Annotated in this window: 53 protein-coding genes and 1 pseudogene (2 of these 54 cut by a window edge); 23 read left to right on the top strand and 31 right to left on the bottom strand. The window is 66.3% G+C overall.

Annotated elements, in window-relative coordinates; genetic code table 11:
- The 4 genes from EPK82_RS19090 to EPK82_RS19075 all read right to left on the bottom strand — a co-directional run.
- Window positions 1–388: the 5' end (the start) of an ABC transporter substrate-binding protein gene (locus tag EPK82_RS19090; RefSeq protein WP_134677671.1), read on the bottom strand. 599 nt of this gene lie to the left of the window's left edge; 388 of the gene's 987 nt are visible here — the first part of the coding sequence; its start codon is at window positions 386–388; the stop codon falls past the left edge of the window.
- 220 nt (window positions 389–608) lie between these two features.
- A complete protein-coding gene (locus tag EPK82_RS19085) occupies window positions 609–1982 on the bottom strand; it encodes an aspartate aminotransferase family protein (RefSeq protein WP_134677670.1) in 1374 nt (457 codons plus the stop codon).
- A 31-nt stretch (window positions 1983–2013) separates the two neighbouring features.
- Window positions 2014–3504 carry an aldehyde dehydrogenase gene (locus EPK82_RS19080; RefSeq protein ID WP_134677669.1) on the bottom strand — a complete coding sequence of 497 codons (1491 nt, stop codon included), beginning with the start codon at window positions 3502–3504 and terminating at the stop codon, window positions 2014–2016.
- A gap of 223 nt (window positions 3505–3727) precedes the next feature.
- Complete coding sequence (locus tag EPK82_RS19075; RefSeq protein ID WP_134677668.1) at window positions 3728–3919, bottom strand: hypothetical protein; 192 nt, start codon at window positions 3917–3919, stop codon at window positions 3728–3730.
- A gap of 60 nt (window positions 3920–3979) precedes the next feature.
- Between EPK82_RS19075 and EPK82_RS19070 the strand changes: the two genes are divergently transcribed.
- Entirely contained in the window at window positions 3980–4894 is a 915-nt protein-coding gene (locus tag EPK82_RS19070) for a LysR family transcriptional regulator (RefSeq protein WP_037051305.1), read from the top strand.
- Window positions 4895–4967: 73 nt separating this feature from the next.
- Here EPK82_RS19070 and EPK82_RS19065 read toward each other — a convergent pair whose 3' ends face one another.
- The 7 genes from EPK82_RS19065 to EPK82_RS19035 all read right to left on the bottom strand — a co-directional run bounded on the left by EPK82_RS19065 (window position 4968) and on the right by EPK82_RS19035 (window position 11057).
- Window positions 4968–5273, bottom strand: a complete 306-nt coding sequence (locus EPK82_RS19065; RefSeq protein ID WP_037051302.1) for an NIPSNAP family protein — start codon at window positions 5271–5273, stop codon at window positions 4968–4970.
- Between the two features lie 75 nt (window positions 5274–5348).
- Window positions 5349–5885 carry a L,D-transpeptidase family protein gene (locus EPK82_RS19060; RefSeq protein ID WP_244230036.1) on the bottom strand — a complete coding sequence of 179 codons (537 nt, stop codon included), beginning with the start codon at window positions 5883–5885 and terminating at the stop codon, window positions 5349–5351.
- Between the two features lie 103 nt (window positions 5886–5988).
- Complete coding sequence (locus tag EPK82_RS19055; protein WP_134677667.1) at window positions 5989–7068, bottom strand: DmpA family aminopeptidase; 1080 nt, start codon at window positions 7066–7068, stop codon at window positions 5989–5991.
- The gene (locus EPK82_RS19050; protein ID WP_037051294.1) at window positions 7061–7921 is read right to left on the bottom strand and encodes an ABC transporter permease; all 861 of its coding nucleotides are present in this window, start codon (window positions 7919–7921) and stop codon (window positions 7061–7063) included. The genes EPK82_RS19055 and EPK82_RS19050 overlap by 8 nt, the downstream gene beginning before the upstream one ends.
- Window positions 7918–8805, bottom strand: a complete 888-nt coding sequence (locus tag EPK82_RS19045; RefSeq protein WP_037051291.1) for an ABC transporter permease — start codon at window positions 8803–8805, stop codon at window positions 7918–7920. Before EPK82_RS19045 ends, EPK82_RS19050 begins: the two co-directional genes overlap by 4 nt.
- Window positions 8805–9920 (bottom strand): ABC transporter ATP-binding protein, encoded by a 1116-nt coding sequence (locus EPK82_RS19040; RefSeq protein WP_037051290.1) that lies wholly within the window; start codon window positions 9918–9920, stop codon window positions 8805–8807. The genes EPK82_RS19045 and EPK82_RS19040 overlap by 1 nt, the downstream gene beginning before the upstream one ends.
- 105 nt (window positions 9921–10025) lie before the next feature.
- Window positions 10026–11057, bottom strand: a complete 1032-nt coding sequence (locus tag EPK82_RS19035) for a polyamine ABC transporter substrate-binding protein (RefSeq protein WP_037051288.1) — start codon at window positions 11055–11057, stop codon at window positions 10026–10028.
- A 215-nt stretch (window positions 11058–11272) separates the two neighbouring features.
- On the opposite strand from EPK82_RS19035, the gene EPK82_RS19030 reads away from it, so the two are divergent.
- Complete coding sequence (locus tag EPK82_RS19030) at window positions 11273–12124, top strand: MurR/RpiR family transcriptional regulator (RefSeq protein ID WP_230622793.1); 852 nt, start codon at window positions 11273–11275, stop codon at window positions 12122–12124.
- Window positions 12125–12229: 105 nt separating this feature from the next.
- Here the strand turns inward: EPK82_RS19030 and argE are convergent.
- The 4 genes and pseudogenes from argE to EPK82_RS19010 all read right to left on the bottom strand — a co-directional run.
- Window positions 12230–13378 (bottom strand): annotated as a pseudogene (argE, locus tag EPK82_RS19025) (acetylornithine deacetylase); the annotation flags it as partial.
- A 287-nt stretch (window positions 13379–13665) separates the two neighbouring features.
- Window positions 13666–14340, bottom strand: a complete 675-nt coding sequence (locus tag EPK82_RS19020; protein WP_134677665.1) for a DUF1028 domain-containing protein — start codon at window positions 14338–14340, stop codon at window positions 13666–13668.
- A gap of 11 nt (window positions 14341–14351) precedes the next feature.
- Window positions 14352–14783 (bottom strand): RidA family protein, encoded by a 432-nt coding sequence (locus EPK82_RS19015; protein WP_037051284.1) that lies wholly within the window; start codon window positions 14781–14783, stop codon window positions 14352–14354.
- Window positions 14783–16141, bottom strand: a complete 1359-nt coding sequence (locus EPK82_RS19010; RefSeq protein WP_134677664.1) for a flavin-containing monooxygenase — start codon at window positions 16139–16141, stop codon at window positions 14783–14785. Before EPK82_RS19010 ends, EPK82_RS19015 begins: the two co-directional genes overlap by 1 nt.
- A gap of 283 nt (window positions 16142–16424) precedes the next feature.
- Between EPK82_RS19010 and modA the strand changes: the two genes are divergently transcribed.
- The 4 genes from modA to EPK82_RS18990 all read left to right on the top strand — a co-directional run bounded on the left by modA (window position 16425) and on the right by EPK82_RS18990 (window position 20098).
- Complete coding sequence (gene modA / locus EPK82_RS19005) at window positions 16425–17177, top strand: molybdate ABC transporter substrate-binding protein (protein ID WP_134677663.1); 753 nt, start codon at window positions 16425–16427, stop codon at window positions 17175–17177.
- Window positions 17178–17225: 48 nt separating this feature from the next.
- Complete coding sequence (modB, locus tag EPK82_RS19000) at window positions 17226–17906, top strand: molybdate ABC transporter permease subunit (RefSeq protein ID WP_394346206.1); 681 nt, start codon at window positions 17226–17228, stop codon at window positions 17904–17906.
- Entirely contained in the window at window positions 17906–19039 is a 1134-nt protein-coding gene (gene modC, locus EPK82_RS18995; protein ID WP_134677661.1) for a molybdenum ABC transporter ATP-binding protein, read from the top strand. Before modB ends, modC begins: the two co-directional genes overlap by 1 nt.
- Before the next feature lie 195 nt (window positions 19040–19234).
- Entirely contained in the window at window positions 19235–20098 is an 864-nt protein-coding gene (locus EPK82_RS18990) for a hypothetical protein (protein WP_134677660.1), read from the top strand.
- Window positions 20099–20664: 566 nt separating this feature from the next.
- Here the strand turns inward: EPK82_RS18990 and EPK82_RS18985 are convergent.
- Both EPK82_RS18985 and EPK82_RS18980 read right to left on the bottom strand, forming a co-directional pair.
- Window positions 20665–21489: a sigma 54-interacting transcriptional regulator gene (locus EPK82_RS18985; protein ID WP_134677659.1), complete on the bottom strand. Its 825-nt coding sequence runs from the start codon at window positions 21487–21489 to the stop codon at window positions 20665–20667.
- An 82-nt stretch (window positions 21490–21571) separates the two neighbouring features.
- Window positions 21572–22153, bottom strand: a complete 582-nt coding sequence (locus tag EPK82_RS18980) for an RBBP9/YdeN family alpha/beta hydrolase (protein WP_134677658.1) — start codon at window positions 22151–22153, stop codon at window positions 21572–21574.
- A 244-nt stretch (window positions 22154–22397) separates the two neighbouring features.
- On the opposite strand from EPK82_RS18980, the gene oscA reads away from it, so the two are divergent.
- The 5 genes from oscA to EPK82_RS18955 all read left to right on the top strand — a co-directional run bounded on the left by oscA (window position 22398) and on the right by EPK82_RS18955 (window position 26463).
- Window positions 22398–22577, top strand: coding sequence for a sulfur starvation response protein OscA (gene oscA / locus EPK82_RS18975; protein WP_037051271.1), 180 nt, complete (start codon window positions 22398–22400; stop codon window positions 22575–22577).
- Between the two features lie 74 nt (window positions 22578–22651).
- A complete protein-coding gene (locus EPK82_RS18970) occupies window positions 22652–23653 on the top strand; it encodes a sulfate ABC transporter substrate-binding protein (RefSeq protein WP_134677657.1) in 1002 nt (333 codons plus the stop codon).
- Window positions 23654–23725: 72 nt separating this feature from the next.
- A complete protein-coding gene (cysT, locus tag EPK82_RS18965) occupies window positions 23726–24538 on the top strand; it encodes a sulfate ABC transporter permease subunit CysT (protein ID WP_037051267.1) in 813 nt (270 codons plus the stop codon).
- Between the two features lie 9 nt (window positions 24539–24547).
- Window positions 24548–25414: a sulfate ABC transporter permease subunit CysW gene (gene cysW, locus EPK82_RS18960; RefSeq protein WP_037051265.1), complete on the top strand. Its 867-nt coding sequence runs from the start codon at window positions 24548–24550 to the stop codon at window positions 25412–25414.
- A 56-nt stretch (window positions 25415–25470) separates the two neighbouring features.
- Window positions 25471–26463 carry a sulfate/molybdate ABC transporter ATP-binding protein gene (locus tag EPK82_RS18955; RefSeq protein WP_047587121.1) on the top strand — a complete coding sequence of 331 codons (993 nt, stop codon included), beginning with the start codon at window positions 25471–25473 and terminating at the stop codon, window positions 26461–26463.
- A 22-nt stretch (window positions 26464–26485) separates the two neighbouring features.
- On the opposite strand, the gene EPK82_RS18950 is transcribed toward EPK82_RS18955, so the two are convergent.
- Entirely contained in the window at window positions 26486–27178 is a 693-nt protein-coding gene (locus tag EPK82_RS18950; RefSeq protein ID WP_134677656.1) for an ArsR/SmtB family transcription factor, read from the bottom strand.
- 85 nt (window positions 27179–27263) lie between these two features.
- Here EPK82_RS18950 and EPK82_RS18945 point away from each other — a divergent pair, with 85 nt between their 5' ends.
- Both EPK82_RS18945 and EPK82_RS18940 read left to right on the top strand, forming a co-directional pair.
- Window positions 27264–27623: an antibiotic biosynthesis monooxygenase family protein gene (locus tag EPK82_RS18945; RefSeq protein ID WP_134677655.1), complete on the top strand. Its 360-nt coding sequence runs from the start codon at window positions 27264–27266 to the stop codon at window positions 27621–27623.
- The gene (locus tag EPK82_RS18940) at window positions 27620–28357 is read left to right on the top strand and encodes a sulfite exporter TauE/SafE family protein (RefSeq protein ID WP_134677654.1); all 738 of its coding nucleotides are present in this window, start codon (window positions 27620–27622) and stop codon (window positions 28355–28357) included. Before EPK82_RS18945 ends, EPK82_RS18940 begins: the two co-directional genes overlap by 4 nt.
- A 9-nt stretch (window positions 28358–28366) precedes the next feature.
- Here EPK82_RS18940 and EPK82_RS18935 read toward each other — a convergent pair whose 3' ends face one another.
- Complete coding sequence (locus EPK82_RS18935; RefSeq protein WP_037051248.1) at window positions 28367–28768, bottom strand: hypothetical protein; 402 nt, start codon at window positions 28766–28768, stop codon at window positions 28367–28369.
- Between the two features lie 123 nt (window positions 28769–28891).
- Here EPK82_RS18935 and EPK82_RS18930 point away from each other — a divergent pair, with 123 nt between their 5' ends.
- Both EPK82_RS18930 and EPK82_RS18925 read left to right on the top strand, forming a co-directional pair.
- Window positions 28892–29686 carry an MmyB family transcriptional regulator gene (locus tag EPK82_RS18930; RefSeq protein WP_134677653.1) on the top strand — a complete coding sequence of 265 codons (795 nt, stop codon included), beginning with the start codon at window positions 28892–28894 and terminating at the stop codon, window positions 29684–29686.
- A 113-nt stretch (window positions 29687–29799) separates the two neighbouring features.
- Window positions 29800–30546: a hypothetical protein gene (locus EPK82_RS18925; protein ID WP_134677652.1), complete on the top strand. Its 747-nt coding sequence runs from the start codon at window positions 29800–29802 to the stop codon at window positions 30544–30546.
- 64 nt (window positions 30547–30610) lie between these two features.
- Here EPK82_RS18925 and EPK82_RS18920 read toward each other — a convergent pair whose 3' ends face one another.
- Window positions 30611–31135: an Mpo1 family 2-hydroxy fatty acid dioxygenase gene (locus EPK82_RS18920; protein ID WP_134677651.1), complete on the bottom strand. Its 525-nt coding sequence runs from the start codon at window positions 31133–31135 to the stop codon at window positions 30611–30613.
- Between the two features lie 115 nt (window positions 31136–31250).
- On the opposite strand from EPK82_RS18920, the gene EPK82_RS18915 reads away from it, so the two are divergent.
- A complete protein-coding gene (locus EPK82_RS18915; protein WP_134677650.1) occupies window positions 31251–31934 on the top strand; it encodes a Crp/Fnr family transcriptional regulator in 684 nt (227 codons plus the stop codon).
- Window positions 31935–31989: 55 nt separating this feature from the next.
- Window positions 31990–33987: a metallophosphoesterase family protein gene (locus EPK82_RS24815; RefSeq protein WP_167494378.1), complete on the top strand. Its 1998-nt coding sequence runs from the start codon at window positions 31990–31992 to the stop codon at window positions 33985–33987.
- On the opposite strand, the gene EPK82_RS18905 is transcribed toward EPK82_RS24815, so the two are convergent.
- Together EPK82_RS18905 and EPK82_RS18900 are read right to left on the bottom strand one after the other, a co-directional pair.
- A complete protein-coding gene (locus EPK82_RS18905; protein WP_037051242.1) occupies window positions 33932–35257 on the bottom strand; it encodes an APC family permease in 1326 nt (441 codons plus the stop codon). The genes EPK82_RS24815 and EPK82_RS18905 overlap by 56 nt on opposite strands.
- A 109-nt stretch (window positions 35258–35366) precedes the next feature.
- Window positions 35367–36182, bottom strand: a complete 816-nt coding sequence (locus EPK82_RS18900; protein WP_037051240.1) for a carbon-nitrogen hydrolase family protein — start codon at window positions 36180–36182, stop codon at window positions 35367–35369.
- A 140-nt stretch (window positions 36183–36322) separates the two neighbouring features.
- Between EPK82_RS18900 and EPK82_RS18895 the strand changes: the two genes are divergently transcribed.
- Window positions 36323–37105 (top strand): helix-turn-helix transcriptional regulator, encoded by a 783-nt coding sequence (locus EPK82_RS18895; protein ID WP_134677649.1) that lies wholly within the window; start codon window positions 36323–36325, stop codon window positions 37103–37105.
- 34 nt (window positions 37106–37139) lie between these two features.
- Here EPK82_RS18895 and EPK82_RS18890 read toward each other — a convergent pair whose 3' ends face one another.
- From EPK82_RS18890 to EPK82_RS18880, 3 genes are read right to left on the bottom strand one after another with little or no spacing between them, the layout of a single operon-like run.
- Entirely contained in the window at window positions 37140–40292 is a 3153-nt protein-coding gene (locus EPK82_RS18890; protein WP_134677648.1) for a CusA/CzcA family heavy metal efflux RND transporter, read from the bottom strand.
- A 22-nt stretch (window positions 40293–40314) separates the two neighbouring features.
- Window positions 40315–41589 carry an efflux RND transporter periplasmic adaptor subunit gene (locus tag EPK82_RS18885; RefSeq protein ID WP_134677647.1) on the bottom strand — a complete coding sequence of 425 codons (1275 nt, stop codon included), beginning with the start codon at window positions 41587–41589 and terminating at the stop codon, window positions 40315–40317.
- Window positions 41590–41645: 56 nt separating this feature from the next.
- Window positions 41646–42842, bottom strand: a complete 1197-nt coding sequence (locus EPK82_RS18880; RefSeq protein ID WP_244230033.1) for a TolC family protein — start codon at window positions 42840–42842, stop codon at window positions 41646–41648.
- 457 nt (window positions 42843–43299) lie between these two features.
- Here EPK82_RS18880 and EPK82_RS18875 point away from each other — a divergent pair, with 457 nt between their 5' ends.
- Entirely contained in the window at window positions 43300–43974 is a 675-nt protein-coding gene (locus tag EPK82_RS18875) for a heavy metal response regulator transcription factor (RefSeq protein WP_037051233.1), read from the top strand.
- Window positions 43971–45362, top strand: a complete 1392-nt coding sequence (locus EPK82_RS18870; protein ID WP_037051231.1) for a heavy metal sensor histidine kinase — start codon at window positions 43971–43973, stop codon at window positions 45360–45362. The genes EPK82_RS18875 and EPK82_RS18870 overlap by 4 nt, the downstream gene beginning before the upstream one ends.
- 216 nt (window positions 45363–45578) lie before the next feature.
- Here EPK82_RS18870 and EPK82_RS18865 read toward each other — a convergent pair whose 3' ends face one another.
- The 3 genes from EPK82_RS18865 to EPK82_RS18855 form a co-directional block, all read right to left on the bottom strand.
- A complete protein-coding gene (locus EPK82_RS18865) occupies window positions 45579–45782 on the bottom strand; it encodes a hypothetical protein (RefSeq protein WP_208651156.1) in 204 nt (67 codons plus the stop codon).
- Between the two features lie 141 nt (window positions 45783–45923).
- Complete coding sequence (locus tag EPK82_RS18860; protein WP_231499307.1) at window positions 45924–47204, bottom strand: OprD family porin; 1281 nt, start codon at window positions 47202–47204, stop codon at window positions 45924–45926.
- Window positions 47205–47456: 252 nt separating this feature from the next.
- On the bottom strand, window positions 47457–48359 hold the full coding sequence (locus tag EPK82_RS18855; RefSeq protein WP_134677644.1) for a LysR family transcriptional regulator: 903 nt from the start codon (window positions 48357–48359) through the stop codon (window positions 47457–47459).
- A 375-nt stretch (window positions 48360–48734) separates the two neighbouring features.
- Here EPK82_RS18855 and EPK82_RS18850 point away from each other — a divergent pair, with 375 nt between their 5' ends.
- The gene (locus EPK82_RS18850; RefSeq protein ID WP_134677643.1) at window positions 48735–50048 is read left to right on the top strand and encodes an OprO/OprP family phosphate-selective porin; all 1314 of its coding nucleotides are present in this window, start codon (window positions 48735–48737) and stop codon (window positions 50046–50048) included.
- A 126-nt stretch (window positions 50049–50174) separates the two neighbouring features.
- A complete protein-coding gene (locus tag EPK82_RS18845) occupies window positions 50175–50504 on the top strand; it encodes a DUF2790 domain-containing protein (RefSeq protein WP_134677642.1) in 330 nt (109 codons plus the stop codon).
- 98 nt (window positions 50505–50602) lie between these two features.
- On the opposite strand, the gene EPK82_RS18840 is transcribed toward EPK82_RS18845, so the two are convergent.
- Window positions 50603–52621 (bottom strand): protein-disulfide reductase DsbD family protein, encoded by a 2019-nt coding sequence (locus tag EPK82_RS18840; protein ID WP_244230031.1) that lies wholly within the window; start codon window positions 52619–52621, stop codon window positions 50603–50605.
- A 73-nt stretch (window positions 52622–52694) separates the two neighbouring features.
- Window positions 52695–53738: a TlpA family protein disulfide reductase gene (locus EPK82_RS18835; protein ID WP_134677640.1), complete on the bottom strand. Its 1044-nt coding sequence runs from the start codon at window positions 53736–53738 to the stop codon at window positions 52695–52697.
- Between the two features lie 274 nt (window positions 53739–54012).
- Between EPK82_RS18835 and pdxR the strand changes: the two genes are divergently transcribed.
- Window positions 54013–55425: a MocR-like pyridoxine biosynthesis transcription factor PdxR gene (pdxR, locus tag EPK82_RS18830; protein WP_134677639.1), complete on the top strand. Its 1413-nt coding sequence runs from the start codon at window positions 54013–54015 to the stop codon at window positions 55423–55425.
- A 25-nt stretch (window positions 55426–55450) separates the two neighbouring features.
- Here pdxR and EPK82_RS18825 read toward each other — a convergent pair whose 3' ends face one another.
- Window positions 55451–55855 carry the 3' portion of an NAD(P)/FAD-dependent oxidoreductase gene (locus tag EPK82_RS18825; protein ID WP_134677638.1) on the bottom strand. The gene runs 909 nt beyond the window's last position, so 405 of the gene's 1314 nt are visible here — the last part of the coding sequence; the start codon falls outside the window, past its right edge; it ends in the stop codon at window positions 55451–55453.

Here is a 55855-nt window from a genome sequence, read left to right as displayed (position 1 = left end):
TGCCCTTGAGGCCCTGCATGTCGGCGATGCCCTCCTGCACCACGATGCCGTCGCCGCCGTGGGATTCGTCCAGCGCGGCCACGGCCTTGAAGCAGAAGTCCTTGGAGCGGTACTTGAGGATCTCGTCGATGGTCGAGGCCGAGCCGGACAGCTTGCCCGAGGCCTGAGCGGCCATGTACATCGAGGCTTCCTCGATGGTGGTCAGCTGCAGGTCGAGGCCGGCGTCCTTGAAGTAGCCCAGGTCACGGGCCAGGTACAGGGTGCCGTAGCCGACCCAGGTGGTGTGGCCGATGGACAGGGTGCCGGCCTGAGCGCTGGCGGCCATGCCGGCAGCCAGTGCGGTGCAGGCGAAGGTACGGACGAAACGGTGGCGCAAGGATGATTTCATGAAGCACTCCCACAGCCTGTTGGCTCGTTATTGGTTTACGTGGGGCAGGATTGGCCAGGGGCCGAATTGCATGTGCATGGGGCCAGCCTCGTCGGGCCGATCCTGGTTCTTGCCGCCCTCTGCGGGGCGGTTCCGGGTGATGCCTGTCGCTTTGTTCGCTTTCGCAGGAGCGGCTGAAGCGGAATGCCGCCCAGCCGCTCCTACGGGTACATCTCGCCTGTTACAGCAGGTTCAGCTCGCGCCCGGTGCGATCCACCGCGCGCCGGGTCTTCTCCACCAGCTCGTCCAGCTCGGCGTGGGTGGCCACCAGGGCCGGCGCCATGATCATGCGACCGAGGGTGGAGCGGATGATCAGGCCCTCGTCGAAGCCGACAGTGCGGCAGTGCCAGGCGATGTCGTTCTCGTTGGCGAAACGCTTGCGCGTGGCCCTGTCTTCGGCGAACTGCAGCGCGGCGACCAGGCCGGTGCCCTGGACGTCGCCGATCAGCGGGTGATCCGCGAAGGTCTCGCGCAGCAGCTTCTGCAGGTAGGGGCCGGTGTCGGCCTTCACCCTCTCGACGATGCGTTCGTCACGCAGCGCGGTGAGGTTGGCGATCGCCACGGCCGCCGCCACCGGATGGCCGGCATAGGTCAGGCCATGGGCGAACACGCCGCCTTCCTGCACCAGGGCATCGGCGATGCGCTTGCCCAGCACCAGGCCTCCCATGGGGATGTAGCCGGAGGTCAGGCCCTTGGCGATGGTCAGGGTGTCCGGCTCGAAGCCGAAGTGCTGGTGGGCGAACCATTCGCCGGTGCGGCCGAAGCCACCGATCACCTCGTCGGCGCACAGCAGCACGTCGTACTGGCGGCAGATGCGCTGCACCTCGGCCCAGTAGCTGGGCGGCGGGAAGATCATGCCGCCGGCGCCCTGGAACGGCTCGGCGACGAAGGCCGCGACGTTCTCGGCACCCAGCTCGAGAATCTTCGCTTCCAGCTCGCGCGCCGCCTTGAGCCCGAAGGCCTCCTCACTCAGCTCGCCGCCCTCGGCGAAGTAGTAGGGCTCGCCGATATGGGCGAAGCCCGGCAGCATGCCGCCCATTTCATGCATGAAGCCCATGCCGCCGAGCGCGGTGCTACCCAGGGTGGAGCCGTGATAGCCGTTCCAGCGGCCGATCATGATTGTCTTGCTCGGCTTGCCGACCACCTGCCAGTAGCGGCGCACGGTGCGGATCAGCACCTCGTTGGCCTCGGAGCCGGAGTTGGTGTAGATGGCGTGGCTGTAGTGCGCCGGCAACAGGCTGAAGAGCAGCTCGGACAGCTCCACCACGCGCGGATGCGTGGTGTGGAAGAACAGGTTGTAGTACGGCAGCTCCTCCAGCTGACGGCTGGCTGCGGCATTCAAGTCGGCACGGCCATAGCCCAGTGCGGTGCACCACAGGCCGGACATGCCGTCCAGATAGCGCTTGCCGTCGCTGTCCCAGAGGTTGAGGCCCTGGCCCTTGGCGATGACCAGCGCACCCTCCTCGTTGAGCGCTTTCTGATCGAGAAAGGCATGGATATGGTGCGCCGCATCCAGCGCCTGATATTCCTGAGTCGTGTGCTTCGGGGCAGTCATCGCAAGGCTCCTGGGTTATCCGGTCATCAGCTCAGCGGAGCTGGAACCATGTCGTTTTAAGTTGCGTGTACTTGTCGAACGAATGCAGCGACAGGTCGCGGCCGAAGCCGGACTGCCGGCCACCGCCAAAGGGCGTGGTGACGTCCAGCGCATCGACGGTGTTGACCGAGACGGTGCCGGCCTTGAGGCGGCGGGCAACACGGTGGGCGCGGTTGAGGTCGTCGCTCCACAGCGAGGCGGCCAGGCCGTAGACGCTGTCGTTGGCCAGGGCCACGGCCTCGTCCTCACTGTCGAACGGCAGCACCGCCAGCACCGGACCGAAGACTTCCTCGCGGGCCAGGCGGCTGCTCGGCGCCACGCCGGTGAAGATGGTCGGCTCGACGAAGTTGGCCGAGCCGCCGATCGTCAGTTGCCGGCCGCCGGCGACGAGACGCGCACCCTCGGCCCGGGCGCCGGCGATGAAGTCCATGATCCGCGCCGTCTGCCGCGTCTCGACGATGGCGCCGGCGCGGCTGGCCGGATCCAGCGGATCGCCGGGCAGCCAGTCGCGCGCCCGAGCCTGCAGGCGTTCGACGAACTGGTCGTGGATCGAGCGCTGCACCAGCAGGCGCGAGTTGGCCGAGCACACTTCGCCCTGGTTGAAGAAGATGCCGAAGGCGGCCTTCTCGGCGGCCAGGTCGAGGTCCTGGCAATCGGCGAACAGCAGATTGGCGCTCTTGCCGCCGCACTCCAGCCACACCTGCTTGAGGTTGGACTGCGCCGAGTAAGCCATGAAGTATTTGCCCACCTCGGTGGAGCCGGTGAAGGCCAGGCAGTCGACGTCCATGTGCAGGCCAAGGGCCTTGCCGGCAGCCTCGCCGAGCCCCGGCACCACGTTCAGCACGCCTTCCGGCAGGCCGGCCTCAAGCGCCAGTTCAGCCAGGCGCAAGGCGGAGAATGGCGACTGCTCGGCAGGCTTGAGCACCACCGAGTTGCCGGCCGCCAGCGCCGGGGCGAGTTTCCAGGCGGCCATGTCCAGCGGGAAGTTCCACGGCACCACGGCGGCGACCACGCCCAGCGCCTCGCGCGTGATGGTGGCCAGCACGTTGGCCGCGCTGGGAGCGACTTCGTCGTAGCGCTTGTCGAGGCTTTCCGCGTACCAGCGGAACACGCCGGCGGCGCCGGGCACGTCGATGTTCCAGGCGTCCATCACCGGCTTGCCCATGTTCAGCGAGTCGAGCAGCGCCAGCTCATCGCGATTGGCCAGGATCAGCTCGGCCAGGCGCAGCAGCACCTGCTTGCGCTCGGCCGGCGTGCGTTGCGACCAGACACCCGCTTCGAACGCCTGGCGGGCACTGCGCACGGCCAGATCGACCTCGGCTTCAGCACAGGCGGCGACCTGGGCCAGCACCTGGCCGCTGGCCGGGTTGACCGCCGCGAAGGTGGCGCCGGACTGCGCCGCCACACGGCGCCCACCGATGATGGCCTGTTCGATGAAGCCTTGCTGCCGAGCGCGTTGCTGCCAGTCGCTGAGTTCGTACACCGCAGTCCCCTTAACCGTCTGGTGGTTGCGGAACTGATGGTGGCGCAAGCCCGAAGATAGGAAAAATATTAAAAATGTCGCCGGGACATACGAAAAAGCTCGTCACGCCAGCACCAAAGCAGTGCAGCTCGCCAGCTCCTTGTGCACGCGTCGCCAACGCCCCCGTGACGCCGCGACATGCCTGCCGGCGCTGCGCCATGACGGGATTGGCGGGCGCACTCTTTCAGCGCATGCTCATCGGCACGGCGGCCCGTTCGCGGCGGTGGAATTCGCCCCGCTGCGCGCCCAGACCTGCCCGGCGAGCCGATCGAGGCAGCGCCCTGGCGATCACCCCGGGCGTGTACGGCTTTTGCAGGCAGGCGTGCAGACGCCGCTGGCCAGCAAAAATATGGCCACTGGCAAAGAAGATGCTCACCTGCACGGCACCCGAGTGCGGGTATGGTGAACGTCGCAACGAACATCATCAGAGGTTTGCGTGGCTGCCTACACCCTGCGTCAACTCAAGTACTTCGTCACCACCGTCGAGTGCGGCAGCGTCGCCGAGGCGTCACGCAAGCTGTACATCGCGCAGCCGTCGATCTCCACGGCGATCAAGGGCCTGGAAGAAAGCTTCGGTGTGCAGCTGTTCATCCGTCACCACGCCCAGGGGGTCTCGCTCACCCCGGGCGGGGCGCGCTTCTACCGCAAGGCGCAGGAACTGCTGCGCATGGCGCGTGAGTTCGAGCAGAACGCCCTGGCCGACAACGACGTGGTGGCCGGGCAGATCGACATCGGCTGTTTCGAGACGGTCGCGCCGCTGTACCTGCCACGCCTGATCGCCGGCTTTCGCCAGCGCTACCCGGGCGTGGAGATTCGCCTGCATGACGGCGAGCAGCATGAACTGGTGCAGGGCCTGACAGCCGGCCGCTTCGACCTGGCGATCTTCTACGAGCATGACCTCGACGGCACCATCGAGACCGAACCGCTGATGCCGCCGCAGCGCCCCTACGCGCTGCTGCCCGAGGGCCACCGGTTCGCCGCCCAGGCCCAGGTATCGCTGCGCGACCTGGCGCTCGACCCGATGATCCTGCTCGACGTGCTGCCGAGCCGTAACTACTTCGTCAGCATCTTCGAGGAGCTGGGCCTGTCGCCCAACATCCTGTTCAGCTCGCCGTCGATCGAGATGGTGCGCGGCATGGTCGGCCAGGGCTTCGGTTTCTCCGTGCTGGTCACCCGCCCGCACTGCAACACCACCTACGACGGCAAGCAGGTGGTCTGCGTGAACATCGCCGAAGACGTCACCGGCTCCGGCCTGGTGGCCGCCTGGCTCAAGCGCGCCCAGCTGACCAAGCCGGCCCGGCTGTTCGTCGATTACTGCAAGGAAGAGCTGGGCGAGGCGGCACCGCTCTGAACGAGTTCCCGGATTGCATCCGGGCTACAGGCAGCGCTGCTCATATCGCCTGGATGCAATCCGGGGCCGTCGCCTAGTCGAACACAGGACGGAAGAAGCTGCGCTCGTAACTCAGGATGCAGCGCGTGTCCTCGGCGTAGCGGAAGGCGGCCTGGCAGTCGGCGTCGGCCAGCGAATCCTGGCGATAGCGCTCGTATTCGGCCAGGCTGGGGAAGCTGAACAGCGCCAGGGCCACGTTGTTGGCGCCTTCCGATGGCAGGAAGTAGCCGTGGTGCGTACCGCCGAACTTCTCCACCAGGGGAATCCACAGCTTGGCGTAATGCTCGAATTCCTCGAGCTTGTAGGCATCGACGATGTAACGCAGGTAGCAGGTGACCATGGGTCGTCCTTGTCGCAGCTTGAAACGGGACCGGCGATGGAAGCACAAGGGCCGCCGCTCACGCCATCCTTCGGCTCAGTGAATCTCGATGGGCGTGCCGTTCGCCACGCGCAGCCAGATCTCGCGCATCTCGTCGTTGCTCACGGCGATGCAGCCATCGGTCCAGTCCCAGAGATGGTGCAGCGGACCCAGCCAGCCCCAGCCATTGGGCAGGCCATGGATCATGATATTGCCGCCCGGCGCCTCGTCGCGCGCCGCAGCCGCGGCCTCGTCCCGGGCATTGGGGTAGGAGATGTGCAGGCTCAGGTAGGCCATCGACCTGGGGTTGCGCCAGTCGATCAGGTAGCGCCCCTCGGGGGTACGCTCATCCCCTTCACGCTGCTTGTGCCCGGCATCGCCGGCCGCACCGAGGGCGATGCGGTACTCGCCCAGCACCTGGCCGTCGCGCCACAGCTGCATGCGCCGCTGCGCCTTGTCCACGGTGATCAGGTCCGCCTGTTCGGCCGCCACCGGCGCAGGTTCCGGGCCGCCCGCCAGGCGCCCCATGATCTTGGTGTAACCTAGTGGCAGCGCCACCAGCAGTGCCATTCCCAGTAGCCATCCACGCTTCACCAGCGGCCTCCTGCCATTCCCTCGGTGTCTTCGCGCGCCACCTTAGCAGAAGGCAGGCGCAGCACCGTGCGCGGCCTCGCAAATGCAGTGCAGCGTGACGGGGCTAGCCCGTCACCAGCGCACGTAGGCGCTCGCCGTCGATGGCCCGGCAGATGCCCTCGGGCTTCTGCATCGGGGCGTCCTCTGCAGCCAGCATGGCGTTGAGCACCGCCTCGTCGGTGGCCTGCACGGCGGCCAGGTAGAGGGCGTCGCAGCATTCGTCGCTGAGGTAGTCGAGGCTCTGGCGGATGACCGAGACCTGCGGCAAGGGCCGTGGATTGGCCACGCTGAAGGCCAGGAAGATATCGCCCGAGTTGTTGCCACCTGGCGTGCCGCCCTGGGCGATGCCGAGACCGGCGCGTTGCGCCAGGCGCTTGAGCTGGTGCGGCAGCAGTGGCGCGTCGGTGGCGAGGATGACGATGATCGAACCGCGCTCACGCTCCAGCCCTTGCGGCAGCTCATCCTCCAGGCGCTCGCCGACTGCCACGCCGCACACCTTGAGCCAGGCGCGCTGGCCGTGATTGGCCTGCACCAGGGCGCCCAGGGTGTAGCCTCGACCGTCGATCTCGATCCGCCGCGAGGCGCTGCCGGTACCGCCCTTGTAGCCGTAGCAGATCATGCCGTTGCCACCGCCGACGTTGCCCTCGGCGATCGGCCCGCCAGCGGCGGCGTCCAGCGCGGCCAGGGCGTCGGCCTCGCTGACGTGCTGACCGTTGATGTCGTTGATCACCCCGTCGTAGGTTTCCGCCACCACCGGCATGGCCCACAGGTGCTCGCGCTGCCAGGCCGCCGCGTAGTGGTCGATGGTCCAGCGCGTGGCGGCGTGGTGGACGATGCCGACGCTGTGCGAGTTGGTGATGCACAGCGGGCCGACGAAATAGCCGCCATGCTCGATCCAGTGCGTGCCGGTCATCTCGCCGTTGCCATTGAGCGCATGGAAGCCCGCCCACACCGGCTGCGGCTCGGCTTCGCGACCACGCGGCAGGATGGCGGTGACGCCGGTCTGGATACGCCGGCCGTTGGCCGCCACACCGTTGAGCGTACGGTAACCCACCAGTACGCCTGGCACGTCGGTGATGGCGTTGTGCGGCCCGCTGATACCGGGCAGTGGCAGGCCGAGTTCACGGGCACGAGGTTTAGCCATGGGAGTCATCCTGAGAAGTGGCGGGCTTGCGGTTGCGCAGGTACAGGCCGACCGCCGCGATCAGCAGCGAGGCGAGCAGCAACAGGGTGGCGATGGCGTTGATCTCCGGCTTGATGCCGCGACGGATCATGCCGTAGATGAACACCGGCAAGGTGGTCGAGTCGACGCCGGCGATGAAGTAGGTGATCACCAGATCGTCCATCGAGATGATGAACGCCAGCAACGCACCGCCGATCACCCCGGGCAGGATCTGCGGCAGGGTCACGCGGCGGAACGTGGTCCAGGGCGAGGCCCCCAGGTCGGCAGAAGCCTCCTCCAGGCGCGTGTCCATGCCCGCCAGCCGCGCGCTGACGATGAGGAACACGTAGCTGATCAGGAAGGTGCAGTGGCCGATGATGATCGAGCCCTTGCCCAGCGGCATGCCGACTCCGACGAAGAAGATCAGCAGGGCGATGCCGAGCACGATGTCGGGCATCAGCATCGGCATGAACAGCAGCACCCGGTAGAACGTCCGCAGGCGGAAGCGATAGCGCGCCAGCGCCAATGCGGTGAGCGTACCGACCAGCGTGGAGATCGCCGTGGTGCTCAGCGCGACCACCAGGCTGGTGCGTAGCGCGGCCAGCAGCTGGTCGGTGGACTCGATATACAGCGCGTTCTCGCTGAGGCTGGTGGACAGCCCCAGCAGCGAGCGATACCAGTCCAGGCTGAAGCCGTCCCAGATCATCATGTTGATCGGGTTGCCGTTGAACGAGTAGGCGACGATCAGGCCGATCGGCAGGTACAGGAAGACGAAGAACGCCAGGCTGTAGCCGCCCAGCAGGCGGCGCCCGAGGCGGGCGATCAGTGCGTTCATCGGCTGGCCTCCTGCGCGGCGTTGCGCCCCTGGGCCAGCACGTAGAGCAGCAGACAGACCAGCACCGCCGCCATCAGCAGCATCGCCAGGGCAGCGCCGAACGGCCAGTTGCGCGCGGCGAGGAACTGTTGCTCGACCAGGCTGCCGATCATCAGCACGCGCGCGCCACCGAGCAGCGACGGCACGATGAAGTTACCCAGGCTGGGGATGAAGACGATGATCGAACCGGCGGCGATGCCCGGCAGGGTCAGCGGGAAGATCACCTTCCAGAAGCTCTGCCAGCGGCTCGCACCGAGGTCCGCAGACGCCTCCAGCAGGCGCTTGTCGAGTTTCTCCACGCTGGCATACACCGGCATGAACATGAACGGGATGAAGATGTAGGTCATGCCGATCAGCACCGCCGTCTCGGTGTAGATCAGCTCCAGCGGGTTGTGGATGCCCAGCGCCAGCAGCGTGGTGTTGATGAAGCCGCTGGGACGCAGGATCAGCAGCCAGGCGTAGAGGCGCACGATCAGGCTGGTGAAGAACGGCAGGGTGATCAGGAACAGGCAGAAGTTGCGCATCCGCTCTGGCTGCCGCGCCACCCAGAAGGCCGCCGGGTAGCACAGCGCCAGGGTCGCCAGCACGGTGAACGCGGCCAGCTTGAACGAGCGCAGGATGATCTCCAGGTAGACCGGATCGAACTCCTCGTTGCTGCCGTCGGCCCAGCCCAGCACGCGACCGAAGTTGTCGGGATAGAAGCTCCACTCCACGCCGCCGTACAGCCCCGGCTCGAGCAGGCTGTAGAGCGCCATGATGGCCAGCGGGGTCAGGAAGAACACCCCGATGATCGCCGTCACCGGGCTCAGCAGCCCCAGCAGGCGCAAGCGCTCGCGCAACGGCATCAGGCACCTCCCGCGATCAGGTGTGCGGCTTCCAGGCCGTACCACAGTTGCACGCTGTCACCCGTGCGCAGGCGTTGCAGTTGCGGCTGTGCGACATCGCGCAACACGGCCTTGATCTGCCGCCCATGGGCGGTGCGCAGCAGCAGTTCGAAATCCTTGCCGATGAACAGCAGTTGCTCCAGGCGGCCCTCCACGGCGGCGAAGCCCTCGCCAGGACAGTGCAGGGAAAACTGCTCGGGGCGCAGCATGAGCTGGACGTACTGGCCAACGCACAGCGCCGGGTGACGCGCATGCAGCAAATCGCCCTGGCTATCGAGCAGGTAGGCGACGCCAGCATCGATGGCGCTGACGTGCGCGTCGAACAGGTTGCTCTCGCCAATGAAGCCGGCAACGAAGGCGTTGGCCGGACGGTGGTAGATCTCCGCCGGCGCACCGATCTGCTGGATATGCCCGCCATTGAGCACGACGATGCGGTCGCTCATGGTCAGCGCTTCCTCCTGGTCGTGGGTGACGAAGACGAAGGCGATGCCCAGCTCGTGCTGCAGGTTCTTCAGCTCGCGCTGCATGGCCTGGCGCAGCTGGCGGTCGAGGGCGGACAGCGGCTCGTCGAGCAGCAACAGCGCCGGCCGGTCGACGATGGCGCGGGCCAGCGCCACGCGCTGCTGCTGACCACCGGAAAGCTGGCCCGGCTTGCGCCGCTCCATGCCGGCGAGGCCTACCAGCTCCAGCGCCTCGCCGACACGCTGGCGTTTCTCGGCCTTGCCTACGCCGCGCACGTCCAGCGCGTAGCCGACGTTGTCGCCGATGCTCATGTGCGGAAACAGTGCGTAGCTCTGGAACACCGTGTGCACCGGGCGTCTGTGGGGCGGCACGCTGTTCATCGGCTGCCCCTGGATCAGCAGCTCACCACCATCCAGCTGCTCGAAGCCGCTGATGGTTCGCAGCAGGGTGGTCTTGCCGCAGCCCGATGGCCCCAGCAGGGTGACGAACTCGTTGCTGCCCACGGCCAGATCGAGACCGTCGAGGGCACGCACCAGATGCCCTTCCGGTGCACGGTAGTGTTTCACCGCGCCACGAATCTCGACCACCGGCGCAGTTTGGGTGAAAGCGGTCATGGAGGACTCCACTGATATCGGAGTGATCGCGGCTGAAGCCCCTCCCACAGGGAACCTGCAATCCGTGGGAGGGGCTGCAGCCGCGAGCTGGCGGCACGGGCCGGCTCAGTTGGCGGTACGCACGCGTGTCCAGACGCGGTCGTACTGTTTCAGGCCCTTGCCCAGGTCGCCGAAGATCTGCAGCTTGGCCATCACCTCGGCCGGCGGGTTGACCTGCGGGTTGTCACGCAGCTCAGCCGGCAGCAGCTTGAGCGCTTCCCGGTTCGGCGTGCCGTTCATCTGCTGCGCGGTGTTCAGCGCGGCGATTTCCGGTTGCAGCAGGAAGCTCATGAAGCGCTTGGCAGCCGCTTTGTTCGGCGCACTCTTGAGCACGCAGACGTCTTCCTGGTACATGGTCGCGCCTTCCTTGGGGATGACGTAGGCGAGGTTCTGCGGGTCCTGCTTCACGTACATCATGGCGCCGACGAAGTAGTGCGCGGCAGCGGCGTCGCCGGACTGCACCATCGGCACGCTGTCGTAGGTGAAGGCGGAAACCAGCGGCTTGCGTTCGATCAGCCAGTCCGCGGCCTGCTTGAGTTCGGCGGCGTTGGTGGTGTTGACCGACTTGCCGTCCTTGATCAGGCCGACGCCGAGGGTCTCGCGCATGTCGTCGAGCAGGATCACCTTCTTGCCGGCCTGGGCCTCGGCAAAGAAGTCGTCCCAGCTCTCGATCGGCTTGGACACCTTGTTCTTGTTGTAGAAGATGCCCACCGTGCCCCAGGCGTAAGGCATGCAGTACTCACCCTTGGGATCGGACTTGGCACGCAGAAAGGCAGGGTCGATATTGGCGAAGGCCGGGTCCTGATTGATGTCGGTCTTTTCCAGCAGATCGAGCACGGCCATGGTGTCGTGCATGTGTACCGAGGGAAAGACGATGTCATAGCCCTTGGCACCGGCCTGCAACTTGGCCAGCATCTCTTCGTTGCTGCCATAGGTATCGAGTGACACCTTGATGCCGGTTGCGGCGGAAAACCGAGTCAGTACCTCGGGGTTGATGTAGTCGCCCCAGTTGTAGAGGTGCAGTTCCTCGGCAGCCAGGGCGGTAGCGCTCGTGCCACCGAGGGCGACACACAGGGTGAGATGACGCAGCTTGAGCATGTTCCTGTTCTCCACTGTTCTGGTCGCGTCAGGGCGCGACATTTGCTTGTTGCGGCAGGAATTCGCGAGCGTCGACAACGAGGCGGAAAGACTTCTGCTGGCTTCCTCACCCGAACGGCGGTCAATCGACAGCTCTTTTGCGTTACGGATGCAGGGTAGAATATATTTCTTCCAAATATCAACACTCTGACATTTAAATGTCAGAAGAATTTGGCATGGCAAAGGAAACGGACATGCTCGATGGCAAGATGCAACACCTGGAAGGCAAGCTGACGCCGGCCGAGCGCACCCTCTGGGCCTATATCCAGGCCAACCTGGAGACGCTGGCGTTCGAGAATGGCGCCAGCCTCGCGAGCAAGAGCGGCGTCAGCCCCAACACCGTCAGCCGCTTCCTGCGCCGGCTCGGCTACAAGGGCCTGAAGAGCCTGAAGGACGAACTCCGCGACGAAGTCCGCGTGCAGTCATTGCTCAACCCGACGCTGATCGAACGGGTCGAGCAGCCGGAAGATCTGGTCACCCACCTGAACGAGGAGATCGAAGCGCTGCGAGCCTTCGCCGAGCAACTCGGCAGCCAGCACTGGCGCGATATCGTGGCGCGTGTCAGCGAGGCCGAGCGCGTATTCGTCTGCGGCTTCCAGACCATTCGCGGGCTGGCCGAGGACTTCGCCAATCGCCTGGCCCTGGTGCGTTCCGGGGTGGAGTTTCTCGACCTCTACAGCGGCGTGCTGGGGCAATGGCTGGACAGCCACAACCAGCGTTGCTGCGTGATCCTGGTGGACATCGCGCCCTATGCCGACGCGGGTATCGCCTTCGCCAACAACTGCCTGCGCCAGGGCACCGACCTAGTGGTGTTCACCGACGAATATGGTATCGCCCGCCACATCGAAACGCCCTACATCGTCACCATGAAAACCAAGACCGGGTTGATTCTCGAATCCACCGGCGGCCTGACCAGCGCGCTGAACGTGCTGCTGCACTGCGTCGCCACCCAGCACAAGGATCAGCTCAAGGAGCGTCTCGGCGCCTACCGGGAGCGGGTCGAGAGCCTCAAGCTGTATCGCAGCTAGGCAAGGTTGCGCCAGCCAGGGCCTGGCTGGCCAGCTCGCTCAGGCGGACGGCGCAGCCGCCGAGAATCCTGTCGAAGGAGCAGGTTTTCCCGCTGGCGAAGCCGACTGCTGCATCCAGCTCGCCAGCCGCGCCAGCATCGCGTCGCAACGGGCCAGCTGCTCGAGGCTGACGAATTCGTCCGGCTTGTGCCCCTGCTCCATGCTGCCGGGGCCGCAGACCACGGTGGCCACGCCGGCCTCGTCGAACAGGCCGCCCTCGGTGCCGAAGGCGACGGTGCTGAAGTCCTCGCGTTCGGCGATCAGCGCCAGCAGACGCGCGGCGTCGCTGGCCGCATCGGTCAGCAGGCCGGGATAACTCGACAGCTCGCTGAAGCGGATGTCGCTGTCCGCGCTCACCGCACGCATGCGCGGCAGCAGCTCACGCTCGGCGTAGGCACGCAGCTCACTGGCGACCTGCTGTGGATCATCGGCTGGCAAGGCGCGCATCTCGAAGTCGAAACGGCACTCGGCGGGCACGATGTTCAGGGCCCGGCCGCCCTGGATCACACCGGTCTGCAGCGTGGAGTAAGGCGGGTCAAAACGTGCATCGTGACGCTCGGGCGCCGCCAGGCGCGTACCGATCTCGCCCAGCTGGCCGATCAGCCTGGCCGCGTACTCGATGGCGTTCACCCCTCGCGGCGCGTAGGCCGAGTGGCAGGCGGCGCCGTGCACCTCGCAGCGCATCGCCAGCTTGCCCTTGTGCCCGAGCACCGGGCGCATCTCGGTGGGCTCGCCGATCAGGCAGATGGCCGGGCGCTCGTGGCTGCCGCGCAGACGCTCGACCAGGCTGCGCACGCCGAGGCAACCGACCTCCTCGTCATAGGAAATGGCGATATGCAGCGGCAGCCGCAGCGGCTGGCGCAGAAAGCCCGGCACGGCCGCCAGCACGCAGGCGATGAAGCCTTTCATGTCCGCCGTACCTCGCCCGTACAGGCGCCCGTCGCGCTCGCTCATGGCGAAGGCCGGCACCGTCCAGTGCTGCCCGTCTATCGGCACCACGTCACTGTGGCCGGACAGCATCACGCCCCCCGCGCCACTCGGACCGATGCGCGCATAGAGGTTGGCTTTGCTGCGTTCGGCGTTGAACAGCAACTCGCTGGAGACTCCGTAGCCCGCCAGGTAATCACGCACGTAGTCGATCAGCGCGAGGTTGGATTCGCGGCTGGTGGTGTCGAAGGCGATCAGGTCGGCGAGCAGGTCGCGGCTGGCAGGCATGGGGCAGTTACCGGTACGTGGGTGGATGGACAAGGCGGCGCATGCGCAGGGTGGATGGCGCTGTATCCCGCCACCCGCACGGAGCCACGCGGTGCACGAGCAATACGTCGTCCGCCGTCGTCGCTCGCGTGTGAACTGAGGACGTAGAGTGTGGTTGTGGGAGGCGCTTCAGCGGCGACGCACGGCACGCCCGGTCGCGGCCAAAGCCCTGCCCGGGATCGGTGACGCAGGTGTGCAGCCGTATCCAGCCCCCTGGTGCGCGGTGAACGAGCAACGCGGCATCCACCCTACTCGTCGCCCGGCACGCCGTAGCTGGGCGCGGCGGTCGGGTCGAGCGCGCGGGTGATGTAGTCGTGCAGTTGCGGCTCGTAGGCACGCCAGAGCTTGTCCAGCTCGCCGATGGGATCTACCTCGGCCCAGTCCACGCGCAGGTCGACCACCGGCCAAACTAAATCACCCACCACCGACAGCGCCGCCGAGTGCACCGGCCCGGCCTCGCCACCAGCCGCCATGGCCGCGTGCATCGCCGCCAGCAGGCGATCCGGCAGCCCGCCGTCGGCCTGTTCGAAGGCCTCGACCATGGCCTCGATCACCGCCGTGCTCGCCAGCAGGTTGCCGGCCGCCACGCACTGCTCGCCCGCCCGCGCATGGTGGATGCCGAGGGCTTCGCGACCGGAGAAGTGCGCGCTGGCACCATGGCTGTCGATCACCGTCACCTGGCGATACTGGCCATAGCCATTGCTGCCCAGCGCCTTGTCCAGCGCCGCCTGGGGATCGAGCCCGCTTTCCAGCAGGTCGAGGATCTGCGGACCGAGCGCCGGCAGAGTGATGTTCTGCGTCGACACCGCGCCGACCCCGGCACGCAGCCAGGGGCAACGCGCGCCGACGGCAATGCTGGAGGAGCTGATGGCAATGCCGAGGTGGCCGGTCTCCGGGCAGCGCCCGACGATGGAAAAAGTCATGTGCGCACTCCTCAGGCCTGCGTGCTGGGCCAGTCGTCCGGGATCACCGCGATCACGTCGATCTCCATCAGCCACTGCGGCTGACCGAGGGCCGAGACCACCAGCCCGGTGGAGATCGGGAACACGCCCTTGAGCCACTTGCCGACTTCGCGATAGACCGGCTCGCGGTAGCGCGGATCGATGATGTAGGTGGTGGTCTTGACGATGTGCGAGAGGTCGCTGCCGGCCTCTGCAAGCAGTTGCCTGACGTTCTTCATCGCCTGCTCGGCCTGCGCCGCCGGGTCGCCCAGGCCGACCAGGTTGCCCTCGAAGTCGGTGCCGACCTGACCGCGCACGTACACGGTGTTGCCGGCGCGCACGGCCTGGCACAGGTCATTGTCCAGGGACTGGTTGGGGTAGGTGTCCTTGGTGTTGAACATGCGGATGCGGGTATGCGTGGGCATCAGCGAACTCCTGTCAGGCTGGCGGGTGCCGGGCTGCCGGCGGTGTCGGCCGCACGCTGCGCGGCATCGCGGTAGGCGCTGTACTTGCGCTGGGTGGCGATGTGATCGGCGACATGCTTGGCGTCGTGCCACACGCCCCAGATGAAGGTGGAGCCCCGCCGCGACAGCCACGGCAGGCCGACGAAGTACACGCCCGGCTCGCTGGAGACGCCACGCTGGTGCTGCGGCTTGCCGCTGCCGTCGAAGGCATTGACCTGCAGCCAGCTGAAGTCCACGGCGAAGCCGGTGGCCCAGATGATCGTGCCGATACCGGCCGCGGCCAGATCGAGCTGCCGCAGCGGCTGGCTGACGCAGGCCGGCTCGGGGAAGCGCCGGCGGGCCTCGGGCTCTTCCGGCAGATCGAGTCCGTTGCGGGCGATATAGGCGTCGGCGGCATCGAGCAGCGACAGGTAGTTCTCGTCGCCACGGGCCAGGTTCTCCGCCAGGTCATCGGCGAACTGCGCCATGCCCTGCTCGAAGGCGCGGGTCAGCCCGACCAGGGTGATGCCCTGCCCGGCCAGCTCGCGGAAGTCGATGGTGCGGCCGCCATGGGCGCCGCTGACGGCGATGGTCACGTGCTCCTTGCCCGGCTGCACGCTTTCCAGGTCCCACAGGCCGAGCACGCCCAGCCACCAGACGAAGTCGCGACCACGGTAGCTGCGCGGCGGACGATCGTGCGCGCCCACGGAGAGGTAGACCTGACGCCCGGCGCGGTTCAGCTCATCGGCGATCTGCACCCCGGAAGAGCCGGCGCCGATCACCAGCACGCCGCCTTCGGGCAGTTGCTGCGGGTTGCGGTAGTGCGCCGAGTGAATCTGCAGCAGCGCCTCGCTCTGCGGCGCGATGGCCGGAATGACCGGACGCTGGAACGGGCCGGTCGCGGCCACGACACGGTTGGCGCGGATCACGCCCTCCGAGGTTTCCACGGTGAAGCCGGGACGCTCGGCGTTGCGCCGCACCTGCTTCACCTCGACGCCGGTGCGGATCGGCGCGTCGATCATCCTGGCGTAGGCCTCGAAGTAATCGGCAACCTGATCCTTGTGGGCGAAGGCGTCCGGGTCGAGACCGGGAAATTCCATGCCCGGGAAACGGTCATGCCACACCGGCCCGTTGGTCACCAGCGAATCCCAGCGCACCGTGCGCCAGGCTTCGGCGATGCGGTTCTTCTCCAGCACCAGGTGCGGCACGCCGAGGCGGCCCAGGTGCTCGCTCATGGCCACCCCGGCCTGGCCGGCGCCGACCACCAGGGTGTCGATCTCCTGCGGCAGGCAAGCCCGGCCTGCGGAGGTGGAAAAGGGGGTCTGCTTCAGCTCGGTCATGGGTACCTGCCCTGATTCTGCTCGTGACTGTTGCGCCGTGGCGGCTCGTTGCGGGCATTCTGTTCAGAGCGGGGCATTCGCGAAATTATGTTTTTTGTAGTCGCTGGCAAGGTAAAAACTGCCTGCATCCCCATTGGGTGCATGCCCCGTCGTCATGCACGAAGAACGTGCACGGGAACGACGCACGCATGCGCTATATACAAATAGATATAACGATGTAGGATGGCCGCACCCGGCCTGCCCTCGGCGCCCCATCAACGCCCGTACACGACAAGGAATCCTCATGCTCAAGCCCCTCAAGCACAGCCTGCTCGTTCTTGGCCTGGTCTTCGCCGGCAGCACGCTGGCCGATGAGGTGAAGGTGGCCGTGGCCGCCAACTTCACCGCGCCGATGCAGGCCATCGCCCCCGAATTCGAGAAAGCCACCGGGCACAAGCTGGTCGCGGCCTTCGGCGCCACGGGCCAGTTCTACGCACAGATTCGCAATGGCGCACCGTTCGAGGTGTTCCTCGCCGCCGACGACAGCACCCCGAGCAAGCTGGAGAGCGAGGGCCTGACGGTCGAGGGCTCGCGTTTCACCTACGCCGTCGGTGGCCTGGTGCTGTGGTCGGCCGCTGCCGACTACCTGGACGGCAGCGCCGCGGCGCTCAAGGCCGGGCAGTTCAAGCACCTGTCCATCGCCAACCCGAAGGCCGCTCCCTACGGCCTGGCCGCCACCCAGGTGCTGGACAAGCTGGGGCTGAGCGAGGCGCTCAGGGACAAGCTGGTCGAAGGCCAGAACATCACCCAGGCGCACCAGTTCGTCTCCAGCGGCAACGCCGAGCTGGGCTTCGTCGCCCTGTCGCAGGTGTACAAGGACGGCAAGATCAGCAGCGGCTCGGCGTGGATCGTGCCGGGTGACATGTACGAGCCGATCAAGCAGGATGCGGTGATCCTCAAGCCGGGCGCGAACAACCCTGCCGCCAGTGCCCTGGTCGACTACCTGAAAGGCCCGGAGGCGGCCAGGATCATCGAATCCTTCGGCTACACCCTGTAATGCCCGTGGCCGGAGCGCATCCGGCCAGGTTCGTCTTTCGGAATGAGCATGCCGCTGTCAACCAACGACCTCGACGCCATCCTGCTGACCCTGGAGCTGGCTTCGCTGACCACGCTGCTGCTGCTGATCATCGGCACGCCCATCGCCCTGTGGCTGACGCGCACCGAGTCCTGGCTGAAACGCCCGGTCGGTGCGCTGGTGGCCTTGCCGCTGGTGCTGCCGCCGACGGTGATCGGCTTCTACCTGCTGGTGAGCATGGGGCCCAACGGTTTCTTCGGGCAACTGACGCAGAGCCTCGGCCTGGGCACCCTCACCTTCAGCTTCACCGGCCTGGTGATCGGCTCGGTGTTCTATTCGCTGCCCTTCGTCGTGCAGCCGTTGCAGAACGCCTTCGAAGCCATCGGCCGCGCACCGCTGGAGGCGGCCGCGACGCTGCGCGCCAACCCCTGGGATGCCTTCTTCAGCGTGGTGCTGCCCCTGGCGCGCCCCGGTTTCGTCACCGCCACGATACTCGCCTTCGCCCACACCGTCGGTGAGTTCGGCGTGGTGCTGATGATCGGCGGCAACATTCCCGGCAAGACCCAGGTGGTCTCGGTGCAGATCTACAACCACGTGGAAACCATGAACTACGCCCAGGCGCACTGGCTGGCCGGCGGCATGGTGGCCTTCTCCTTCATCGTGCTGCTGGCGCTGTACAGCGGGCGCAGCGGCAAGACGAGGGCGCTGTGATGCTGGCCTCGCTGTTCGGCAAACGCGGCGCCGAGACGCCGATCATCGACGACGGGCGCATTCGCGCACGCTTTCTGCTGCAACACCCCGGCTTTCGCCTGGACGTCGACCTCGACCTGCCCAGCCGTGGCGTCAGCGCCCTGTTCGGTCATTCCGGTTCGGGCAAGACCAGCTGCCTGCGCTGCTTCGCCGGGCTCGACCGCCCCCGTGAAGGCTACCTGCAGGTGGCCGGCGAACGCTGGCAGGACAGTGCCAGCGGAGACTTCCTGCCGGCCCACCGGCGCGCCATCGGCTACGTGTTCCAGGATGCCAACCTGTTCCCCCACCTCAGCGTGCGCGGCAATCTGGAGTTCGGCCAGCGGCGCATCGCCGCCCGCGAACGCAAGGTCGCCCTGGACCAGGCGCTGGAGCTGCTCGGCATCGGTCATCTGCTCGAACGCCTGCCGTCGGCCCTGTCCGGCGGCGAGCGGCAGCGCGTCGGCATCGCCCGCGCCCTGGTCACCAGCCCGCGCCTGCTGCTGATGGACGAACCCCTGGCGTCGCTCGATCTCAAGCGCAAGCAGGAGGTGCTGCCCTACCTCGAACGCCTGCACGAAGAACTGGATATCCCGGTGATCTACGTCAGCCACGCCCCGGATGAAGTGGCGCGCCTGGCCGACCATCTGGTGCTGCTCGAGGACGGCCAGGTACGCGCCAGCGGCCCGCTCAAGGAGTTGCTGCTGCGCACCGACCTGCCCTTCGCCAGCGACGACGACGCCGAAGCGGTGATCGACGGGCAGGCCAGCGCCTACGACGCACGCTACGGCCTGGTCGAACTCTGCCTGCCCGGCAGCGAGGCCCGTCTGCGCCTGCCGCACGCGGCGCTGCCGGCCCAGCAACGCGTACGGGTGAAGATCAAGGCGCGCGATGTCAGCCTCAGCCTGCAACGCGCCGAGGGCAGCAGCCTGCTCAACCTGCTGCCGGTCACGGTGGACAGCTGGCAGGTGCTGGATGCGCAGGTGCTGCTGACCCTGCGCCTGGGCGAACAACGCCTGCTGGCGCGGATCACCCGCTACTCCTTCGATCAGCTGGGCATCCATGCCGGCCAGGCGATCTGGGCGCAGATCAAGTCGGTGTCGCTGTTGGCGCCTTAAGCAGCACGGCCAACGAGGACGTCCAGCTCTTCTCACATTTACGGTGTCGCTGCAGTCGCGAGCAAAGCCTCAGAAGAGGGGATGGACAACAACTTTCAAACACAAACAATTATCATTAGCATGACGATCTATATCCAAAGAGCCTGCATCACCACTTCTGTCAGAAGCCAATCTCCTGATATCTGAAATAACGCCATGCTCAAGAAACCCCTATTGATCTTCCTGCTCGTTGGACTCATGAGCTTCATCACCGCGTTCTCCATCCTGGCCCTCCCTACCATGCAGGAGCCGTCGCCGGTCAGAGCGCTCTGGTCTGCACAGACAGAGACCGCCGGACGGTTATCACCGCCTCCTGCCATCTCGCATCCAACCCAAGCTCAGCCCGAAAGCACACATCCCCCGCAACACCCCAGAACTGCCATAAACCAGAAGAAACTGGACTATGCCGATTGGCGATCCGAGCTGAGGTTCATACAGGGCCCAGTGAAGGAAACACTTGCCGAGCTTGATGCCAAAGCTTCGCCGGAGGGCGACTACATGGCAGCCAACCTGCTGCATATGTGTTATCTCCGGCAGCAGAATCCGCCCAGCGACGCTGCAACGGAGGGCTACCCTCCCCGAAGCGAATGCCTGGAGCTGGGTGTGCTCTCCCAAGAGAACTGGGTGGAGCGCATGAAAGCGGCGGCAGATGCCGGATTGGCAGCCGCCCAGGTAGCCATGGCCATCGCCGAGAACCCCAACCCACCGCTTTCCCCTGACGAACCAGACCCTTGGCTAGACATGCAGCGCGACTATATCGACAAAGCTGCAAGCCAATGCCACCCAGGCGCCTATGTCATCCGCGCCAACTACCGGTTCGATCCCGACAATCCACAGCTACAAAATCAAGCTGCCTACACCGACTTCTACACCGCCGAGCTGATCTACCGGCAGCGCTTCGAAGGTGCCCCGTCGCTTGAAAAACTACTGGAGCAGGAACGGCAGAAGCTGTACCAGCACCAGATCCTGGAAGCGGAAAACCAGGCCCTGATCAACTACCACAAAGCATGCACACAGTGATCACCCGAAAAGGACTTCTCACCACCGTCTTCCTGGCGCTCTTCACTGTGGCAATTGCCGCATCCTATGACCGCTGGTTCTGCTCGGACTGCTCTATGGACATGACTGCTCTGGATGAACTGAGCGGGCCGATCACCTTCATACGTTCCACGGTCAACAGCGTCGTCAACCAATGGCGGCCTGGCGATACAGTCACCATCACCAACGGGTCACAGTGGACTACATTCCGTTACAGCGGCTCTCCCACCCAGCTCTGGGTTCCGATCAACTTTGGCGATGGCGAAGGTCCGGGCACACTCAGAAACCCTGAAGATGCCCCGGCGCCAGGTAGTGGCAGCGGAGGAGGTGGCGGCGGAGCGAGTCGGCCTTTTTTCCCCGGCTTCGGCGGCGGTTCTCTACCCACAGGCCAGGTGGACATGGGCCCTATTCAGCTTGTGGGTGGCAGTGGTTCCTGCACTGGCTGCCACTAGCGACAACAGACCGCTGCAATGTCAGCGCAAATCACCCTCCCCGCTATGTACTACGCCGGCACCACGCCGGCTGCACTCAGGTGATATATGCCAGGCCTATGCCTGGGCACCCGGCAACTCCAGATGTTCCGGCCGAATCTCCGCATGACCGGCCAGCAGCAACGCGAAGTGAATGACGTTCTCCAGCTCGCGGGTATTGCCCGGCCAGCGATGCGCCTCCAGCACGGCCTGGGCCTGCTCGCCGAGTGCGGGAATCGCCAGGCCCAGGCGCAGGGCATGGATGCCGAGGAAGTATTCGGCCAGCGGCAGGATGTCGCCGACCCGCTCGCGTAGCGCGGGGAAATGCAGCTGGCCGTCGCACAGATACGCGTACAGGCCTTCGTCGAAGGTGCCGGCCGCCACCGCACGGGCCAGGTCGATGCTGCTCGCGGCCAGCAGACGCACGTCCACCGGCGTCGCCTGGCTGGCACCGACGCGGTACACCTCGCGGGTCTCCAGCGCCGCCAGCAGCTTGCGCTGCAACGCGCGCGGCAGGTCGGCGATCTCGTCCAGATAGAGGGTGCCGCCATGGGCCGAACCGAACCAGCCGGCCCGGCTGCCGGCACCACCGGCATGGGCACCGCCGACGTGGCCGAACAGTTCGGCCTCACCCCACTGCGGGCTGATCGTCGCGGCGCTCAGGGCCACGAACAGGCCGCCGCGCTCGCTGTGCCGGTGGATATAGCGGGCCAGCAGTTCCTTGCCGGTGCCGGTCTCGCCCCGGATCAGCAGCGGCTGATGCCCCGGCGCCAGGGCGTCGGCCCGCTCGCGCAGCTGACGCGAACGCGGGTCGACGAACACCAGCGCCTTGGCCCGGATGCTCAGGGGGTTCTGCGGCGCATCGGCGAAGGTCAGCGGCGGCGCATTCAATGTAGGCGGCATGGCCAGGACTCCAGTACCGGGCGGCTCACCCGAGAAGAAAAAGGAAGCGGGCGGCTGCCTGGCCCGGCCCCGCCCCGAAAACTCAGGCGCGCCGGCGTTGCTGCTGCTCGATGCGGTTCTGCAGGCGATAGAGATGAGCGAAGCCCTGCTCCCAGTAGTGATGCCCGGATTTCACGTTGATATGCCCCACCCCGCTGAGCACCACTGCACCGCTGCCCCAGTGACGCGCCATCTCGACAGCGCGTGCGGCGCTGGCGGCAGGATCGTTGTCGGAGCCGATCAGCTGACTGGGAAACGGCAGCAGGTCACGCGGCAGCGGCGCGAAGTTCTGCAGCGGCTCAGGGCAGCCTGGGCGCTCCACGTCCGCCGGCGCCACCAGCAGCGCACCGCGCACCCGGCGCAGCAGCTCCAGCGGCGCCTGCTGCGCCCAGTGGGCGACGGTCACGCAGCCCAGGCTGTGGGCGATGAGGATCGCGGGGCGTGGATCGGCGGCCACCGCCCGATTCAGTTCGGCGACCCAGTCGGCGCGCTGCGGGCTGGCCCAGTCCTGCTGCTCGACCCGCGTACTGTTCGGCAGGCTGCGCTGCCAGTGGCTCTGCCAGTGCTCGGCGGACGAGCCCTGCCAGCCTGGCAGGATCAGATAACGGATTGCTTCGCTGCGCATGGTCGGCGCCTCCTGAGTCGAATGGCCCCAGTCTAGGCAGAAGCTTGCAAGCACAAAAAGAATAAGAATTCATTTGCTTATGCAAAAAAAACACCAAGCAAACATCGCCGCCTAATATTCTTTTTCGATCTATAAATGTTCTTAAACATTATTTTTAAGAATATTAGCGCCTCCCTACTATCCGCTCCACGCCAACGGCGGTCGCCGTCCACCGTCATGGCGCCCATCCACAAGGAGCCTGGAAATGACTGCGACGCTGAGACACCTCGAAGGCCAGGATGACGCCAGCATCCTGCGCGAGATCCAGACCGCCCTGCAGGGCCTGAAATTCGGCGCGGTGGAAATCACCGTGCACAACGGCCAGGTCGTGCAGATCGAGCGCAAGGAAAAGATCCGCCTGCAACAACCGAACACCAAGAACTGACCCATGATGCAGCCCGACCGGACCACCGGAGGGCTACCGCCAACACCCGCACCCAATCCGTGAGGAGCTGCACCATGTCCATTCGCCGTTTCGCCCTGGCCACGCTGGCCAGCAGCCTGATCGCCGGCCCGGCCGCCGCCGCGCCGCTGCTCAACGTGTCCTACGACCCGACCCGCGAGCTGTACGTCGAGTACAACGCCGCCTTCAACAAATTCTGGCAGGCCCAGGGCAATCCGGCCGTGACCATCCAGCAGTCCCACGGAGGCTCGGGCAAGCAGGCCCGCGCGGTGATCGACGGCCTGCGCGCCGACGTGGTGACCCTGGCGCTGTCCGGCGATATCGACGCGATCAACCACAACCAGACGCTGATCGAGCCGAACTGGCAGGCACGCCTGCCGGACAACAGCACGCCCTACACCTCGACCATCGTGTTCCTGGTGCGCAAGGGCAACCCGAAGCAGATCAGCGACTGGGACGACCTGGTCAAGGACGGCGTCGAAGTCATCACGCCGAACCCGAAGACCTCCGGCGGCGCGCGTTGGAACTTCCTCGCCGCCTGGGCCTACGCCCGCCAGCAATACGGCAGTGAAGAGCAGGCGCTGGCGTTCGTCACCGAGCTGTACCGTCACGCCCCGGTGCTGGATACCGGCGCCCGTGGCGCCACCATCAGCTTCGTCCAGCGTGGCCTGGGCGACGTGCTGCTGGCCTGGGAGAACGAAGCTTACCTGTCGCTGGCCGAGGAAGGCGGCGAACAGCTGGAGATCGTCACCCCGTCGCTGTCGATCCTCGCCGAACCGCCGGTGGCCGTGGTCGATGCCAACGTCGACCGCAAGGGCACCCGCGCCATCGCCGAAGCCTATCTGCAACACCTGTACAGCGAGGAAGGCCAGCGCATCGCGGCGAAGAACTTCTACCGTCCGCGCAACGAAAAGGTGGCGGCCGAGTTCAAGGAGCAGTTCAAGGATCTGCACCTGGTCACCATCGACAAGGACTTCGGTGGCTGGAAACAGGCGCAGCCGAAGTACTTCGACGATGGCGGCGTGTTCGACGACATCTTCCAGAAGATCAACCAGTGATCCGAGCGCCCCGGCGTGCCACCGGATAGCCGGTGGCACGCCGTGCCGTGGACCTGCACAAAAGGACTGACCATGTCTCGTCGAACCTCCCCGGTCATACCCGGCTTCGGGCTGACGCTGGGCTACAGCATCAGCTACCTGGCGTTGATCGTGCTGATCCCGCTGGGGGCGATGCTGCTCTTCTCGCTGCAGCTCAGCGCCGAACAGTGGTGGCGCCTGCTCGGCAACCGCCAGCTGCAGTTCTCGCTGCAGCTGTCGTTCGGCACCGCCCTGGCCGCCGCCCTGCTCAACGGCATTCTCGGCACCATCATCGCCTGGGTGCTGGTGCGCTACAGCTTCCCCGGCAGGCGCATCATCGACGCCATGGTCGACATGCCCTTCGCCCTGCCCACCGCCGTGGCCGGCATCGCCCTGACCGCGCTGTACGCGCCCAACGGCCTGCTCGGCTCGCTGCTCCCGTTCAAGATCGCCTATACCCCGCTGGGCATCACCCTGGCGCTGGTGTTCGTCACCCTGCCGTTCGTGGTGCGCACCCTGCAGCCGGTGCTGGCGGACATCCCCAGGGAGGTCGAGGAGGCCGCCGCCTGCCTCGGTGCCAGGCCGCTGCAGGTGTTCCGTCACGTGCTGCTGCCGAGCCTGCTGCCGGCCTGGCTGACCGGCTTCGCCCTGGCCTTCGCCCGTGGCGTCGGCGAGTACGGCTCGGTGGTGTTCATCGCCGGCAACATCCCGCTGCAGACCGAGATCCTGCCGCTGCTGATCGTCGCCAAGCTGGATCAGTACGACTATCCCGGCGCCACCGCCATCGGCGTGATCATGCTGCTGGTGTCATTCATCCTCCTGCTGCTGATCAACCTGCTGCAGCGCCGCATCCAGCCGCCCATCTGAGGAGCCGTCATGAGCCTTGCAACCCTTGGCCGGCAGGCCGCTGCGCGCCCCGCCAGTCGCTCGCCCGGCGCCATTGCGCTGATCGTCATCGCCTGGACGGTATTCGCCGTCATTCTCCTGTTGCCGCTGTACATGGTGCTGACCCAGGGCCTGAGTCGCGGCCTGGCGTTCTTCTGGGAGGCGATCCGCGAGCCGGACGCCATCGCCGCCCTGCAACTGACCCTGCTGGCCACCGCCATCTCGGTGCCGCTGAACCTGGTGTTCGGCGTCGCGGCTGCCTGGGCGGTGAGCAAGTTCGAGTTTCGCGGCAAGAGCCTGCTGGTCACCCTGATCGACATGCCGTTCTCGGTGTCGCCGGTGGTCGCCGGGCTGATCTACGTGCTGCTGTTCGGCTCGCAGAGCCTCTTCGCGCCGTACCTGGACAGGCACGACCTGCAGATCGTCTACGCCGTGCCGGGCATCGTCCTGGCCACCCTGTTCGTCACCTTTCCCTTCGTCGCCCGCGAGCTGATCCCGCTGATGGAGCAGCAGGGCAGCACCGAGGAAGAGGCTGCGCGCCTGCTCGGCGCCAGTGGCTGGCAGATGTTCTGGCATGTCACGCTGCCTAACGTAAAATGGGCGCTTATCTACGGCGTGGTCCTGTGTACCGCCCGTGCGATGGGCGAATTCGGTGCGGTATCGGTGGTCTCCGGGCATATCCGCGGTTACACCAACACCCTGCCGCTGCACATCGAGATTCTCTACAACGAGTACAACATCGTCGCCGCCTTCAGCGTCGCGATCCTGCTGCTCGTGATGGCCCTGGTGGTGCTGCTGCTTCGCCAGTGGAGCGAGGCGCGCCTGAGCCGCCAGCTACAGGCCAACCGAGAAGACTGACTGCCGTCACGCCGCCAGGAGCGGCATGGCCCACGGAACAACCAGGAACATCAGCCATGAGTATCGAAGTCAAAGGCGTCAACAAGCGGTTCGGCCAGTTCACGGCGCTGAACGACATCAACCTGAACATCCAGAGCGGCGAGCTGGTGGCCCTGCTCGGCCCGTCCGGTTGCGGCAAGACCACCCTGCTGCGCATCATCGCCGGCCTGGAAACCCCGGACAGCGGCAGCATCGGCTTCCACGGCGAGGACGTGTCCGACCACGACGTGCGTGATCGCAACGTCGGCTTCGTGTTCCAGCACTACGCCCTGTTCCGCCACATGACGGTGTTCGACAACGTCGCCTTCGGCCTGCGCATGAAGCCCAAGGGCGAGCGCCCGAGCGAGGCGAAGATCGCCGAGAAAGTGCATGAACTGCTCAATCTGGTGCAGCTCGACTGGCTCGGCGACCGCTATCCGGAGCAGCTCTCCGGTGGTCAGCGCCAGCGTATCGCCCTGGCCCGCGCACTGGCGGTGGAGCCCAAGGTACTGCTGCTCGACGAACCCTTCGGCGCCCTCGATGCCAAGGTGCGCAAGGAGCTGCGCCGCTGGCTGGCGCGCCTGCACGAGGAAGTGCACCTGACCAGCGTGTTCGTCACCCATGACCAGGAAGAGGCGATGGAAGTGGCCGACCGCATCGTGGTGATGAACAAGGGCGTGATCGAGCAGATCGGCTCGCCTGCGGAGGTCTACGAGTACCCGGCCAGCGATTTCGTCTACCACTTCCTCGGCGATGCCAACCGCCTGTACGTGGGCAGCGATCACCATGTGCTGTTCCGCCCGCACGAAGTGGATCTGTGCAGCGAACCGGCCGCCGATCACCAGGCCGGTGAAGTGCGCGACATCCGCCTGCTCGGCGCCATCACCCGCATCACGCTCAAGGTGGAAGGCCAGGACGAGCTGATCGAGGCCGAGGTGGCCAAGGACCACGCCAGCCTGGACAACCTCGCGCGCGGCACCACGCTGTACTTCAAGCCCAAGGGTGGCAAGCCGGTCAGCGCCCAGGCCTGAGCGCCGCGAACGGTTCCAGCGCCTACTCCAGGGCGATCGCCATGATCGCCCTGCGCCCCCCTGGCGAGACCTGCAGCGCACGCGAGCCCTGGCTGCGCCGCAGCCAGCCTTCAGCCTCGCACAGCGCCAGCAACGCAGCGCCCAGCGCCCCACCCAGATGCGGCTTGCGCTCGCTCCAGTCGGGGCAGGCGCAGAGCCGCTGACGGCGCTGCCGTTGCACCTGAGGCCAGTCGATGCCCAATGCCTGCAGGCGCTGCTCACCCGTCGCGGTGATGGCCAGCGTGCCGTCCTGCTGCGCCAGCCAGCCGGCCGCACACATGCGCGCGAAGACCCCCACCGCCAGCTCACCGGCCAGGTGGTCATAGCAGGTGCGCGCCTCACGCATCGCCTGCGGCGTACCCCGCGACGCCGGCACAGGACGCGACTGGCGCGGCTGTGCGGCGAGCGCGGCACTGGCCAGCGCCTCCACCAGCTGCCCCACTTCCGGGCCGGCCAGGCGGTAATAGCGATTGCGCCCATGGCGCTGCTGCACCAGCAGGCCGCCCTCGACCAGCTTGGCCAGGTGCGCGCTGGTCGAGGATGGCGACAACCCGGCCAGCAGCGCCAGCTCGCCGGCAGGGCGTGCGCTGCCGTCCATCAGCGCCCAGACCATGCTGGCGCGCCCGGCATCGGCGAGCAACGCGGCGATCGAACTGAAACCCGGTGCGTATTCCATAATTCACCTCATGACGAAACATGGCGTGCATGACACGTGAATACTGGCAGGCAACGTCAACCAGAGCCAGCCAGGGAGAAACCCGATGCTCGCCGTGATCTTCGAAGTACAGGCCCGACCAGGCCAGCAGCAGGACTATCTCGACCTCGCCGCCGGGCTGCGCCCGCTGCTCGCCAGACAACCCGGCTTCATCTCCATCGAACGTTTCCAGAGCCTCAGCGAACCGGGCAAGATCCTCTCGCTGTCGTTCTGGCGGGACGCCGCCTCGGTCGAAGCCTGGCGCCAGCGCCAGGAGCACCGCGAGGCGCAGACGGCGGGGCGCGAAAGCGTCTTCGCCGACTATCGCCTGCGCGTGGCCCAGGTGCTGCGCGACTACGGCCTGCACGAGCGCGAGCAGGCCCCCGCCGACAGCCAGGCCATGCACCACAGGGGAGCCGCACGATGACCGACTACCTGCCACTGATCCTCGCCACCTTCCTGCTCGCCGGCCTGGTCAAGGGCGTGGTCGGCCTCGGCCTGCCCACCATCGCCGTGGGCCTGCTCGGCCTGCTGATGGCGCCCTTGCAGGCCGCCGCGCTGCTGATCATCCCCTCGATAGTGAGCAACATCTGGCAGCTGTGCGACGGCCGCAGCCCGCTGCCGATGCTGCGCCGGCTGTGGCCCATGCTGCTGGGTATCGTCGCCGGCACGCTGCTGGTCGCCGCTGCGCTGCACAGCCTCGACCTGCCCGGCGCCAGCCGCTGGCTCGGTGCGGCACTGGTGCTCTATGCCGTGCTCGGCCTGGCCAGGGTGCAGGTGCGCGTCGCCGCGCGATACGAGCCCTGGCTGGCGCCACTGATCGGCGCCGTCACCGGGGCGATCACCGCCGTCACCGGCGTCTTCGTCATCCCTGCGGTGCCCTACCTGCAGGCCATCGGCCTGGAAAAGGACGACCTGATCCAGGCCCTCGGGCTTTCGTTCAGCGTCTCCACCCTGGCCCTGGCGGCGGCGCTCGGGCACAGCGGCGAACTGTTGCAGCCGGCGGTACTGGGCCTTTCGGCCCTGGCCCTGCTGCCCGCCCTGCTGGGCATGGCCGCCGGCCAGTGGCTGCGCAAGCGCATCAGCGCCGAGCGCTTCAAACGCTGGTTCTTCATCGGCCTGCTGCTGCTCGGCAGCGAACTGGCCCTGCGCAGCTTCTGAGCGCAAGCGTCAGATGGCGGCAGCCTGCGAGTGGCGGAGGCCGAACCACTGCAGCTCGGCCAGCAGCGCCACCGCCAGCGCCTGGGCGATGACGAAGGCGTAGCCGAACAGGTTCGGCGACAGCCAGCCGATCAGCAGCACCAGCAGGCTGTCGATCACCCACAGGGCATTGACCGCGATGACTGCCCAGACGACCTGGCGGCTGATCTGCTGGCGGTTGGACAACCACACCAGCAGCGCGGCGAATGGCAACAGGGCGCTGCCGGCGACCAGCAACAGCAGGCGCGGCAGTTCGAGGAAGGCGCCCAGCCAGCCGGCCGCCAGGACCAGCAGCAGGCCGGTGACGCCGCTGAGCAGGCCGTCGAGCAACAGCGCATCACGCAGCATGGGGTTGGGTTGCAGTACGTTCATGGCAAGTTCTCCACAGGGAGCACCGGGGTGGTGCCTGGCCTACAGACTTCGCCGAAACGCACGGGCCGTCGATTACCTATCAGGTAATGGCCGACATGACCTGGCTGGACTATCGTGCTGGCCATGACTACGAACTCCCAGACCGCCGGCGCCCTGTTGCGCCAATGGCGCCAGCGGCGCCGCCTGAGCCAGCTCGACCTCGCCTGCGAGGCGGAGATATCCACCCGCCACCTGAGCTTCGTCGAGACCGGCCGCGCACAACCCAGCCGCGACATGCTGCTGCACCTGGCCGAGCAGCTGGAGATTCCCCTGCGCGAGCGCAATCGCCTGCTCAGCGCCGCGGGATTCGCCCCGCTGTACAGCCAGCACGACCTCGCCGACCCGGCGCTGGAGCCGGCGCGCCAGGCCATCGACCAGTTGCTCAAGGCCCATGAACCCTACCCCGCCCTGGCCATCGACCGGCAGTGGAACCTGCTCGCGGCCAACGCCTCGGTCGGCCCCTTTCTCGTCGGCGTGGCAGACGCCCTGCTCGGCCCGCCGCTCAACGTGCTGCGCCTGTCCCTGCACCCCGAGGGGCTGGCCCCGCGCATCGTCAACCTGGCGCAGTGGCGCGCGCACCTGTTGCTGCGCCTGCACCGCGATGCCGAGATCAGCGGTGCCCCGCAGCTCCTGGCCCTGCACGAGGAACTGCTGACCTACCCGGCGCCGGAGGATGAGGGCGAAGCCTCTGCCGAGACGGTCCTGATGCCGGTGCAACTGCGCACCGAAGCCGGCGTGCTGAGCATGATCAGCACCACCACCGTGTTCGGCACACCGAACGACGTGACCCTGGCCGAGCTGGCCCTGGAAACCTTCTTCCCGGCCGACGCCTTCAGTGCCGAGTACCTGCGCAACCTGGCAAAAGCCCCCGAACGGTAGCGATTTCCGACGAAATCACTCTTTCGGGTCATGCTCGCTCCGGCATGACGCAGTAGTCTTGACGCTGTGTCATTGACGCCGCCCCGCTCAAAACAATAACAAGGAGCACCCGGATGCGCTGTAAAGCACTGCTACGCCATGCCTTTCTCTGGTCGCTGGGCCTCTTCGTCGGGCTCTCGCCCATGGCCTTCGCCGAGGCCGTCAGTCCGCAGGAACAGATCCAGATTCACGCCTGCCGCGCGACCAGCAGCCTGATGCTGTTACGTGGCGAGGGCTTCCAGAAGGTCCATCGACAGCGCCTGGAGGCCGACCTGGCCGCTCTGGCCGGTGCCATGCAGAGCCTGCCGCAGGGCAGCAGCGAGCTCACCAGCGCCCACCACGCCCTCGTTACCCAACTGCGCAACGGTGTTTCCTATGGCCCCGGTGACGAGAACGTGCCCTGGCGCTTCCCGGAGGACCTCAGTCGCGCCTTGCGTGATTTTCTCGCGGCGGCCAGGGGGCTGCCGGGCGCGCCAGGACAGAGTGAACTGGCGGCGAAGGTCGAGTACCTGGGGGTGCAATACCTCGCCCGCTCCTACCTGGGCACCTTCGAGATCGCCCGCGAGCACCCCGACACCTACCTGGGCCAGGACGAACGCCTGCTGCTGCCGGCCATCGACCAGGAACTGCAAGCCCTGGATGCCAAGGCGGACCCGCAGGTGAACAAGCTGCAGACCCGCTGGGGCTATCTGCGCGCCGCGCTGGCCGACATGAACAGCCAGAGCAACACGCTGGAGAGCGTGTCCGGCCGCCCCTTCGCACCGATCACCGTGGACCGCCACGCGCGCTCGCTGACCGCGCAGTGGATGGCGATGTTCTAGCTCAGCCGTGCCGGGTAGCCGCAGAAGCCGGCTCGTCGGCGCATGCGCCCGTCAGCCGGGCGGCTCAGGCCAGGGCCTTCTTCTCGCGAATGCAGGTCGGCCCGGCGATTTCCACCACCGCGTGCTCGACCTCCTTGCGCAGGCCGAGCAGGAAGGCCAGCTCGGCCACCACGAACAGCGGGCCGACCATCAGCCCCATGACGTCATCGACGAACGCCGGCTTGCGCCCTTCGTAATAGTGGCCGACGAACTGGATGACCCAGCCGACCACGAACAGGCCGAGCCCCGCCGACAGCCACAGCGCCGTGCCGGCCACCGCCAGCCCGGCAGCAGCCCACAGGCACAGCGCCAGCAGCAGGCTCATGACCAGACCGAAACGGGTATCCAGGCGCAGGTAGAACAGCGCGGCGGCCAGCGCCACCAGGGTGGCAGGCGCCAGCCACAGGCCGAACAGCTCGAAACCCGGGCGCGAGAGCAGCACGGCGACCGCCAGCACGATCATCGGGATGCCGATGAAATGGCTGGCGATGTTGCGTCGGTCGCGGTGGTAGGCGGCATACTGGGCCAGGTGATCGACGAGGGTTTTCATTGTTATCGTCCTCAACAGGGGAACAGGCCCCGCCATGATCACCTCGCGCCGCCGCATCGCTCTGTCGCCTAGCCGACAATGACATCGACGGCCACAGCGCCCTACAGGAGCCGACATGCCCGACCCTCGCACCTACGCCAGCCTGCTCAACCAGGGCCACTGGTTCGCCGCGCTGCCTGCGGCGCTGAGCCAGACCCTGCTGGAGATGGCCAGGGTGCAGCACCTGGATGCCGGCCAGCGGCTGTTTCGCCGTGGCGACAGACCCAGCGGCCTGTACGCGGTGGTCGAAGGCGCGGTGCGCGTCGGCGCCATCGGCGAGAACGGCAAGGAAGCCCTGCTGACCCTGGTCGAGCCGCCGTACTGGTTCGGCGAGATCTCCCTGTTCGACGGCCTGCCGCGCACCCACGATGCCTTCGCCGAAAGCGCCAGCACCCTGCTGTTGCTGCCACAGGCCGAGCTGCTCGCCCTGCTCGAACGCCAACCGCAGCACTGGCGCGATTTCGCCCTGCTGATGAGCCACAAGCTGCGCCTGGCCTTCATCGCCCTGGAAGACATGAGCCTGCTGCCGGCCGCGCCGCGCCTGGCCAGGCGCCTGCTACTGATCGCCGAGAACTACGGCGAGAGCGAGCCGCGCCGGGTGCTGCACCTGGCCCAGGAACAACTGGCGCTGATGCTCTCGCTGTCGCGCCAGACCACCAACCAGATCCTCAAGGAGCTGGAGGCCCAGGGCGTCGTGCGCCTGACCTACGGCGAGATCGAGATTCTCGACTTCGAGCACCTGCGCCAGCTGGCCTCCTGAACCGCTGGCGCCCTGCCACTGTCCAAGCCCTGTCTCTCATCCTGCAGGAAGCCTCATGCCCGACAACCTCCACACGCCACTGCCCGCGGTGCTGGCCGGCCCGCTGCTGCGCCGCCTGGAGCCCGGCCGCCTGGTGCTGTGGCTGGTGGCCAGTCGCGAGCTGAGCCTGCAACTCTGGCTGCACCCCGACGGCGAGGAGCCGCGCACCCTGGCCCTCGACGCGCATTGCCAGCAGCTGCCGCTGGGCCGGCATGCGGTCCTGCATCTGCTCGACGTGCCACTCGAGCACGCCCTGCCCCAGGATGTGCGCATCGCCTATGACCTGCAGATCATCGCGGCTGACGGGACGCGCGGCATGGCCGACTGGGCGGCGCACCTGCTCCACGACGGCGCCGAGCACGCCGATTTTGTCCTGCGTGCACGGCTCGACCAGTTGCTCCACGGCTCCTGCCGCAAGCCGCACCATGCCGCCGACGATGGCCTGCTCTGCGCCGACCGCCTGCTGGCCGAGCCGCACGACGCCACGCAGCGCCCGGCCCTGCTGCTGATGAGCGGCGACCAGGTGTACGTGGATGACGTCGCCGGGCCGATGCTGTGCGCCATCCACCAGTTGATCGCCCGCCTCGGCCTGTTCGACGAGCAGCTCGAAGGCGCGGTGGTCGAAGACAGCCAGGCGCTCTACGCCGATCCGGTGGGCTACTACCGGCGGGCCGAGCTGCTGCCCGAGATCACCAGCAACCAGACCCTGCGCGACAAGTTCTTCGGCGGCGTGAAGAAGCCGATCTTCACCAGCAGCAGCGCCGACAACCACCTGGTGACCTTCGCCGAGATGATCGCCATGTACCTGCTGGTCTGGTCGCCCGTGCCCTGGACGCTGATCGAGGAAACGCCCCCGCCACTGGACAAGCAACGCCAGCAGCGCTACGCCGACGAACGTCAGCGCATCGCGGCATTCCGCCAGGGGCTCGGCCAGGCCGCCCGCGTGCTGGCCCACCTGCCGACGCTGATGATCTTCGACGACCATGACGTCACCGACGACTGGAACCTGTCCGCGCGCTGGGAACAGACCGCCTACGGCCATCCGTTCTCCCGGCGCATCATCGGCAACGCCCTGCTCGCCTACCTGCTGTGCCAGGGCTGGGGCAACGACCCGCAGGCGTTCGCCGAGCCGCTGCGGGCCTGCCGCGACCTGCTCCTGCAACGCCAGGCGGACGACCACCTGCAGGCCAAGGCGCAGGACGCGCTGATCGGGCAACTGCTGGAGTTCCAGCACTGGCACTACGTGCTGCCGACCACCCCGGCGCTGCTGGTGCTCGACACCCGCACGCGGCGCTGGCGCAGCGAAGGTCATCTGTCGAAGCCCTCCGGGCTGATGGACTGGGAGGCGCTGTGCGACTTCCAGCAGGCGCTGCTCGATCACCCCAGTTGCATCATCGTCTCCGCCGCGCCGATGTTCGGCGTCAAGCTGATCGAAGGCATCCAGAAGCTGTTCACCTACGCTGGCCATCCACTGCTGGTCGATGCCGAGAACTGGATGGCCCATCGCGGTGCAGCCAGCGTGATGATGAACATCTTCCGCCACTCGCGCACGCCTGGGGACTTCGTCATCCTGTCCGGCGACGTGCACTACTCCTTCGTCTACCGGGTGAGCATCCGCCTGCGCCGCAACAGTCCCACCATCTGGCAGATCACCAGCAGCGGCATCAAGAACGAATTCCCGCACAGGCTGCTGGACTGGTTCGACCGCCTCAACCGCTGGCTCTATGCACCCTGGTCGCCACTCAACTGGCTGACCAAGCGCCGGCGCATGCGCGTCACCCCGCTGATCCCCGACCGCAGCCGCTCGGGCGAGCGGCTGTGGAACGGCGCCGGCCTCGGCCAGGTGTTCTTCGACGCGCAGGGCCGTCCCGAACGCATCCTGCACCTCAATGCCGACGGCTCGAAACCGGTGACCTTCGTCGCCGAGCGCGACGAAGGTCCGGCAACGGTGGCGCAGCTCAGCTCTGCGCGTCGAACTGCAGCTCCGGAGGACGGCGGCGAAAGCCTCCGGTGAGCCAGGTCAGGTACAGGCCACCGAGTACCAGCCAGCTGCAGCCGAGCATGATCGCCAGGCGATCCAGGCTGACCATCAGCCATAGTGTCGCCAGCAGACCGAGCAACGGGCACAGCAGGTAGCGCAGCACCTGCAGCGGCCCCCGCGCCTGCGGTTGGCGGGCGAAGTGGACGATCACCGAGAGGTTGACCAGGCTGAAGGCGAGAAAGGCGCCGAAGTTGATGAAGGAGGTCGAGGTGGTGACGTCCAGCTTCAGCGCCAGCAGGGCCACGACCGCGCACACCAGGATGGCGCCCACCGGGGTGCCGAAACGCGGGCTCAGGGTGCCCAGCAAGGCCCGCGGCAGCACGCCGTCACGGCCCATGGCGAACATCAGGCGCGAGGCGCTGGCCTGGGCCGACAGGCCCGAGGTGAACTGGCCGACGATCAGACCGATCAGGAACACCGACACGAACAGGTCGCCACCGATGTTGCGGGCGATCTCGTAGGCCGCCGCATCGCTGCTCTCGAACAGCGTCGAGGGATGCGCCAGCTGCACGCAGTAGGCGGTGACCACGAAGATCAGGCCACCGATCAGGGTGATCAGCAGGATGGCCCGCGGAATGGTGCGCTGCGGTTCGTGGGTCTCCTCGGTCAGGGTGCTGACCGCATCGAAGCCGAGGAAGGAGTAACAGGCGACCGCCGCGCCAGCCATGACCAGCGACAGGTTCATGCCCTCGCCCAGGAACGGCTCCAGCGACCACAGCGGCTTGCTCGCATCACCCAGCACGTAGTGCACGCACAGCGCGACGAAGGCCAGCAGGACGAGGAACTGCACCAGCATCAGCACGCCGTTGATGCCCTTGGCCAGGCGCAGGCCGACCACGTTGATCAGGCTGGTCAGCACAATGAAGGTCAGCACCCACAGCGCCTGTGGCAAGCCGGGGAAGGCCGAGTGCAGGTAGGCCGCACCGATCAGCCAGATGGCCATGGGCAGGAACAGGTAATCGAGCAGCACCGCCCAGCCGGCGATGAACCCCAGGTGATCGTTGATGCTGCGCCGCACGTAGCTGTAGGCCGAACCGGCCACCGGGAACAACCCGGCCATGCGGGCGTAGCTGAGTGCTGTGAAGACCATCGCCAGCGAGGCGGCGACATAGGCCGAGGGCACCGCACCACGGGTGATCTCGGCGAGGATGCCGAAGGTGCCGAGGACGATGATCGGTGTCATGTAGGCGATGCCGAACAGCACCACCGCTCCCAGTGAAAGGGATCGTTGCAGACGAGCCATTGCTTGCTACTCCCGTTTTTTTTGAAATTGTTATGGCAGAGCCGAAGTCGGCGAAAGAAAGGCGCGGCGAGGCCGCACGGGCGCTTCTGCGGCGCCCGTTCAAGGGAAATCAGGGAATCAGCAGCTCACGCAGGCCGCTGTCATGCTCGACACGCTGGCCAGGCAGCGGCATGCGTCGCTCGTCCAGGTAGCGATAGTCGCGACGGGCCTCGGCCAGGCGCTGCATGTCCAGTTCGATGACCTGCCGGCAGGGTTCGCGCCCCGCCTCCAGCAGCAGGCCGCCGCCGGGCTCGACCACCGCGCTGCCGCCGGCGAACACCAGGTTGCCGTCACCCTCGCCGACGCGGTTGACCATCACCGCGTAGGCCTGGTTCTCCATCGCCCGCGCCATGATCGCAGTGCGATGGGTCGGTCCGTAGGGGTCCATGTTGCCGTTGGTGACGATCAGCAACTCGGCGCCCAGCTCACCCAGGGCCCGGGCGCTTTCCGGAAACTCGATGTCGAAGCACACCAGCAGGCCGACGCGCACACCGTCGAGCAGCGCCGTGGCGTAGCGGTCGCCCGGGCTGAACACGCCCCGATCGGAGGCCCACAGATGGGTCTTGCGGTAAGTGAGGACGGTATCGTCGCCGTCGATCAGCAGCGTGGTGTTGTAGAACACGCCGTTGTCGTTCTCGGCAATGCCGATGGCCACGGCCACCCCCCGCTCGGCGGCGGCGCGACGGATCGCCCGCAGGCTCGGGCCATCGAGTGGCTCGGCCAGGGCGGCGACGTTCTCCGCCGTGGGGAAGCCGGTCAGGTAGGTTTCCGGAAAGACCAGCAGGCGGGTTCCGGCCGCGCAGCCGGCGATGGCGTGCAACGCGGCAGCGAGGTTGTGGGCGGTATCGCCATCACGGCCAGCGAGCTGGACGAGTTCGACTTGCATGACAGGGCTCCGATTCTTGTTGTTGCACGACGCGTGGTGGCTACCCAGAATGCCGGCAGCCATCCGCCAGGGTTCGAGTATGGAGACAGGGGTGCCCGGGCGAAATCACGCATGCGGGGTAACCCCCCGGGGGTAGAGGCATGACCATGACCTTGCACGACATCGCCTTCCATCGCTGCGTCGCCGAGCTGATCGACGCGCTGCCGGGCCCTCACTTCTGGCGCGCCCTGCAGCGCACCCTGGGCCAGTACGTGGCGCACGACAGCTGGGTGGCGCTGGTCTTCAGCGAGGGCCGCCCGCAGGTGCTGGCCGAGTGCAGCGGCGATGATGGCGAGCCCGACCTGCTGTTCCAGGACTACCTGCGCGGCCTCTACCTGCTCGACCCCTTCTACATCGCCAGCCGCGAAGGCCGCCGCGACGGCCTGGTGCGCCTGGGCGAGGTGGCGCCGGAGTGCTTCGAGCAGACCGATTATTACCAGCGCTACTTCCGCCTCAACGTGGTCGCCGACGAAGTGCAGATCAACCTGGCCCTGCCGGGCGAACGCACCCTGTGCCTGTCACTGGGCTCACGCCAGGCCTTCCGCCCCGAGCAGATCGCCCTGCTCGGCCTGGTGCAGCCCTGGGTCACGGCGCTGATGCGCCAGCGCCTGGCCTTCGAGCCGGAGCCCGGCGAACCGAGCGCGCCCCCGCCCTGGCAGGAGCGCCTGGAGCAGATGGCGCGGCACGTGGAGACCGCCCTGACCGGCCGCGAGCTGGAAGTGGTGCGGCTGATGCTCAGCGGCCACTCCAGCAAGGAAGTGGCGCGCAAGCTGGCGATCTCGGCGGAGACCGTGAAGGTGCACCGCAAGCATGTCTACAGCAAGCTGGGGATCAAGTCGCAGTCGGAGCTGTTCGCCCTGTTCCTCCAGGCGCAGGGCGGCTAACGCCCCAGTCCCGGACCGCGCATGGGCGGCGGGGTCACGGGCTGGCCTCCGGTTCCGCCTGCTCTTCACGCCGGTACGCCCAGCGATACAAGGCCGGCAACACCAGCAGCGTCAATGCGGTGGACGACAGGATGCCGCCAATCACCACGGTCGCCAGCGGTCGCTGCACTTCGGCACCGGTGCCGGTGGCCAGGGCCATCGGCACGAAGCCCAGCGACGCCACCAGGGCCGTCATCAGCACCGGGCGCAGGCGCTGCAAGGCCCCTTCGGTGACGGCTCGCTGCAGGCCCATGCCTTCCTCACGCAAGTTGCGGATGAAGGAAATCATCACCAGGCCGTTGAGCACCGCCACCCCCGACAGGGCGATGAAGCCGACCCCGGCGGAGATCGACAGGGGAATGTCTCGCAGCCACAACGCCATGACACCCCCGGTCAGGGCGAAGGGGATGCCGGTGAACACCAGCAGGCCATCGCGCAGATTGTTGAACATCATGAACAGCAGCATGAAGACCAGCAGCAGGGCGACCGGCACCACCACCTGCAGGCGCCTGGCGGCGGACTGCAACTGTTCGAACTGCCCGCCCCAGTTGGTCCAGTAGCCGGCGGGCAGCTTCACGTCGCGGCGAATCTTCGCTTCGGCTTCCTCCACGAAGGAGCCGATATCACGCCCACGCACGTTGGCGCTGACCACCACCAGACGCTTGCCATTCTCGCGGCTGACCTGGTTGGGGCCGGGCGCCAGCTCCAGCCGGGCCACTTCCGCCAGGGCGATGAAGCCGACGCCGGTGGCGGCCCCGGCAGCCGGCACGGGGATCAGCAGACGCGACAGGCCGTCGATGTCGGTGCGCAGGTCTTCCGGCAGGCGCACCACCAGATCGAAGCGGCGGTCGCCCTCGAACAGCGTGCCCGCCCGGCGGCCACCCACGGCAACGGCGACGGTGTCCTGGATGTCACCGACGTTCAGGCCATAGCGCGCCGCCTTGTCGCGGTCGATGGCCACGGTCAGCACCGGCAGGCCACTGGTCTGCTCGGCCTTCACCTCGGATGCTCCCGCGATGCTGCCCAGGGCCTGCGCCACGTCGGCAGCCATGCGGTTGAGCACGTCCCTGTCGTCACCGAAGATCTTCACCGCGACGTCGCTGCGCACGCCGGAAATCAGCTCGTTGAAACGCAGCTGGATCGGTTGCGACAGCTCGTAGTTGCTGCCCGGCACCAACTCGGCGGCGGCCTGCAGTTCGGCGATCAGGGTTTCCCGCGACTTGTCCGGATCAGGCCACTGCTCACGCGGCTTGAGCATCACGTAGCTGTCGGAAATGTTCGGCGGCATCGGGTCGGAGGCGATCTCGGCCGTGCCGGTGCGGGCGAAGACGCGCTTCACCTCCGGCACCTGGGCCAGCAGGGCCTGCTCCAGGCGCATCTGCATCTCCACCGACTGGGTCAGGCTGGTGCCGGGCACGCGCAGCGCCTGCAGGGCGAAGTCACCTTCGCTCAGGCTGGGGACGAACTCGCTGCCCATGCGCGAGGCCAGGAAACCGGAGAACAGCACCAGCACCAGGGCGGCGCCGAAGGCCGGCAGGCGATAGCGCATGACCCACTGCAGCACCGGCTCGTAGGCACGCCGGGCGATACGCATCAGCGCGTTTTCCTCTTCCTTCACCTTGCCGGTTACGAACAGGGCGATCGCCGCCGGGACGAAGGTCACCGAAAGAATCATGGCGCCGAACAGCGCAGTGACCACGGTGAAGGCCATGGGGTGGAACATTTTGCCCTCGACCCCGGTCAGGGCGAAGATCGGCAGGTACACCACCATGATGATCAGCTGGCCGAAGATCAGTGCGCGGCGCGCCTCCCTGGAGGCGGCGAACACTTCGTGCAGGCGCTCGCTGCGGGTCAGCTCGCGACCGTGCTTGTGCTGCGCATGGGCCAGGCGGCGAATGGCGTTCTCGACGATCACCACCGCACCGTCGACGATGATGCCGAAGTCCAGCGCCCCTAGGCTCATCAGGTTGGCACTGACCTTGTTGCCGAACATGCCGGTGAAGGTGAACAGCATCGACAGCGGAATCACCATGGCCGTGATCAGGGCGGCACGGATGTTACCGAGGAACAGGAAGAGGATGACGATCACCAGGATCGCGCCCTCGATCAGGTTCTTCTTCACCGTGGCGATGGCCTTGTCCACCAGGTTGGTGCGGTCATACACCGTCACCGCCACCACCCCTTCGGGCAGCGAGCGGTTGATCTCCTCCAGCCGCGCAGCCACGGCCTGGGATACGCTGCGGCTGTTCTCGCCGATCAGCATGAACACCGTGCCCAGCACCACCTCGCGGCCGTTCTCGGTGGCGGCGCCGGAACGCAGCTCACGCCCGAGCATCACCTGCGCCACGTGACTGACGCGAATCGGCGTGCCATCGACGTTGGCCACCACGATGTTGGCGATATCCTCCAGCGTGCCCAGCTGGCCGGGGGCCCGCACCAGCAGCTGCTCGCCGTTGCGCTCGATGTAGCCGGCGCCGACGTTGGCATTGTTGCGTTCCAGCGCCAGCAGCAGTTCGCCCAGCGTCAGCTTGTAGGCGGCCAGGCGCTTGGGATCGGGGGCGATCTGGAACTCCTTGGCGAAGCCACCGATGCTGTTGATCTCGGCCACGCCAGGCACCGTGCGCAGTTGCGGCTTGATGATCCAGTCCTGGATCACCCGCAGATCGGTCGGCGTATAGGCCGTGCCGTCCTCCTTGAGGGCGCCCTCCTCGGCCTCCACCGTCCACAGGAAGATCTCGCCCAGGCCCGTGGAAATCGGCCCCATGGAGGCCTCCACCCCCTCGGGCAACTGCTCCTTGGCAGCCTGCAGGCGCTCGTTGACCAACTGCCGGGCGAAGTAGAGGTCGGTGCCATCCTCGAAGATCACCGTCACCTGCGACAGCCCCGAGCGCGACAGCGAGCGGGTCTGCTTCAGGTGCGGCAGGCCGGCCATGGCCGTCTCGATGGGAAAGGTGATGCGCTGCTCGGTTTCCAGCGGCGAGAAACCATCGGCAGCGGTGCTGATCTGCACCTGCACGTTGGTGATGTCGGGAACGGCGTCGATCGGCAGCTTCTGATAGCTGGCCACACCTACCCCGGCCATCGCCAGCACGGCCAGCAGCACCAGAAAGCGCTGCTCGATGGCGAATTGAATGATGCGCTCAAACATGAGGAATACTCGTCGGTGAGGGTCAGTGCGCGTGCTCGGCGCTGGCCTTGCCCAGTTCGGACTTGAGAATGAAGCTGCCGGCAGCCGCCACCCGCTCCCCGGCCTTCAGCCCCTCGCGTACCTCCACGAAGCCGTCGCTGCGGCTCCCCAGCGTCACTGCACGAACGTCGAAACCCTCGTCGGTGCGCACGAAGACACTGCTCTGCTGCTCGACCTCCTGCACGGCCGAAAGCGGGATCACCGCCTTGGCCGCATGCCGTTCGGTAACCAGTGCAACGGAGACGAACAGGCCGGGGCGCCATACGCCATCGGCGTTGTCCAGGGTGATGCGGCCCGTGGCCGTGCGCGTCTGCTCACCCAGCAGGCGGCTGACATAGGCGACCTTGGCGGTCGTCTCGCGCCCCAGTTCGGGGGCGATGACGCGCACGTCCTGGCCGACCCTGACCTGTTCCAGGTCGCGCGGAGACACGCTGAAAGTGACCCACACGCGGTTCAGATCGGCCACGGTGAAGGCCGCACTGCTGTCGCCCACGACCTCGCCCGGCACCAGGTGCTTTTCCACCACCACACCGGCAAAGGGGGCACGCAGCTCGTAGCGACTGCCGTCGCCGGCATCGCCCTGGGGATCGAGGGTCCTGCCCTTCTGCCGGGCGTTGGCCAGGGCGATCTGCGCCTCCTGCAGCGCCTGCCTGGCCTGCAGGTAATCCTGTTCGGCGGAGATGCCGTCCTGCCACAGCTGGCGCTCACGCTCGAAGGTGGTGCGCGCCAGCTCGAGGCGCCGTGAGGCCGCCGCCAGTTCGCTGCGCAGCTCGGAAACCTGCTGGCTGACGATCACCGCCAGCGCCTCGCCAGCCGCCACCTTCTGCCCCAGGCCGACCAGCACCCGCTCGACCACCCCGGCACTGGGCGGTACCACGTGCGCCGTGCGCTCCTCATCGAAATTCACTTCGCCAGGAAGCGAGATATAGGTGCTCATGCTGCGTGCCTGCGCTTCGGCGAGCTCGATACCGGCAGCGGCGATCTGCACGTCGCTGAGCAGCAGCCCACCCTCCTCGGCATGCCCCTCTGCCGCCTCATCGCCTTGTGCATGACCATCGCCGTCCTCGGCATGCTCCTCGCCCGCACTCGCGGCCTGCGCCGCGCCGAGCGGATTGACCCCGGTCGCGTAGCCCTTGTCGCTTTCCGCCAGTCGATGACCCATGTCCGCAGCGAACTGCCCACCGTTGTAGAACAGCGCCCCACCCACAAAACCCACGGCCATGGCGGCCGTGATGGCAACACCGAGTTTCTTCTGCATGAACAACCCCAAACAGTGATCAGCGCCGGCATCGCACCGGCCTTGGTGACAAGGATTCAGTACCCATCCGTACCGGCGGAGAGATCGCCATAGATGCGTTCGAGGCGGACCCAGGCGGCCAGCGCTTCGTCGAGCGCCAGCAGGTAGCGCGAGCGAACGTCGATCAGGGTGCGCTGGGCATCGAGCACATCGATGAAGGCGAACTTGCCCATCTGGAACCCCCGCGTGGTGCTCTCCAGCGCCTGGTCGGCGGCGCCCAGCAAGCCGTCCTCGAAACTGCGGATCGCCCCCTGCGCCGTGCGCCATTGCTGGTGAGCCTGCTGCACCTCGCTGCGCAGGCGCAGCTGCGCCGCATTGCGCAGGTCGCGCGCCTGCTCGGCGCGCCGCGAGGCGGCCAGCACGTTGCCCTGATTGCGGTCGAACAACGGCAACGGCATGGACAGCCCGAGCAGATTCACCCGCTCGCGATCCTCACGGCTGTACTGGCTGCCGAGGCTGACCCTGAGATCGGCAATGCGCCGACTCTTCTCCACCGCGATGGCGGCCTCCTGGCGCTCGATCTCGATCTGCGCCAGACGCATCGGCGCGGCACCGTCCAGACGGCGCAACAGCTCCGTCACACCCGGTAGCGCGGGCAGGCTGGCGGCATCGCCGCTCAGCTCCAGCTCATCCGCGCTGGTCTGCGGGCCGATGACCGCCAGTAGCTGGCTCATGGCATTGCGCCGTTGATCGCGGGCACGCGCGGTTTCCAGGCGCACCTCGTCGAACTGCAGGCGGGCCCGTGCGACCTCCAACGGGGACGCCTTGCCCGCCTTGACTCGCGCCTCGACCACCGCGACGCCACGCTCACTCAGCGCTTGTGCCTGTTCGGCCAGGGTCTGACGCATCGTCGCCAGCAACGTCCCCTGAAATGCCGCCACCACCTCGGCACGCAGTTCGTTGCGCAGTTGCTCCTGGCCTATCGAGGCGCTGTCGATACCGCGCTCGGCCAGCTCGATACGGGCACCGCGCTTGCCCCCCAGTTCGATCGGCTGGCTGATCTGTACCGTGGTGGTCCGCGTCGCACTGCGCGTGTCCTCCACCTCCCAGGACAACTCCGGGTTGGGCAGCACCCCGGCCTGCCTGCGCTCGCCCTCGGCAATGCCAGCGTTGCGTTCACCGGCCAGCAGCGACGGGTTGCCTTGCAGGGCTCGTTCCCACGCCTGGCTCAGCGTGATCGCTGTCGACGCACTGGCCTGGCCCAGGGGGAACACGAAAGCAGCGGCCAGGACCCATACTTCAGCAACTTTCGAATATCGCCTCGACAAGGGTTTTTCCTCCACACCGATATAAATCCGCAGACATGCGTGCACGTCTCGGCAAACTTCATTCGGTGCAGAATTTAGGCAGCCCCACCTATCGACGGAGTGACTGCGAAATTACAAATCCGTAATACTCGGCCACAGGATAATGCCCTGTATTAACATGCACCCCGCACATAACAGAGCACTCGGCAAGTTACAAATAGACATATATGAACTTCGCGAAACCACACGCGAAAACAGGCCTATAAGTTCATGTAACGCCTTGAAACAAAGGGCCTTCCTTGACTCTGTAGCCACTTCAAGGTTCATCATTTCGCGCCCGAACATAACGCATCGATATCGCCATCCTCGACAACAACCGCGACTCGAAAAACTCCATATCCATCTCACCAAGGTTATCCAGCGTATGCGAATCCTGATCGTTGAGGACGAGCTTAAAACTGCCGACTATCTCCACCAGGGCCTGAGCGAAAGTGGTTATATCGTCGATATTGCAACCAACGGTGTCGACGGCCTGCATATGGCAGCGCAGTCTGCCTACGAGTTGGTCATACTCGATGTCGACCTGCCGGAAATCGACGGCTGGGGGGTACTCGCCAGTATCCGCCGCAACAGCCGCACCCCGGTGATGATGCTGACCGCACGCGGCCGGCTGGCCGACAAGCTGAAAGGCTTCGACTCCGGCGCCGACGACTATCTGGTCAAGCCATTCGAGTTTCCCGAACTGCTGGCCAGGGTCCGCTCGCTCCTGCGGCGTGGCGAACAACCGAGCGTGCCTGACGTCCTCAAGGTCGACGACCTCGAACTGGACCCGGCCCGTCATCGCGCCTACCGCAGCGAACAGCGCATCGACCTGACCACCAAGGAGTTCGCCCTGCTGCACCTGCTGATGCGCCGCAGCGGTGAGGTGCTCTCGCGCACCCAGATCATTTCCCTGGTCTGGGACATGAATTTCGATTGCGACACCAATGTCGTGGAAGTCTCGATCCGGCGCCTGCGTGCGAAGATCGACGACCCCTTCGAGAACAAGCTCATCCACACCTTGCGCGGTGTCGGCTATGTGCTGGAGGCCCGTTCATGAGGCCCGCCCGGCTGTCGGGCCAGCTCAGCCTTTCCGTCGCCCTGCTGGGTTTGCTGCTGGTTGCGCTGCTCAGTGCCCTGGCCTACTTCTCGCTGAGCCGACAACTCGACGGCATCGCGACACAGAACCTCGAGGACAAGCTGCAGCAGGTTCGCCATGCCACCCGCGAAGTCGCCTTGCGTCCCGAAGTGGGCGACCAGATCCACAACATCAGGGACCTGATCAAGGGCCACGACAACCTCTCGCTCATCCTGTATGACGATGGCCCTGAGCCGCGTGTCCTGTTGCGCGAGGGCAACCTGGCGGACCTGCCACCGCTGTCGAAGAGTTCGAGCGAGGCCGTGCGTTTCGAGCGCTGGCAGGACGCCCTGGGCAATGAACGGATGACGGCCTCGCAGCTGATGGTACGCAAGGATGGGACACGCATCCGAGCCGTGCTCACCCTCGACCGCGCCAGCGATCAGGCACTGCTGCGCGCCTATATCGAATCCACGCTGATCGCCCTGCCTCTCGTGCTGCTGCTGATCGCCGCAGGCGCCGGATGGATAGCCCATCGCGGTCTCAGCTCGCTGCATCAGTTCCGCAGGATCGCCGAGCGCATATCGACTCAGGACCTGAGCCACCGCCTGCCGCTGGAGAATCTGCCCCGCGAGCTTCGTGAACTGGCCAGTGGCATCAACTTCATGCTCCATCGCCTGGACAGCGGCGTGCAGCAGCTCTCGCAGTTCTCCGATGACCTGGCCCACGAGCTGCGCACCCCCATCACCAACCTCATCGGCAAGGCGCAGGTGACGCTGTCGCGAGAACGGCCGCCCGAGCAGTACAAGCTGGTGCTGGAGAACTGCACCGAGGAACTCGGCCGGGTCACGCGTATCGTGTCGGACATGCTGTTCCTGGCCCATGTCAGCCATCCCGCCGCGCTGATTCCTTTCGAAGAGATCGCCCTGCACGAAGAAGCCCGAAAGGTCGCGGAACTCTTCGCCCTCATGGCCGAAGAGAAGCGCATCCTGCTCGACGTCGCCGGCCAGGCAACGATCGAGGGTGACCGCCTGATGGTGCAACGGGCCATCTCCAACCTGCTGTCCAATGCCATTCGCCACAGCCCGGAAGGGGCGACGGTGAACATGAGGATCAGCGCAGGGCCCTCGGAGGTGACGCTGGCGGTGAGCAACCCGGGTCCCGGCATCCCGCCCGAGCACCTGCCCAGGCTGTTCGAGCGTTTCTACCGGGTCGACCGCGGACGCTCGCGTGCCGACGGCGGCACCGGTCTGGGCCTGGCCATCGTGCGTTCGATCATGAGCCTGCATCAGGGCCAGGTTAACGTCAGCAGCATCGTGCACGAGAGCACCGTCTTCACCCTCTACTTCCCCACTGTGGCTCGCCCCTGAGGCACCGCTAACGGCAGGCGCGGCCCAGGGACAGGCTGCACGCGTACGCGCAAGCCCCGGAAGAACCTGGCACAGCCGGACTGATTCGATGCGTGAAGACGCCCGCCTGATGAGCGCCATAAAAAAGCGCCCCGAAGGGGCGCCAAGAACCATCTCTCAACCAAAGGAGCGGGAGCTACCAAGAGATGGGGACTGAAGAGGGGAAACGACGTGCGTTCAGTCACGCACTGCGTCGTTGTCGCCACTCTGAACAGGCGATGATGGCTGCTGCCCGGCGGCTCGATCGCCATGGATGCGCTGCTGGTTTTCACGGAACTGCTTGAGCGCATCGAGCGAGCGTTGCGAACCATCCTCCGCCGAGGCGAGCAGGCTGCTTGCACTCAGGAGAACGACGAACAGGAACTGGGTGAACACTTTCATGGGAACCTCGGACTGACTGAGCAAACGTGGAAACGAACGCTTCGAAGACAGCCCCATGTTAGGTAGGCGCACCTAACGGGAGCATGAGGCCCGCATTACAATCCTGACAGTTAGGAGCGGCAGCGCCGCTCCTGTTCGGTGTTACAGCACCTGCAGCGGATACTCGACGATGACACGCACCTCATCGAGGTCGCTTTCATACGCGGTGGCACGCGTATTCATCTGCCGCACACGCACCGAGAGGTCCTTGAGCGAGCCGTCGAGGAACACGTACTTGACCTCGATATTGCGCTCCCAGCGCTTCTGGTCGGTCAGCGGGTTGCCGGCGTCATCCCTGCGCATGTACGTGCTGTTGGCGTTGGAGTAGTCCGCGTCACGCCCCAGCGCGTAGCGCGCCATGAAGCTCAGCCCGGGGATGCCGAAGTCCGCCATGTCCAGGTCGTAGCGCAGCATCCAGGAACGCTCCTTCGGCGAGTTGAAATCGCTGTACTGCAGGGAGTTGTCCAGGAAGATGGAGTCGGACTGGCGCAGATAGTCGAAATCATCGTCGCCATTGTTGCGCTGGTGAGAGAGGGCGACGCGGTGGGCGCCGTAGCGCACGCCGATGCTGCCGCTGTAGATGTTGTTGCTCAGTTCGCCCAGGCGTTTCTTGCCTTCGTCCGTCGCGTTGTAATAGTTCAGCCCGCCGAACAGCGCCAGGTCGTCGGAGAGCGGATAGGTCCACCACATCCCGGCGTAATACTGATCCCAGACATCTTTCAGGCGGCTGCCGTAGAGGCTGAAGCCCAGGTTGTCGCTGACGGCATAGTCGCCACCGAAGTAGCCGACCCAGGGCGAGTCCACCTGCCCGGCGTAGAAGGTCGCGAACTCACCACGCGAGGTGCTTTCCTGTGGCTGACTCATGGCGTGCAGGCGGCCGCCCTGCAGGGTCAGCCCGTCCACGCTCTCGTTGACCAGGGTGACCCCCTTGAAGCTCTGCGGCAGCAAACGCGAATCGCCGTAGTGCACGACAGGCGTGGTCGGAAACACATCACCGGCCTTGACCACGGTGTCGGCAAAGCGGGCTTTGACCGCCGCGCCCACTTTGGAATACGCATCCTCGGCCCGGTCATCGCTGTCGACCGGCAGCATGTCGACGCTACCACCCGGACCATAACGGCCGTCGCCGGTATCCAGTTTCAGGCCCAGCCCCGCGTGGACATCGACACCGAAGCCGACGGTACCCTGGGTGAAGCCGGATTCGAAGTTGGCGAGAATGCCGTGCGCCCAGGCCTCGGTGTAGCTGCTGCGCTCACCGTTGGGCAGCACCCTGGCCTCGCCCTTGCGGAAGTCGCGGTTGAAGTAGAAGTTGCGGTTGAGGATCTTCAGGCTGCTTCCCTCGACGAAACCGTCGCTGGCCTGTGTCTCGGACGCCTGCGTCATCGTGCCTGGACCGAATGCCAGTGCGGAGATGATCGCCAGGGTTAAAGGGCTTTTGTTCATACATGGCTCCTGATGCTTACCGGCAGTTTTGGGGTTGTCATAGGCCGACTCTTCTTGTGGTTATGGCCCTCACATCCTTGCAACCTGCGGATAACTCGGAGATGAGCGCCGCATTACAATTTCGTAATCGAAGAACTCGACGCCCCCTGCACGGTCCGCTCGCACGCCGGCACGGCAAGTCGTCGTGCGGCATCACTCATCGTCTGCAGCAAACCAGTCGCGACGCTCCGCGAAGGCGTTGTGGATCAGCGCCTGCAGGCTCATGACATCCTCGCGCTGCGCCGAGAGCGGTGCGCAGGCCAGCCAGATCGACTGCCTCATCGGGCGGGCAAAGAGGCCGGGCAGCAGCTGCAGGTTCGCGTCGATGTGCGAGGTGTAGTGCGGCATCAGGCCAATACAGGCGGCGTGCCGGATCAGTTCCATCGTCCATTGCTGGGAGTGCGCCCGTGTCACCGCACTGCCACGCGCGTCCACCAGGGCATTCCACGGCGCGAACACCGCCGATGCCGACGTGTCCGGGCGCTGCACCAGCATGTAGTCGTGCAGATCACACAGGCGCGCGGGTAGCCGTCGCTCACGGGCGTAGCGTTTGCCGATGCAGGCCTGGAACTCGACGCTGGCCAGGCGCTGGGGCCGCGTCATGGCAAAACCGGGATCAGGCCGGGCCTGGTCGGGATCGGCCAGCCAGATCATGACCTCGCTCTGCAGCAGCGGCCCCTGATCCTGGCGGAGCAGCTCCAGGCGCACGCCGGCATGCCTGCGCAGAAAGGCCACCAGATACCGACCCAGCACATCGTCGAGCACCCATTCCGGCAGCGCCAGACGCAGCTCGGGCCGTTCGGCGAAACCGACTTCGGGGCGCAGGTCTCGATGCCGGGATGCCAGTTCCGCCTGCAACGCCAGGCCGCGTGACGTCAGTGCGAGTGCGCGATCCTGATAGACGAAGAGCGCTTCCCCCAGACTGGTTTCGAGCCGCCGCAACTGCTTGCGCAGCACCGTGGGGTGCATGTTCAGGCTGCGTGCCGCCTGTTTGAAACTGGCGCAGCGCGCGGTTGCCAGAAAGCTCCTGGCCACGAGTCGCTCGATCTCAGCCATGGCGACCGCCAGGCATGTGGCTCCGGACTCGATTCTGCATGTGCGCACTGGCAAGACGTGATGACATGGCCGGCAGCCTACTGAGCACCGCCTTTCGCCAGGCTTGCCGCAAGATTACTTATCTGTAATCCGGGTTCTGCAGCGTCGCTCACGGCGCCAGCGACTGGGTGCCACACGGCCGCTTTCACCTGATCGCCATCGAAGTGAAATCACCCCCCGGCATGCCCGTAAAAGCGCCGGCGCCCAGCATTTCCGGGGTGCGCGCCCGCAACGGGCGAGCGTCATCGAATCGTCACCGAATTGCCCGCCAAGCGTCATCCGCCCCGCAAAGCATCCCGTCGCCAACCCCTGACATTCGGCGACAAGGAGCCATGCATGTTGATCAAACCCACGCCATTTTCCCTCCTCGCACTCGGCATCCTGCTGAGTCTTCCTGCCATCCCGGCACACGCCGGGACGGTCACCACCGACGGCGCCGATATCGTCATCAGGACCAAAGGCGGGCTGGAGGTGGCCACCACAGACAAAGCCTTCAGCTTCAAGCTGGGCGGCCGCTTGCAGGCCGATTATTCGATGTTCGACGGTTACTACACGCGCAATGGCAACTCGGCCGATGCGGGCTATTTCCGACGCGCCTACCTGGAACTGGGCGGCACCGCCTACAGGGACTGGAAGTACCAGATCAACTATGACCTGTCGCGCAACACCGGCAACGACAGTGCCGGTTACTTCGACGAGGCCAGCGTCACCTATACAGGCTTCAGCCCGCTGAACATCAAGGCCGGTCGCTTCTACACCGACTTCGGCCTGGAGAAGGCCACCAGCTCGAAATGGACGACCGCGCTGGAACGCAACCTGTCCTACGAGCTGGCCGACTGGATAAACGACAACTCCGGCCTGGGACTACAGGCGACCCGCGTCATCGCCGGTTCCGCATACCTTTCCGGCAGCGTCTTCAGCGAGAACAACAACGACAGCGATGGTGACAGCGTCAAACGCTACAACGCCCGCGCGGTGTTCGCGCCCCTCAAGCAACCCGGCAATGTCCTGCATGTCGGCCTGCAGTACGCCTATCGCGACCTCGGCGGCAGCGCCGTGGACACACGCATTCGTCCACGCGCGGGAATGCGCGGTGTCAGCACCAACGGCGGCAGCAGCGCCGGTGACAACGGCAACCGCGTGGTCTTCGGTGGCGCCACTGCCAGCGCCGATCTCTGGGACGACGACGCGGTATGGGGCGTGGAGGGTGCCTGGGCCCTGGATGCCTTCTCGGTCCAGGGCGAGTATCTGCGCCGCACCCTCAAGGCCGACCAGGCGAGCAACGACGTCGAAGCGGACGGCTACTACGTCCAGGTCGCCTACACCCTCACCGGCGAGCCGCGTCTCTACCGACTCGATGGCGCCAGGTTCGACACCATCAAGGCGGACGACAAGGCACTGGGGGCCTGGGAGCTGTTCTACCGTTTCGACTCGATCAGGGTGGAGGATGACAACATCACCAGCAGCACGACCACACGCCAGGTCGGTGACGCTCGCGCCAGGACCCATACACTTGGCGTCAACTGGTATGCCAACGAGGCCGTGAAGATCAGCGCCAACTACGTCACGGCGAGTACCGACAACGCCAGCAACACGGTCGGCGATGACACCGGCGATGGCGTCGTCATGCGCCTGCAGTACGTCTTCTGAGTGTGCCACCGGCAGGTGCCAAGCCCCTGCCGGCGTCGGCTTTCGCGATTGTAATCCTGGCGCAATGCCTGGGTAAGCGACGGGGCGCTAGTGTCCGGCTCGACACCATCAGCCACAGGCCCAGCCATGAAAATCCTCAACCACCTCTTGCCTCTCGCCCTTCTGCTGGTCGCCAGCAACGCCCTTGCGCAGTCCTTTCCAAAGGACAAGGTCAGGCAGATCGAACAGAACAGCATCGAAGTCGCCCAGCGATACGCCGAGCGCACGGGCAAGCCGATGCCGCAAATCCAGGACTACCGCTACAGCATGAAACTGGACATCGCCAAGGTCGTTTACCAGAGCCCGAGAATCGAATACTGCGGAGTCATCCCACAGATCATGGTCTTCGAAGACAGCAACGAAGAACTGCGCAGTATCCGCTACCGCAGCCTGGGCGAATGCCGCAGCCAGCGCTGAAACGCCACCGGTGCATGCCCGTGCCCGAGATCACGGCTCCTGATGATCGGCCGGACGCATCGCGCAGCGCACTGCCGACGCGCTCCTGGCCAGGTCGCTCAAGGCTCCGTCATGGGACGGTCGTTGGCGGCCAGTTCGCTCAGCAGCCCCGGGCCAAGAACCTGGGGCAACACCTCTGGCGCCGCCTGGCCTGGCACGTACCACAGGTACAGCGGCACACCCGAGCGGCCGTGTTTTTCGAGAAAGGCGGTAATCGTGGCGTCACCGCGCGTCCAGTCACCGCGCATCACCTGCACGCCATGTGCGTCGAAGGCGCGCTGCGTTTGCGGGCGGTTGATCGCGACCTGCTCGTTGACCTTGCAGGTCACGCACCAGTCCGCTGTGAAGTACACGAAGACGGCATGCTCGCCCTGGCGCAGGCTGCTCAGGCGCGCCTCGTCGAAAGGCTGGTAGGCCTGCGCTGCGCGCTGGGCCTGAGGGCTGCTGTCCTGACTCAGACCGATGCTCAGCGCCAGGACGGCCGCCAGCACCGCAGGTATCCAGCTGTTTGACTTGAACGCCCGCTGGCGCAAGCCCGCGACCCACAGACCGAGGCCCAGCAGCAGCGTGCAGCCGATCACCGTGATCAGGGCATTGCTGCCGACCTGCTGAGCGAGTACCCAGAGCAACGCCAGCGCCGTGAGGAACATGGGAACGGCCAGGACGTGGCGCAGGGTTTCCATCCAGGGGCCGGGCCGCGGCAGACGCTGACGCAGCGCCGGCACGAAGCCCAGCAGCAGGAACGGCAGGGCGATCCCCAGGCCCAGACCGGCGAACACCAGCATGGCCGCCCCGCTGGGCAGCACCAGTGCCGCGCCCAGCGCAGCCGCCATGAACGGCCCCGTACAGGGCGTGGCGACGAAGGCCGCCAGCGCGCCGGTCCAGAATGCGCCGGCATGGCCTTCACGGTTGACCAGAGCACTGCCCACATTGATCGACGAGAGTTCGAACAGCCCGGCGAAGTTGAGTGCGATGGCCGTGCTCAGCAACAGCAGCACCAGAATCACGCGCGGGTCCTGAAGCTGGAAGGCCCAGCCGAGTTGCGAGCCACCAGAGCGCAGCGCGAGCAACAGCGCACCCAGCAGGACACAGACCGCCACCACCCCGGCCGTGTACGCCAGCGCCTCGCGCCGGGCGGCCCCGTCACTGCCGTTGGCTCGTGCGATGCTCAATGCCTTGAGGCTGAGGATGGGGAATACGCAGGGCATCAGGTTGAGCAGCAGGCCGCCAAGCAGCGCACCGGCCAGCGCAACCAGGGTCATCACCAGCGTATTGCCGGGCTGAACCTCACTGCGGCTGACCTTCACGTCCAGGCCCAGGCCGTTACCCAGCGACAGCAGGGCATCGAAGTGCTCTGGCACCTGCTGGCCCGGCCGGGTTTCGATGATCAGGTGATCGTCGCTGCGCTCCACCCGTTGCTCGGCTGCGTTGTCGAGTGCGCCTGGGGTGGCCGAGAACAGGTGAGGCGCGTCGATTGCCATGCCCGCAGGCAGCGGAATGCTGACACGCATGACCCCCTCCTCGACAGCGAACCGGGCGGAGCTGCCGAGCGGCCTGGGCAAGGCCTGACGCCAGTGGGCGAAGGTATCGCTCAGCGCCGGGTCGTTGCGGCCGTCACCGACCGTCAGGCGCGTCTCCAGGCTCGCCTGTTCCGGCACGCACGCGTCGTATCGGCAGGCCAGGTACTTCATATCCAGGCGAATCGCCAACGACTCACCGCTGGCCAGGCCGTCCGCGACATGCAGCGGTATCAGCACGGCATAGGGGTGCTCGTAGACATGGTTCATCAGGCCATCGATCAGCAACGTCTGCGGCACCGGATAGACCGGCTCGCCGACGCTGACGCCCTCGGGCAGATGCCAGGTCAGCTGCGGCGCCAGGCCGACATCGCCGGGCTGCTTCCAGTAGCCATGCCAGCCGGCCTGGGGATCCATGACCAGCGCCAGTGTCGTCTGCCCGCCTGCCGCAGGCGTCGGACTCTCGGCCAGCAGCGACGAGGTGATGAGCACCTCACCACGTCCCGGCAAGTTCTGGGCCCAGGCAAGCGGGGCCATGAGGGCACCGAACAGCAGTGCCATGATTAACCGTCTAAGCATGATGACCTTGAGAGCGGAGGGCTGGATGGCGGCGGGCACCCCGCCGCCAGGGAGATCAACGGGCGCTGATGCTGTCGAGCGCTTCGGCCAGGTGCGTATCCTGCGGCTTCAGCACCTGGGCCACACGCCCCTGCGCATCGAGCAGCACGACACTGGGGATGTCGCGCACACCGAAGGCACGGAACAGTGCGTCGCCCTCGTCCAGCGCCAGGGGCAGCTGCGTGTTGGTGCTGGCCTTGTAGTCCTGCAGGTCCTGCTTCGACGTCCAGAGCCCGGACGAGATGCCGAACCATTCGACGCCACTCTGCGCCGCCAGCCGATCGACATCCTGGCGTACCCGCAGGCACGCCTGGGAAGTCTGCGGCCGGCTCTCGGCCAGGTAGGACTCGCACCAGGGCGCGAAGAACACCAGTGCCCGCGGCTTGCCGCTGGCCTGGCCGAGAGAGACGGCAGCGCCTTCGAGCATCGCCAGCTGCACACCCTCGACCTGATCACCGACGTTGAAGCGACGGCCGGCGTCGGCCTGCTCGTTCGGCGATGCCGCCACCGTCGCGGTGCCCGCATCCAGCACCCGCTGCAAGGCCGCGTGCAGCTGCGCATCGTCCAGGTGGCCGACATGCGCGATCCGTCCGTCCCGACCGATCAGCACGTGCTGCGGCGTGACCCGCAGGTTGAACGCGGCGGCCAGGCTGCCGTCATCGACGACGATGGGCATGCTCAGGCCCAGCGCCTGCCGGTAGGCACGGACCGATTCGATGTCGTCACTGAAGCCGGTGTTCACCGCGATGACCTGGATATCGTCACCCAGGGTCTGCTGCACCTCTTCGAAGCCGGGCATCTGCTGCCGGCAAGGCACGCACCAGGTGGCCCAGAACTTGAGGTAGACCGGCTTCTTGCCGTAGAGCTGCGCCAGGTCGATGCGCTCACCATCGATGGTCTGCAGGACTGCCGCCGGCGCCGGCTTGCCGATCAGCTCGGCCCCTGCATGCTGCGCACGTCGCTCGCCTTCATCGATGCTTTCTTCCGCGTGAACACCCTGACAGGCAACGGCGAACAGCGCCACGCCAGCCAGGTATTTGAGTCGAGTTGCAAGTGTCATCAGGGGCACCGTGGATCTCCTTAAAGTCTGAACCGAGTAATGCGATGGCGTGATCCTCACCTGCTGACGGTGCAAAAAAAAGAGCCAAGAATTACCTTTTCGGCTGTACCATCATCGAGCAAGCCAACGCCAACCCGGCCCATCCGCTCCCAGCACCGGACAGGGCCACCGCGCTTGCGTACAGCCGGGCTGGATGGTCGATCGCCCATGGACATTCCTTCCACGCCTTGCCCCTGCACCGACCTGCTGACGCCCTCGATCGAGGGGGTGCCGGGTGGATAACGTGCGCATCGAGCTCAACCGCCACGCCGGCCAGTCGCTGATAGAACAGATACGCCTCAGCATTGGCAGCGCCATCCGCGAAGGGCAGCTGTATGCCGGCGCCCGCATGCCCTCCTGGCGCGACCTGGCAGCGCAACTGGGGGTGGCGCGCGGCACCGTGCGGGCGGCCTACGAGCGCCTGATCGACGAGCAGTTGCTGGTCGCACGCGGAGCGGCAGGCACCTATGTCTGCGAGCACCCGCCGAGCAGCCGAACGCTCGTTGCCCCAGCAACGCCGCGAGGTCCGTTGCCGGCGTTCCTCATGCATCCGTTCGGTCATCCACCGCTGCCCTTCCAGGTGGGGGTTCCGGCGCAAGATGCCTTTCCCTATACCCAGTGGAGTCGCGCCAGCATCAGCGCCGCACGGCACGCGGCGCACAGCCCGACCAACTACCCCGATCCCCGTGGCGAGCAGGCCCTGCGCACGGAAATCGCCGCCTACCTGGCGGTCGCTCGCGGCCTGGTCTGTTCGCCTGAGCAGATCCTGGTGACCAGTGGCCATGCCGGGGCCCTGGGCCTGGCACTGCTCGCCCTGCCGTTGCGCAACCGGCAAGCCTGGTTCGAGGATCCGGGCTACCCACTGGCGCGTCTCGCGCTGTCGACGACGGGGGTGCAGGTGGTGCCCGTCGACGTCGACGAGCAGGGTCTGGTCGTCGAGCAGGGGATTGCCAGGGCGCCCCTGGCAGCCCTGGCCGTGGTGACGGCTGGGCAGCAGGCCCCCCTGGGCATGACCCTGTCGCTGGCGCGACGCCATGCGTTGCTGGAATGGGCATCACGCAGCGACAGCTGGATCATCGAGGACGACTACCTCAGCGAGCTGCAACTGGCGGGCAAGGCCGCTCCGGCACTGGCCTCGCTGGACCATGCCGGGCGCGTGATCCACATCGGCACCTTCAGCAAGACGATCAGCCCGGCACTGCGCCTGGGCTTCATGGTCGTACCGCCGGCCCTGGTCAACCACTTCATGGATAGCGCCGCCGTGCTGGCACCGGCACCGGCCATGGCCACGCAGATGACCATCACGGCATTCATGAAGGGCGGACACTACCTGCGTCACCTGCGACGCATGAAGCGCCTGTACGCCTCCCGCCTGGGACTGCTGCGCGCGGCGCTGGGTCAGGAACATGCCCAGGACGCCATGGCCGGGCTGGCGCTGTTGCTGCCGCTCGACAATGGCGAGGATGATCAGCGGATCGCCCGCCTGGCCCTGACCCAGGGCATGGCGCCAGCGCCCCTGAGCGTCTGGTACGCCAAGGCCGAAGGCGCCAGGTCCGGGCTGCTGCTGGGCATTCCCAACATCCTGGAGTCCGACGTCGAACGGGCCTGCCAGCAGTTGTTGCGTCTCATCGGCGCTGTCCGCCGCTGAATGGCGCCTAGGACTCTGGCCGCCCTCAGCGCAGCTTCTCCAGCATCTGGTAGTACCACATGCCGGCCGCCAGCATCGGGTTGCCGAGCTGGTCACCCAGCGGCACCTTGATGTGCTTGCAGGCAGCGAAGGTGTCGTACTGCTCTAGGTCGCCGGTAATCGCCTTGGCCATGATCTCGCCCATGATGTGGGTGGTCGCCACGCCGTGACCGGAGTAGCCCTGGCAGTACCAGACATTGGACGACAGCTTGCCCAGCTGCGGGATGCGGTTCATCACGATGCCCATGGCGCAGCTCCACTGGAAGTCGATCTGCACGCCCTTGAGTTGCGGGAAGGTGCGCTCGATGCACGGGCGCAGTTCCCCGGCGATGTCCCGTGAATCACGCCCGGAATAGTTGGCACCACCGCCGAACAGCAGGCGGCCGTCGCC

It is taken from the genome of Ectopseudomonas khazarica (assembly GCF_004521985.1).
Lineage (GTDB): Bacteria > Pseudomonadota > Gammaproteobacteria > Pseudomonadales > Pseudomonadaceae > Aquipseudomonas > Aquipseudomonas khazarica.
The sequence above is the reverse complement of the archived record's forward strand: the minus strand, read 5'-3'. Positions and strand labels throughout refer to the sequence as shown.

Bases quoted from the DNA above. Each gene is read 5' to 3' on its own strand.
- EPK82_RS18870 (WP_037051231.1), top strand. From the start codon at position 43,971: ATGAGGCCCGCCCGGCTGTCGGGCCAGCTCAGCCTTTCCGTCGCCCTG.
- EPK82_RS18885 (WP_134677647.1), bottom strand. From the start codon at position 41,589: ATGCAGAAGAAACTCGGTGTTGCCATCACGGCCGCCATGGCCGTGGGT.
- EPK82_RS19035 (WP_037051288.1), bottom strand. From the start codon at position 11,057: ATGCTCAAGCTGCGTCATCTCACCCTGTGTGTCGCCCTCGGTGGCACG.
- EPK82_RS18940 (WP_134677654.1), top strand. From the start codon at position 27,620: ATGACCGACTACCTGCCACTGATCCTCGCCACCTTCCTGCTCGCCGGC.
- EPK82_RS18915 (WP_134677650.1), top strand. From the start codon at position 31,251: ATGCCCGACCCTCGCACCTACGCCAGCCTGCTCAACCAGGGCCACTGG.
- EPK82_RS18875 (WP_037051233.1), top strand. From the start codon at position 43,300: ATGCGAATCCTGATCGTTGAGGACGAGCTTAAAACTGCCGACTATCTC.
- EPK82_RS18930 (WP_134677653.1), top strand. From the start codon at position 28,892: ATGACTACGAACTCCCAGACCGCCGGCGCCCTGTTGCGCCAATGGCGC.
- EPK82_RS19015 (WP_037051284.1), bottom strand. From the start codon at position 14,783: ATGCCCACGCATACCCGCATCCGCATGTTCAACACCAAGGACACCTAC.
- EPK82_RS18860 (WP_231499307.1), bottom strand. From the start codon at position 47,204: ATGACGCAGGCGTCCGAGACACAGGCCAGCGACGGTTTCGTCGAGGGA.
- EPK82_RS19085 (WP_134677670.1), bottom strand. From the start codon at position 1,982: ATGACTGCCCCGAAGCACACGACTCAGGAATATCAGGCGCTGGATGCG.
- EPK82_RS18890 (WP_134677648.1), bottom strand. From the start codon at position 40,292: ATGTTTGAGCGCATCATTCAATTCGCCATCGAGCAGCGCTTTCTGGTG.
- cysT (WP_037051267.1), top strand. From the start codon at position 23,726: ATGTCTCGTCGAACCTCCCCGGTCATACCCGGCTTCGGGCTGACGCTG.
- EPK82_RS18845 (WP_134677642.1), top strand. From the start codon at position 50,175: ATGAAAATCCTCAACCACCTCTTGCCTCTCGCCCTTCTGCTGGTCGCC.
- EPK82_RS19010 (WP_134677664.1), bottom strand. From the start codon at position 16,141: ATGACCGAGCTGAAGCAGACCCCCTTTTCCACCTCCGCAGGCCGGGCT.
- EPK82_RS18985 (WP_134677659.1), bottom strand. From the start codon at position 21,489: ATGCCGCCTACATTGAATGCGCCGCCGCTGACCTTCGCCGATGCGCCG.
- EPK82_RS18925 (WP_134677652.1), top strand. From the start codon at position 29,800: ATGCGCTGTAAAGCACTGCTACGCCATGCCTTTCTCTGGTCGCTGGGC.
- EPK82_RS19045 (WP_037051291.1), bottom strand. From the start codon at position 8,805: ATGCCGTTGCGCGAGCGCTTGCGCCTGCTGGGGCTGCTGAGCCCGGTG.
- EPK82_RS18945 (WP_134677655.1), top strand. From the start codon at position 27,264: ATGCTCGCCGTGATCTTCGAAGTACAGGCCCGACCAGGCCAGCAGCAG.
- EPK82_RS18865 (WP_208651156.1), bottom strand. From the start codon at position 45,782: ATGAAAGTGTTCACCCAGTTCCTGTTCGTCGTTCTCCTGAGTGCAAGC.
- EPK82_RS18920 (WP_134677651.1), bottom strand. From the start codon at position 31,135: ATGAAAACCCTCGTCGATCACCTGGCCCAGTATGCCGCCTACCACCGC.
- EPK82_RS18935 (WP_037051248.1), bottom strand. From the start codon at position 28,768: ATGAACGTACTGCAACCCAACCCCATGCTGCGTGATGCGCTGTTGCTC.
- modB (WP_394346206.1), top strand. From the start codon at position 17,226: ATGCCGCTGTCAACCAACGACCTCGACGCCATCCTGCTGACCCTGGAG.
- EPK82_RS18900 (WP_037051240.1), bottom strand. From the start codon at position 36,182: ATGCAAGTCGAACTCGTCCAGCTCGCTGGCCGTGATGGCGATACCGCC.
- EPK82_RS18895 (WP_134677649.1), top strand. From the start codon at position 36,323: ATGACCATGACCTTGCACGACATCGCCTTCCATCGCTGCGTCGCCGAG.
- EPK82_RS19050 (WP_037051294.1), bottom strand. From the start codon at position 7,921: ATGAACGCACTGATCGCCCGCCTCGGGCGCCGCCTGCTGGGCGGCTAC.
- EPK82_RS18950 (WP_134677656.1), bottom strand. From the start codon at position 27,178: ATGGAATACGCACCGGGTTTCAGTTCGATCGCCGCGTTGCTCGCCGAT.
- EPK82_RS19055 (WP_134677667.1), bottom strand. From the start codon at position 7,068: ATGGCTAAACCTCGTGCCCGTGAACTCGGCCTGCCACTGCCCGGTATC.
- EPK82_RS18855 (WP_134677644.1), bottom strand. From the start codon at position 48,359: ATGGCTGAGATCGAGCGACTCGTGGCCAGGAGCTTTCTGGCAACCGCG.
- EPK82_RS18905 (WP_037051242.1), bottom strand. From the start codon at position 35,257: ATGGCTCGTCTGCAACGATCCCTTTCACTGGGAGCGGTGGTGCTGTTC.
- EPK82_RS19020 (WP_134677665.1), bottom strand. From the start codon at position 14,340: ATGACTTTTTCCATCGTCGGGCGCTGCCCGGAGACCGGCCACCTCGGC.
- EPK82_RS19065 (WP_037051302.1), bottom strand. From the start codon at position 5,273: ATGGTCACCTGCTACCTGCGTTACATCGTCGATGCCTACAAGCTCGAG.
- EPK82_RS24815 (WP_167494378.1), top strand. From the start codon at position 31,990: ATGCCCGACAACCTCCACACGCCACTGCCCGCGGTGCTGGCCGGCCCG.
- EPK82_RS18850 (WP_134677643.1), top strand. From the start codon at position 48,735: ATGTTGATCAAACCCACGCCATTTTCCCTCCTCGCACTCGGCATCCTG.
- oscA (WP_037051271.1), top strand. From the start codon at position 22,398: ATGACTGCGACGCTGAGACACCTCGAAGGCCAGGATGACGCCAGCATC.
- modC (WP_134677661.1), top strand. From the start codon at position 17,906: ATGCTGGCCTCGCTGTTCGGCAAACGCGGCGCCGAGACGCCGATCATC.
- EPK82_RS18970 (WP_134677657.1), top strand. From the start codon at position 22,652: ATGTCCATTCGCCGTTTCGCCCTGGCCACGCTGGCCAGCAGCCTGATC.
- cysW (WP_037051265.1), top strand. From the start codon at position 24,548: ATGAGCCTTGCAACCCTTGGCCGGCAGGCCGCTGCGCGCCCCGCCAGT.
- EPK82_RS18835 (WP_134677640.1), bottom strand. From the start codon at position 53,738: ATGACACTTGCAACTCGACTCAAATACCTGGCTGGCGTGGCGCTGTTC.
- modA (WP_134677663.1), top strand. From the start codon at position 16,425: ATGCTCAAGCCCCTCAAGCACAGCCTGCTCGTTCTTGGCCTGGTCTTC.
- EPK82_RS18840 (WP_244230031.1), bottom strand. From the start codon at position 52,621: ATGGCACTGCTGTTCGGTGCCCTCATGGCCCCGCTTGCCTGGGCCCAG.
- EPK82_RS18955 (WP_047587121.1), top strand. From the start codon at position 25,471: ATGAGTATCGAAGTCAAAGGCGTCAACAAGCGGTTCGGCCAGTTCACG.
- EPK82_RS18980 (WP_134677658.1), bottom strand. From the start codon at position 22,153: ATGCGCAGCGAAGCAATCCGTTATCTGATCCTGCCAGGCTGGCAGGGC.
- EPK82_RS19030 (WP_230622793.1), top strand. From the start codon at position 11,273: ATGGCAAAGGAAACGGACATGCTCGATGGCAAGATGCAACACCTGGAA.
- EPK82_RS19040 (WP_037051290.1), bottom strand. From the start codon at position 9,920: ATGACCGCTTTCACCCAAACTGCGCCGGTGGTCGAGATTCGTGGCGCG.
- EPK82_RS18990 (WP_134677660.1), top strand. From the start codon at position 19,235: ATGCTCAAGAAACCCCTATTGATCTTCCTGCTCGTTGGACTCATGAGC.